Raw genomic sequence first — 57,671 nt, 5'->3', positions numbered from 1 at the left:
AAGATCTTCTTCCCCGGAATCGACCCGGCACTGGGTACCCTTCTTTCCATGGCGACCATTGGAGTCGGATATTTCGTCCGTCCACTGGCCGCAGGTGTCATCGGACACTTCGGCGACCGCATCGGCCGCCGACAGATGCTGGTTCTCACCTTGGTCATGATGGGGGTTGCCACCTTCCTCATCGGGTGCCTGCCCCCCACTGCCGCCATCGGCGCTACCGCCCCTGTCCTCCTGGTTCTGCTGCGCGCCCTGCAGGGCGCTTCCGCCGCCGGTGAATCGGTTGGCGCGGTCACGATGACACTCGAGCACGCACCCAGCAACAAGCGGGCGTTTTACGGGAGTTGGGTCAACACCGGAGCGGTCGCCGGAATCATGCTCGCCTCCCTGGCCTTCCTTGCGGTATCCCTCCTTCCACAGGCCGAATTGCTGAGCTGGGGCTGGCGTTTGCCCTTCCTCGCGAGCATCATTGTCGTGGCGGTGGGACTGTACATCCGGCTTCGCCTTCCCGAATCCGAGGTGTTCGAATCGGCAAAGGAGTCCGAAGGCTCCAAGGAACTGCCGCTCAAAGTCGTCCTGCGGGACCACTGGACCACCATCATCAAGGTCATCTTCTTTGGCCTATGGAGCGTCGTGTCCTCGATCTTCGCGGCCTTCGCGCTTGCCTACTCTGGAAAGTTCGGGATCCCCGCCGCCCTCATGCTCACCGTCACCATCGTGACCGCGGCCCTCGGGATCGTCGTCCAGCCATACGCAGGCATCCTCGCCGACAGAATCGGCCGCAAGCCCGTGTTCATTGCCGGCAACCTCATCTGCGCCGCATCGGCCTTCGCATTCTTCTGGTCAATCAGCGCCGGCTCGATCGCGCTGATCTTCGTCACGGCCATCATGTTCATGACGGTCGGTTATGGCCTGGTCAATCCGCTCGGCCCCTCCATGACGGCCGAGATGTTCGAAACCCGCATCCGGTACACGGGGGCCGCGACAGCCTCACAGCTCGGGTTGGTTGTCACCGGATTCGCGCCGACGATCGCAGCGGCAATCGTACAGCCCGGCCCCACCGGCTGGGTGCCCGTAGCGGCCTTCACTGCTGGCTGCTGCCTCGTCTCTGCCACGGTGACGGCCATCTGGGTCAAAGAAACCTACAAAGTACCCACCGAAGCGCTGGGCACGAAGACCTCCAGCCCGTCTTGAGCCTCCGCGGAGGAGGTACGGCTGCGTGCTTCCTCCGCGGACCCCGAACTCCACCAACCCAAAGGACCGCCCACGTGAGCCCGCTCCCCGTACTCATCGAGACCGACGTCGAAACCCGCATGACCGATGGCACAGTCCTGCGGTCAACCGTCTACCGCCCCGCGGACGACGGCGGCGGACGGTTTCCGGTCTTGCTCACCAGAACTCCTTACGGCAGGGACCTCTCGGTAAATTCCGCCTATTTCAACCCGGCAACCGTAGCGGCCGAGGGTTATGGAGTGATTCTGCAGGACTGCCGCGGGAGGTTCGGCTCGGACGGCGTCTTCACCCCTTCTGTCAGCGAAGCTTCCGACGGCGCGGACACGATCGCCTGGGCCGCAGGGCTGCCCTGGTCCGATGGCAGCGTCGGGATGTGGGGCCGTTCCTATTTCGCCGAGACACAATGGCGTGCTGCATCTTTGTCGCCGTCCGCCCTCCGTGCCCTCGCCCTTGGCATTTCAGCAGGTGGAAATGCCAACAACGGCGCACTCTACCGAGGTGGAGCCCACGAGCTCGGCAGCCGGCTCGGCTGGGGCCACGCCTCAATCTCCGTGAACGAACTCTTCCGCGAGTTCGACGACGACCCCGAGCGTCGCGAAAAGGAACTCGAATCCTGGCTCGACCTGGACCGCGGCTTCGCCGACGGCTCGCTCTTCGACACACTTCCGCTGTGCAGGCTCTCCCCGAAACTCGGAACGTTCATGAATTCCCATGTGCTGCCCTCCGCGGGTGAGGATCCGGGCAGCCGCTTCACGAAACTGTGGGACGCCGCATCGGCAACGCCCGTCCCGCTCCCGACCCTGCACATCGGCGGCTGGTTCGACATCTTCGCGCCTAACACATTCGAACAGTACGGAAAGCAGCTTGAGTTGAGCCGGGACCAGGGCTCCCCCGCACCCCGCCTGATCGTCGGCCCCTGGACCCACACGAACTTCACCGGCGCCTACCCGGACATCAACTTCGGGATCGCCTCGGCGTCCGGGATGATGAACGGCCTGGGGGACTTGTCGCGGATCCACACCGACTGGTTCGACGCCGTCCTCAAGAATCGGCCGGAGCGCCTGCCCCGCATTCCCACGGTGTTGCTCTACTTCATGGGCGAGAACCAGTGGCGCGGCTTCGAAGAACTCCCCGTTCCAGCGAGCGAACGATCCTGGTACTTCGGACGTGACGGTTCCCTCCCCCCCGAGCCCGGAGCAGACGGCATTGCGGAATACAACTACGACCCCCTGAACCCTGTGCGCACAGTGGGAGGAGCCACGATGATCCACGGCACCTTCCCGGCAGGACCCGCCCGGCAGGAGACCGTCGAAGAGCGTGAGGATGTCCTCGTCTTCACCAGCGAGGCCTTCACCGAGCCCCTGACCGTGTTCGGGGAAGTGCGGGCCAGTTTCTTCGCCTCTACTTCTGCCGTCGATACGGACTTCGTGGTGCGTCTTTGCCGAGTGGCGGCCGACGGAACATCCTTGTCGCTGGCAGACGGGATCGTCCGCGCCTCCTGGCGGGATAGCCATGCGGGCACTGGACGCTACGCTCCTGGCCACGAGCCTTCCCTGGTCAAGCCCGGCAGCATCCATGAATACACGGTGAGTCTCTGGCAGACGGCTTATACTTTCGCGCCCGGCGAGCGGCTCCGGGTGCAAGTCACCTCCAGTTGCCATCCGCGCTGGGACAGGAACCTAAACACCGGCAAGCGCGCCTACGACTCTGACGAGACGGTCATTGCCCGGCAGGCCATCCACTTCGGTGAGCTGCACCCGAGCCGCCTGATCGCAGGCGTACTGTGACCACCAACCGGACGGCGGCACCCGGGCTGTCCTTTTTCGCCGAAGTCTCTGTCGACGTCGGGCCGCCGGTCGACGTCGGGACTACACCGGAGGGACACCGCCGGATCGTTCCTATCACCGGAGGAACTTTCCACGGCCCCCATGTCAGCGGCAAGGTCCTTCCGGGCGGCGCCGACTATCAGATACTGCGCAGCCGGGAACTCACTGAACTGGATGCCCGATATGCGCTGGAAACGGACGCGGGACAACGCGTCTATGTCCACAACACAGCACTTCGTCACGGCACGGAAGAGGACATCGAACGACTGAACCGAGGCGAGGATGTCCCCCCGGACCGCATCTACTTTCGCTGCTGGCCGCGTCTAACTAGTTCCCCGCCCGCACTCTCCTGGCTCAACAACCGTCTAGCTATTGGAACCGGCGAACGCCATCCCGATCAGGTGGTCGTGCGGATCTTTTTGATCGACTAGCCCTGCCGTCGTCGGACTCTCTCACCGCTGGTTAACAACCACACCCGGCACATCGAGGCAGTTGTCGAGTAGGAATTCCCCAAAACAAGCAACCACCACTCGCGACAGGAGCGGTCTGTACTCCTACTGTTGCGCCTAGCGTCCATGCCGAGACGGATGGACCAGATTTGCGCGACTGAGTCCGGACTGCTGATGGACCCAGAGTCAGGCGGCATCCCGTAACCATCAGGAATGGGGCAAATCATGATGACGTTGAGGCTGATTCGGACCCAGGTTGCTAGCGCCCACAGCCATGGACAAAGGCAAGGCGGACGGGCTGGATGGACTACCCGCCGTCCCAGAACCAGGATTGGTGCACCTCCTGCGTAGGGACAAGGACTGACTCCATGCTGGGTCCGCCTCCCGGACCGGGCCGCCGGGGCCTCGGCCTTTCGTAGCAATGCCGGAATCAGCCGATGTGCTGGGATTTGGGGCGAACTTGGACGGGCAACAATGGATCTGGGTCGCGCTGGTGCTTGTTGGAGCAGCGGTGGTAGGAGCTGTGATGGTCTTTGGACGCCAGCGGCGGACGTTGCTCCATCGCAAGAGCCCTGCCAAACACCGCGAACCGGACACTGCCTATCCCCCGGCCAACGACGGCGGTAAGGGCGACAAGCCAGAGCCTCACCATCCGGAATCGTGAGACCGGCGGAAATAGGAGGCTGCGACCCCGCCCGGGACTACCAACCCAGACAAAGAAAACACCCCGGTCCGAAGACCGGGGTGTAACCGATGACCCGACTCATCCCTGAAGGATGTCTCGACTCATCACAAATGTGGAGATGGGGGGAATTGAACCCCCGTCCGATGTCGTGTTGTCAGGGCTTCTCCGGGCGCAGTTCGCGTCGGAATTTCTCGGCCCCAGCTATCCTGCGAACAAGTAGCTGATCCGGGCCCAGTCATCTAAGTGTCCCATTTGCCTCGATGACGGAGGCAAACAGCAGTGGCTATCTAAATGACGCCAGGATCCGGGGCAATAGCAACCTCGGGCTGACGGACTGTCTTACTGCTTAGGCAGCAAGAGCGAAGTCAGTGCGCTTAGAATTGGCACTTATTGGTTTGCAGACAGCGTTTACGAGATAATTCTGCATCCTCGGCCCGCTTCACCTGTCGCGACTAACATCGTCGAAACCGATCATCCCCGTATTTTGTTATCAATCCCTGCAGAACCGCGAGCGCTCAAGAGTATCCGCGAATCAATTCCTGCTGGGTTAATCATCATAACGCATGGAGGCACCGGAACATTCCGGGACACGCCTTAGCTTCCGCCCCGACGGAATCCTCACCGAACTAGCGGCGGTTCCGCTCGCGGAGTTCGCGCAGTGATTCGCGCTTATCCTGCTGCTCACGCAGCGTCTGGCGTTTGTCATAGTCCTTCTTGCCTCGAGCGAGGGCAATCTCGACTTTGGCGCGTCCGTCCAGGAAGTACAACTGGAGCGGCACCACAGTCAGGCCGGTCTCGCGGATCTTACCGGAAATCTTGTTGAGTTCCTCGCGGTGAAGCAGCAGCTTACGACGGCGGCGGGCGGCATGGTTGGTCCAGCTCCCTTGGTTGTACTCAGGGATGTGGATGCCCTCCATCCACAACTCGTCATTGTAGAAGGTGCAAAAGCCGTCAACCATCGAGGCATGACCCTCACGCAGGGACTTCACTTCAGTTCCCATGAGGGCAATTCCGGCCTCATAAGTATCCAATATGTGGTAGTCATGCCGGGCCTTCCGATTGGTGGCCACTACCTTACGGCCACTTTCCTTGGGCACGGTAGAACTCCTTGGTTGTCGAAGAATCACACTAGTCTACGCCAGCAGAACCCTGCCGCGTGGGCTACAGAAGGTTCATAGGATCTGTAGCCTGACCATTCACCCAAGTTTCAAAATGCACATGGCATCCAGTGGAGTTACCCGTTGTACCCGAGTAGGCGATGAGCTGGCCTTGGCTCACCTGCTGCCCCGAAGAAACCACCACGCTGGTGTTGTGGTAGTAGATAGTGGTCAGGGAGTCGCCGTTGATGACCCCGTGCGAAATCTTGACCCTGTTGCCGCCGCCGTCGTTGCCCCAGCCAGCCGAAAAGACCGTGCCAGCCGCGGCCGCGTACACCGGGGTGCCGCAAGGCGCACCGAAGTCGATGCCGGTGTGCATGTAACCACCCTGGCCGTAGAAATCAATGGTTCCAGGCGGCGTCGCTCGCCATCCGAATCCCGAGGTGATGGGGATGTTGCCGGGAACCGGGTGGATCAGGCCAAAGCCGGAGCGAGGATTGCTCACAGGTGGTACGTAGGGTTGCGGTGCCTGGCCTTGAGCCTGGGCGGCAGCAGCCGCGGCTGCGGCGAGCCGCTGTTGCTCGGCCAGCCACGCTTCACGCAGCTTGCGGTCCCGCTCCGAGATCTCAGCCGCGACGGAGTCCTGCATCGCCTTCACTTGCTGCAGTTGAGTCTGAATCCCGGGCTTCGCCGCTTGAAGTTGGCTATTGAGGCGGGTGGTGTCCGAAATGAGCTTGTCCACCTCGGCCTTCTTGGCTGCCGCATCGTCACGGGCTGCCTTTTCACGCTCCAGTGCGGCATCAGCCTTCGCCTTGAGATCCCGAATTTCCTGTTCGACGGCGGCAAGCCGGGCCTGCGAGTTCACGTTGGTGGCACTCTGCTGCGTCAACTTGGTCATCGCCGCGTTTTGGCTGCGCATCGCCTGGTTGGCGAGATCCATCGTTTCGGTGAGGTTCCCGCCGTCGTTCGATCCGAACAGCAGGGCAACGTTTGTGGGCACGCCGCCGGATTTGTACGCCTGGGCCGCGATCTGGCCGATGAGTTTCTTGGTGTCCGTGATCTTTTGCTTATCGTTTTCCAACTGCTCGGTGATCTTGGCCTTGCTCTGCTGCGCCAAATCGACACGCGCTGCGAGGGCTTCAGCTTCCTTCACCGCGGAAGCGACCCTGCCCTGCGCTTCGAGAAGTGCCTGTTGCGCTCCGGGGAGCCTGCCCTGGTAGATCACGAGGTCGCCAGCCGCCTTGGCGATGTTCGCGTCAACAAACTCCAGGGATTGTTGTACTCGCGCCGATTCCGCGTTAAGGGCGGCCTGCTGGTCATCGAGGTTATCTGCGTGTGCCAAGGGGGCTGTGCCCAAGCTCGCAGCCAGTGCAATGGCCAGCACAGAGCCGGCAACCTTCGCACGGCCGCTGACCATGCGTATCTGCAGGACAGCCTGGTACTTCCGGGTCATCGGCTGTCCTGTTCGCTGGAGGTCACTGCTTTTCATGGCTACACCTTGAGGTATCGGCGAAGGGTCAGGAGGGAAGATATCCCTGCCAGTCCGCCGCCCAACGCTATCAGGACCGGAGCGATCACGAGTACCTGGGCCGAGGAAATAAATGGAGTGTTCAGGAACTGTTTCGACAAGTCTCCGTTGAGCCAGAATTGGGCCACTAGCCACAGTGTGCCGGAGGCCAGCACAGCTCCGACGACGGCGGCGATGACGCCTTCAAGTATGAAGGGCAGTTGGATGACGGTTTTCGATGCTCCGACGAGCCGCATGATGCCCGTCTCCCGTCGCCTGCTGAACGCGGACAATCGGATGGTTGTCGTTATCAGCAGGACAGCGCAGAAGATCATGATTCCTGCGACCACCATCGCCGCCACAGATGCGCCGTTCATCCACTCAAAGATCCGTTCCAAGACCTGACGCTGATCGCTCACGGTCTCCACGCCGGCTTGGGAGGAAAATGTCTCGCTGATGATCTGGTACTTCTCAGGGTTCTTCATGTTGATTCGGAACGACGCTGGAAGCTGATCCTGGGTTACCGAGTCAACAATCGGAGAGTTGGAGAACTGTTCCTTGAAGTGCTTGAACGCCTCAGCCTGGGACTCAAATTGGTAGTCGCTGATGTATTGCTTGACCGCAGGCGAGTCGAGCATTTTGGCCAGGTTGTCCTGCTGTTCCTTTGTCACTGCGCCCGAAGCACAGCCAGTCGCCGTCGAAGAGTCATTGCAGAGGAAGATGGCAACCTGGACTTTGTCGTACCAGTAGCCCTTCATCTGGTTGATTTGCATCTGGAGCATGCCGGCCGCGCCAACAAACGTCAGGGACACGAAAGTCACCAGGACAACGGAAATCACCATGGACAGGTTCCGGCGCAGGCCGCTGCCGATCTCGCCCAGGATAAATGCGAGCCTCACTGCTGAACCCCCTGCGCGCGGTCGATTTCCGCATCGCTGGCGTCCTTCATTCGCCGGGACTCCCCCACCACCGGAATCATCGAGGTGTACAGGGCCCTTGCCTCGTCACGGACCACAACTCCGTTCCGGAGCTCCACCACACGCTTGCGCATCTCGTTCACAATGTCGTCGTCGTGCGTCGCCATGACCACAGTGGTGCCGTTCTGGTTGATCTTGTCGAGCACGCCCATAATGCCCATCGAGGTGATGGGGTCCAGGTTTCCGGTAGGCTCGTCCGCCAGTAGGATGCCGGGCCGATTGACGACGGCGCGGGCGATGGCCACGCGCTGCTGCTCACCTCCGGAGAGCTCATGGGGCATGCGGCGTTCCTTACCTTCAAGCCCAACAGTCTTCAGCACCTCTGGAACAGTCTCCCGGATGATGCTCCGGCTCTTACCAATCACCTGCATGGCGAAGGCCACGTTGGCGAAGACGTTCTTCTGCGGCAACAAACGGAAATCCTGGAAAACGACGCCGATGCCACGGCGAAGCTTAGGGACGCGCCAGCTTGAAATGTTGGCCACGTTCTGGCCGGCGACGTAGACCGAACCGGATGTTGCCCGGTCTTCCTTCAGAATGAGTCGTAGAAACGTCGACTTGCCGGAGCCTGAAGCCCCGACGAGGAAGGTGAATTCTCCACGGTCAATCTCAAGGTTGACAGCATCCAGCGCCGGACGGGCATTGGGGTCGTAGACCTTGGTGACATTCTCAAATCGGATCATGACTCTTCAGAACCCCGCCGGACATGCCACGTTCGGCCAGTCCAACCGCCAGCGCACGGGCTTTCGATGGGGGAAGTTGAGCGCCGGCTCTTCGACTATACGCACGCTCCGCTACGGAATTGCGGGGTTAGTGCGGTGTGTCGCCCAATCGGACGATCGGTGGCTACTCTGCGGCGTTGCGGTTGCCGGTGCGCCAGCGGATGCCGGCGTCGATGAAGTCGTCGATGTCGCCGTCGAGCACCGCTGACGTGTTGCCCACCTCGTGTTCAGTGCGCAAGTCCTTGACCATCTGGTAAGGATTGAGCACGTAGGAACGCATCTGGTCGCCCCACGACGCCTTCACGTCCCCGGCGAATGCCTTCTTCTCAGCGTCCTCCTGTTCCTTTTTCAGCAGGAGGAGGCGCGATTGGAGCACGCGCATGGCAGCTGCACGGTTCTGCAGCTGGGACTTCTCGTTTTGCATGGAGACCACAATCCCGCTCGGAATGTGGGTCAAACGCACAGCGGAGTCCGTAGTGTTGACCGACTGTCCGCCAGGACCGGAGGAACGGAAGACATCGACGCGGATCTCATTGTCCGGAATATCAATAGAGTCGGTCTGCTCAATGAGCGGGATAACCTCGACGGCGGCAAAGGAAGTTTGCCGCCGGCCTTGGTTGTCGAAGGGGCTGATGCGGACAAGTCGGTGCGTTCCGGCTTCGACGCTGAGCGTTCCGAACGCGTACGGCGCCTTGACCTCGAATGTAGCTGACTTGAGGCCCGCTTCTTCGGCGTACGAAGTGTCCATCACGGTAGTCGGGTAGCCATGGCGCTCCGCCCAGCGTAGGTACATGCGCATCAGCATCTCGGCGAAATCTGCAGCATCAACGCCGCCTGCGCCCGCACGGATGGTGACTACGGCCTCGCGTTCGTCGTACTCTCCCGAGAGCAAGGTGACCACTTCAAGTTCCTTGAGGGCCTTGCGGATTGAATCGAGTTCCGTAGCGGCTTCGACCATGGAGGCGTCGTCGTCTTCGTCTTGGCCGAGCTCGACGAGGACTTCGAGATCGTCGATGCGTCCCGTCAGCCTGTTCAACCGCTCAAGTTCTGACTGCCGGTGTGACAACTTGGACGTAATCACCTGCGCGGAGGAAGGATCGTCCCAGAGGTTCGGCTCACCAGCTTGCTCGCTCAGTTCTGCGATCTCTTCCTTGAGCTTCTCGACGTCGGAAACCTGTTCGATGGAGCGGTAGGTGGAGCGAAGCGCGCGGATTTCTGCGGGAAAGTCAATCTCAGCCATGGTTGTTCCAGAGTACGCCATCCATTGCCCGGCGTGGCGCGGGCAATGGACGTGTGAAGGCTTGCCTTAGCGGGTAAGCCGGGAGCGCGCGGTGGATCGGGCTTCGATCGGAATGCCTTCTGCCAGCAGGAAACTCACTACAGGCGGATGGGCAACCGCCCTGAGCACGACTTCAGCCGTAGCGCTGTCCGGACTTCCTGTGTCCCGTCCGACGGCAAGTTGATCGAACCGTGAATAGGCGCTGTTTTGGCTCAGGTATGACTCGGTAACACTGCGAACCCTCTCGCTGCTGAGTACGGCCGAGGGCTTTTCAGCACCGCCTACTTGACCGAGCGAATAACTGTCCGCAGCTGCTACCGACGCTCCGTCGGCCAGGGAGAGAAGCTTCTTGTGTTCTATGTACACAGCCGAAGCCGCGGCAACAACCGTTGCCAGCAACAATGCGACCACCACGTAGCCGAGGGTCAATACCATCATTTGGCCGTTCTCGCTGCCCTTTGCACGGGACCTCAGCGCGTTTGCGGGCAGGGCAACGTCCGTCACCTGAACCGTCCGACGATTTGCGTGGCAGATGCGTTCAGATGCGCGGCATCCAGGTGCAGAGTCTCGCCAAAGGGCACCATCGGCAGCGGTACCGTGAGCTTGACCGTAACAGTGACGGCCGTCCCGGCAGAGAGACAGTCATCGCGGTCGCACGCGACGTCCACAGTCGCCCGCTGGGCGGAATGCCCGTAGTCCGCGAGAGTCAACGCAGCAGCCTGTTCAGCGGCGACTCGACCTTGGGAGGCCTCTTTCCGCGTCACGTAAACTTTGGCGGCCTGGTCCGCTGCACCTACGACGGCGAAGGAACCACCTTGGACCTGCCCGATGGTGACGATGAAATAGACCACAGGAACCATGAGCAGGAGGGACAAAAGAGTGAACTCCACCACTGCGCTTCCCCGCTCTGGGGCACTCTGTTCGAGGCCACGCCGCGTGCAATTGTTGTCCGGCCCCTCCTGGGGTGGCAGGCAGAGAGCCTCGCGGAACCGGGCAAGCCCAGCGCGGGCAAGATCAATCGGAAATCGCGGCATGACCCCTCACCTCCAGTGCAGGGCCCGGTCCGATCAACCCTATGACCGGCAAGGGCGCCCGGACCGTCACTTCCAAGGTGCGGATTCCTTGGACGCTAGCCTCCGACGTCGAGATGTCCCGGGCAAACTCTGCATTCAGGGCAGTGCCGATCAGGTTTGCTGTGCGCTCACGCGCATCTGCCGGCGTCCTGTCCGCGAGAGTGCCATAGCGGGCTCCGGACGAGGCCGCATCGATCAGGGTATTTCGCACATGCATCACGAGGGTCAGCTGGACGATGGCCAGGAAGAACACCGTCACGAGCCCACCGACCAAAACAAAATCCACGACGGCGGATCCCTGCTCGTCCCAGCGACAGACACCGGTTCGGCTGCCACTCTCCGCTCCCCTGCTGCGGAACGGCATGGGCTACTTTCCCACCTTGCTCATGGCTTGGTTGAAGAGCCCTTCAAGAGCCGGGCCGGCGAGTGCAAGCAAGCCCGCAACGAGTGCCGCAGACATCAATGTGATCATGACCCAACCAGGTACATCGCCTCGCTCGGGATGATTGTCTCCGGGGGCCAAGTACTTTCCCGCGTCCGTCTTGAGTCCTGATCCGGATAGCAGGAGAGCCCACAATTGCCAAAGCAAAAGGCCTGATGCGGGAAGGCCGCTGCGTCCGAGTTTCTTCATTATTCCCCATTTCCATTGTGCAGGAATCCGTTGCGAATTTCCGTGCGGTTTTTTGTTGTGGACATTCAGCGAAAAGTCCGAGTGATAGATGCGAAAAGGTCGTTGTGGATCGCGCATTAGAAGCCAAGATTCAGTGCGGCTAGGCCCGGATACACGGCGAAGATCACGGTGAGGGGCAGGACGCCGAAAACAAGCGGCACCATCATGGCGATCTCCTTCCGGCCTGCCGCTTCCATCAGCTCGCGTTTGGCTGAATCACGGACGTCTGCAGCTTGGGCCCGCAATACATCGGCCAAGGGGGTACCGCGCTCGACGGCAACTACAATTCCGTCCACGAACCGGACCAGCGGGCCGAGATCGGTTCGTCCCGAAAACTCGTGCAGCGCTTCGATCAGAGGCGTGCCGGCGCGCGTTGCGGCCAATACCAAGGCAAACTCCTTCGCCAATTCGCCGCTGGCCGTACGACACACGCGGTCGAGGGCACCGCTAGCGCTCTCCCCCGCGCCGACCGCAAGTGCCATCAGCTCGGCAAGGCTGGGGAATTCCGCCAGCATCCGGCTCTCCCTTCGCTTGATCTGCACCCCCAGCAAGTAGTCGCGGAAAAGGAACCCACCAAGGGCACAAACCAGAACTGAGACGACCGCAAGCAGCGGGCTGAACCGGCCCGCAGTTGCGCCCATGATCACGGCGACAACCGCCATGGCAAAGCCCGCCGCTGCCCACAACAGCTGCTCTGCCCGAAAGTCCAACGCAGATTTTCCCGAGCCGGCCTTCGCCAGCCTCTTGTTGAGTGCGGCGGTATCGAAGTTAAACCGCGTCAGGTGGTGCAACGCGTCCCGGAAAACGGGCCTCAGAATGCGTTCCAAAGGGCCGAACGGCGCAATGTCACTGGTTGATGCCAGCAATCGGGACTCAAGATTTTGGGACCGTAGTTGCGGTTCAATGCGTTCCGAGAAGGGAGTGGAGCGCATGAATGGCATGCGAACGAAGATGAGCCAAAGCCCGGCTCCCAGGAGAAGACCGAAGAACACAGTCATGGCAGTCAGTGCAGTCATCGAAGCACTCTTTCGTCCTCGGGAAGGGCGCCGATGCGGAGCATGCCCCAATAGCAGAGCCCCGAGACCAAGAGTCCGCCTCCCAGTACGCTGGCTCCTGCCGCTGAATTGTAAGCATCAACAGCTTCCGGCCTACTGGCCAGCAGCATAAGGACGATCCAGGGAGCGGCAACCGCCAGTCGCGCTCCGTTGATAGTCCATGATTGTCGCGCCTCAAGCTCACTTCTGGTCCGGGCGCTCTCGCGAAGGAATTCGGCGAGAGTTCCTAGAAGTCGGCCGAGATCGGAGCCCCCCACTTCCCGGGTCAGTCTGAGTGCCTCGATGATCCGGTCGGCAACGGGATCGGCCAGGCGCTCTTTCAGCTTGTTCAGTGCTGAATCGAAATGGCCACCGGAACGGTAATCCGCACCGAATTCCCTGAAGAGCTCCCGCAGTTCCTCGGGACCTTTGTCAGCGAGCTGGACGAGGGCCTCGGGCAGCGAAAGCCCCGCTCGGATTGCTGAGCGCAGGTGGTCAACCACGTCTGGCCACAGCTCCCGGAGCATCGCTGTCCGTTTGCGCGCCCGCCAGCTGACAATGGCCAAAGGAAGCCAGGCACCGAACAAGCCGAAGCATGCCGCGATCGAAAGGGAGGCTGTCATGATGAAGATCACCAACACGGCGAAAAGACCCAATCCCACACAGGACGCGATGAATCCCCTTACGCTCACTTTCTCGATCCCGGCAGTGCGCAGCAAGGTCTCAAGGCGTTTCGGTTTAGACTCCTTGACGGCAGGCTGTTGCTCCCAGGCGGACCACCAGATGAGAAATACGCCCAGCCCACAAAGAACACCCAACAGCGGCGCCATCAGTAGTGCTCCAGCAGCGTCGCAACATCAAAGCCTGCCCGGGCAAATTTCTCCGCATCGGGCATGGAATGCGTTTTGGGTTGAAGACGGCCATCCTGCATCGCGAATACGGTGGACGACTCAATGATGCCGTTTTCCACGCGTCGGCCCAGCGAAAGGACTTCGGTGACTTGCCGGCGTCCGTCCGCATGGCGGCTGCAATGGACCACGAGGTCGATGCAGGACGCCACTGTTGGAACAACGAAAGCGCTCGAAATGTTGTCACCGGCCAACAGCGGCAATGTGCAAATCTTGGTCACGGCGTCGTGGGCAGAGTTGGCGTGAACTGTACACATGCCAGGCAGACCCGAGTTCAAGGCAATGAGCATGTCCAGGCTTTCGGCTTCGCGGACTTCGCCCACCACGAGGCGGTCCGGCCGCATGCGCAGAGCCTCTTTGACGAGTCGGCGCAGAGGAATTTCGCCTTGACCCTCGAGGTTCGGCTGGCGGCACTGCAGGCCGACGACGTCACGTAGCGGGAGTTGGAGTTCAAAGATCTCTTCGACGGTGATGACCCGCTCCCGCGAGCCGATGTTGGCAGCCAGGCAATTGAGCATGGTCGTCTTTCCAGCTTGCGTGGCTCCAGAAACGAGGATGTTCAATCCACTGGCCACCGCAGCTCCCAGGAATCGGGCTGATTGTGGCGTCAATGTGCCTAGCTCCACAAGATGTTCGAGCCTGCTCGCCTTGACCACGAATTTGCGGATGTTCACAGCCCAATTCCGGCGAGTCACATCGGGAATGACGACGTGGAGCCGCGAACCGTCGGGCAGGGCGGCATCCACAAACGGTGACGAGAGGTCCAGCCGGCGCCCCGAACTTTTGAGCATCCGCTCCACGAGGTCGCGGACCTGTTGCGCGCTGAGGCTAACCGACGTGAGTTCGGATTCGCCATTCCGGGCAACGTAGATCTCGTTCGGCGCGTTGAGCCAGATCTCCTCGATGGTTGGGTCGTCCAGAAGTGGCTGGAGCGGGCCGAAGCCTGCAACGGCGTCGAACACGTACTTGCGCGCTGTGTCCAGATGTCCCAGGGGAGGCAAGGGGCCAAGAAGGGCCCGCTCGTCATAGTCACTCACCGCGGCCTCGACGAGTCGGTGTACTTCGACTGCTTGGCTCAGAGGGTCCAGTCCTCGCCGTCGAATCAGCTCGCGGACTTCATCCTCGACGATGCGCAAAGCATCCATCTTTCCCCCAATGCAAGATGCGCCTCTGGCGCTGTGGAACCTCCAACATGGTTAAAACTTAGGGGAGGTTACAACATGGGACCAAGTCAAATTGGGGCGGTTGTGGATAACTGCCTCCATCACGGCGTGGGGCTAGAGATCCCCGCTTCCAGGGGAACCTGCAGCCATTGGATTTTCCAAAGCCCGTATGTGGTGCCGGATCCACGAAATCGGAACGAATTTCGCCCACTACTCGAGTGTTGACGGTGATTAAATGCGAGTGTTGACACCCCTGTTGGCCGCTCGTAGCGTCAAGTAATCAGCCGCGCGCCGCGGGCAGGAAGCACGCCCAGCGCCTTGGTTCATGCCGTTGACGCGCTGTCGGTTTAGACATACAAATGCCCACGATGAGTACTGGCAACTCCGAATTGTGCAAGCGGGAACGATAGATGGCACTGAAGGTCTCACCAGTCAGGTTGCAGGCGCGACGAACGGACTTGGGATGCAAAACAGGTGGATGGTGGCCTCCCGCAATCGGCGGGGGCTCCCCTATGAAGGTCAACAGACCCATCGAAAGACGGCTGCCATGGGGGCCGCCGCGCTTCTTCTAGCAACGCTCTTCAACGCGGCCATTTTGACCCAGCCCGCACAGGCGGCTGGCCCCTTGGTCGTCACGTTGACATTTGATGACGCCAACGCTGATCAGGTGGCCGCCGCGAACTATCTTAATTCCAAAGGAATGAAGGGAACCTTTTTCCTCCCCTCCGGCTACCTCAATGCCGTCGATCCGAATGGTGGTCCGGCCCCGTACATGACGACCGCCCAGGCACTCGCCCTCCAAACGGCAGGCAATGAGATTGCCGGGCACACCGTTACGCACCCCGATCTTGCACAGATGGACGCGAACGAGGTGGCACGGCAGGTATGCAATGACCGCGTAAACCTGACCAATATGGGCTTCCGCGTCACGAACTTCGCCTACCCGTTTGCCTCCGCTACCCCAGCCGTGCAGCAAACTGTCGCCAACTGCGGCTACAACAGCGCCCGGGGCCTCGGCGACCTGAAGAGCAAGGCTGCTCCGACTCTGACCGAAGTCGCCGAGCCGCTACCAGTTCCGGCAGCAGACCTCTACTTCACCAAGGCGCCCGATGAGGTGGACAACACTTGGACAGTTGCCGACATGCAAACGGTTGTGACGCAGGCCGAGGCCGGTGGCGGCTGGGTCCAGCTGACTTTCCATCACTTCGACTCCACCACGGATCCGTTGACAGTCACCACTCTCAACTTCCAAAACTACGTGAATTGGCTGTTGACCGAACAAACGGCCGGCAGGATCGCCGTCAAGACAGTGAGCCAGGTGATGGCGGCGCAGTTCCCTGACCCGTCCAATCCAGCCCTCGACGTAAACAAGCCGGTTGTCAACGGACCGGCCGCACCGCCACCCATCACTGTCGGGAACCTGCTCCAGAACCCGAGCCTGGAAACGGCCGGCCCGGTAGCCTCAGGACTCCCGTATTGCTGGGCGATCGGTTCATACGGCACGCAAACCTCCACGTTCACCAGTGTGACTCCCGGCCATACGGGAAACGTCGCCGAACAGATGGTGACCACCGGCTACGTTAGCGGAGATGCCAAGCTGCTACCCACCTTGGACCTGGGTCAATGTGCCCCGAGCGCTACCCCCGGTCACACCTATCAGATGTCCGCTTGGTATAAGTCCACCGCCCTAACCCAGTTCGAGCTGTACTATCGAACGGGCTTGGGCACGTGGACGTATTGGACGGCGAGTCCGAACTTCGCGGCGGCAACAGCTTGGACTCAGGCTACCTGGACCTCACCGCCCGTGCCGGCGGGAGCCAGCGCCATCAGCATGGGCTTGAACCTGCTCAGCAACGGAACCCTGGTCACGGATGACTACGGTTTGTTCGACACGATATCGGCGTCGGTTCCGGGCGCTTTCCAGTCGACGGCACCGAGCAGGTTCCTCGACACACGCAACACCGCTCCCGTGGCACCGGGCGGAACAGTTTCCTTCCAGGTCGGCGGCGTCAACGGAATCCCGGCAACCGTCTCGGCAGTGACCTTCAACCTCACCGTCACAGAGCCGACGTCGTTCGGATTCGTCACCGCCTACCCATCAGGAACCACGCGGCCCAACGCATCCAACCTCAACTACGCCAAAGCACAAACCGTCCCGAATCTCGTCACCGTACCGGTAGGTACCGATGGGAAGGTTACGCTCTACAACCAATCCACGGGAACCGCCCAACTCATCGCAGACGTCTCCGGATACTACCTCTCCGGCGCGGTGACAGCCCCTGGAGCGTTCCAGCCGATGGCCCCGAACAGGTTCCTCGACACCCGCAACACCACTTTGGTGGCACCAGGCGGAACTGTTTCCTTCCAGGTCGGCGGCGTCAGCGGGATCCCGGCAACCATCTCGGCAGTGACCTTCAACCTCACCGTCACAGAGCCGACGTCGTTCGGATTCGTCAGCGCCTACGCCTCGGGAACCACGCGGCCCAACGCATCCAACCTCAACTACGCCAAAGCACAAACCGTCCCGAACCTGATCACCGTACCGGTAGGCACCGACGGAAAGGTGACCCTCTTCAACCAATCCACGGGAACCGCCCAACTCATCGCAGACGTTGCGGGATACTACCTCGCGGGAACGCCTGTGGCGTCCGGAACGTTCGCGCCGATCGCGCCGAACAGGTTCCTTGACACCCGCAACACCAGTTTGGTGGCACCAGGCGGAACTGTTTCCTTCCAGGTCGGCGGCGTCAGCGGGATCCCGGCAACCATCTCGGCAGTGACCTTCAACCTCACCGTCACAGAGCCGACGTCGTTCGGATTCGTCACCGCCTATGCCTCGGGAACCACGCGGCCCAACGCATCCAACCTCAACTACGACAAAGCACAAACCGTCCCGAACCTGGTCACCGTACCGGTAGGCGCCGACGGAAAGGTCACCCTTTATAACCAATCCACGGGAACCGCCCAACTCATCGCAGACGTCTCCGGTTACTTCCTGCGATGAACTCCTGAACCCTGGAGCAAAGCACTTTCCGTCCCGGTTCGCATCATGTTGGCCGGGACGGAAGTGTGCTCGGCGCTGGTCAGGGCTTAGGCTGATCCACGGATTGTGATTGGGGCTATGAGCCGAAACTCATGTTGGCGCCCAGCTGGACCCGGTCATGGCCTTGGCCCCCGCAACGCAGGGCTGGCCGACTTGGAGGGACCCGCGACTGAGCGTTCCGACCGAAAACGAAGCAGGGCTCCGGTTATGGCTCGCCACGCGCTCCAAAGCCTTTGCTATACTTCAATCGCGTTCGGAAAGCTTTGGGGACCGCAGAGTCCGACGCCTAAATTCCCTGCCGGTCGAACTCAACGATAGGCAGCTGATGACTTACTCCGCTTCGACGCCGCGCCCCCTTCGGCTTCGATCCTTGGATGGTTGTCGTGGACTGGCCGCCCTGATCGTTCTGATCCACCATTGCGCCCTAACCGTTCCTGAGTTCGCCAACCTCTACTTAGCTGGCCAGATCCCTTCGCAAGGAACACTGCTGTGGTGGCTGAACGCCACCCCGTTGAAGATTTTCACGGCCGGCGGCGAAGCGGTCCTGCTATTCTTCGTCCTGAGCGGACTCGTTGTGTCCTTGCCAGTCCTACGGGCCAAATCCTTCGACTGGACTGCTTACTACATCACGAGAACACTTCGCCTGTGGGTGCCGGTCGCGGCGTCCCTGTTATTGGCCGCTCTCTGGGTAACCCTTGTCACAAAAGACTCCGCAACTGCCGTTAGCAAATGGGTCACAGCATCTGATGTTCCGTTGCTCGAATGGCAGGAAGTTGTTCGTGGTTTTGATGCCGTCCGTGGACCGACCAGGATCAACAACCCATTATGGTCGCTTCAGTGGGAGTTTCTTTTCTCGTTGCTGCTGCCAGTCTTCGTGGGAATCGCCGTACTACTGAAACGCTGGACCGTCGCAACAGTGGTTGGGTGTACGGTTCTCGCTATCGTCGGTGCGATGAACGACATCGGATTCATGACGTTTCTGTCCGCTTTCCTTGCGGGGGCTGCTCTGACTTTTCCTGTCATGGCACGGACCCGACGTTACCGTCCCGGGGGTGCGTCATTCTTGACTCGAGCCGGCTGGTTCGGATGCTTGACAGCCGGAGTCCTCCTCATGTGCGCTTATTGGCCCATGGTTGTCGGTGGCGTCACCGATCCGCTCGCACTGGCGATTGGCAAGGCATTCGGCATTCCAGGTGCCGTGCTCATAGTCCTTTGCTCCATATTCTCGAGAACGGCCGCACGCTTCCTAGAGCTCGGACTGATTCAGTGGCTAGGTAAGATTTCCTTCAGCCTCTATTTGGTCCACGTCCCGATTATCCTTCTCTTCAGCCGCCTGCTCGGGGCCGATCACTGGATGCGAGCGCTGCTGCTCGCCGTGCCCGCATCGTTTGTCGTAGCCTGGATTTTCTCCAAGTTTGTCGAGCTCCCTTCTCACCGCCTCGCTAAGTACGCCGGCCGGTTAGTAGCCGCGAGAGTCAGAGAACACGTGACCTCCAATAATGCCGTCGGCGAAGCGCAGCTGACTCGGACGGGGACGTCCTTCGACTCAGAACAACAAGAAGTCTCGCACCACCTGTGAGCTGATGCCCGTGTCAACGAGCCATGCATCTGCGTCAACAAAAATGATCTAACCACCCCGGAACCTTTGCACGTCATGCGGCGCCCGGAGACCCACCCCCAAGGCCGAATGCGCTGGCTATTCCACTGCCATATTTAATTGAGAGTGATTATCGGGCATATTTAATTGAGAGTGATTATCGGGCTCCTCGGAATTAAGCGTGGTTTTGTGGTTCTTCCGGTAGGGCGGTGGCCTGTTGCCTGCCAGGAGCATGTGACCGTGGTAGCCCAATTTGCCACCCTCATGACACCACCTGTGTAGCCAGTCATGGAACCACCCGGCGCGCCCTGCCGGGAAGGCCGGCTACGGCCTGTTGGATCATCGCGTCAGTGTCGTCGGCGCGGAGGTCCGTGGGAATGGGATTCAAGGCGGTCAGTGTGGTAAATATCAGGGAAGTGCTCCGGTATCGCTGGCGACGCCATCCACCCGCGACGCCACAAAACGTCCCTCATACACGCGCCGCTGGAGGCCGAAGCCCCGCCACTTGAATCCCATTGGCACTAGCACCAACTTGTGCATAGATGATATAGCCCGGCATCATACCGCGGGCCCCGACGTATGACGCGCGGATTCTTCCGGTCAGCTACGGGGCCGGGGACAAGCGATGGACCGGCTCACGACCTTCCTCAGGCTTCTCTCACCGGGTGCAAATGGACCACGATCCATTGGTTGAAAGGTTAGGGTTATGAAGACGCAAGTCTCAGCTATACCCCGAAATCGAAAGGACCCCCGGTGCATCATCGGTCGATTCGCCGAGCGGCAGGAGGACTCCTGCTCTTGGGCATCAGCTTGGCCGCTTGTGCCAGTCCCCCAGCCAAGCAGGACATCCGTGGTGCACTCACTGCGATTGGGAGCCCAATTCAAAGTGATCCTATTAGCGCCTGGGCCGGTGCGTGGCAAAAGTCCTTCAAGGCAACTTCATTGAATTACTCTCCCGACGGCTCGAACGTGGGGCTGACGGCCCTCGCAACAGGACAGGCGTACTTTGCGGCACTTGATGCCCCTTTGACGGCGCAGCAGCAAGACTCGACCAAGACCGAATGTGGCCCTGGCGGCGCGTTCAGCGTGCCGACTTCCATTACTTCAGTTGGCGTTGCCTTCAATCTGCCCAGCGTTCGGAGTTTAAAGCTTTCACCGGATGTACTTGCGATGATTTTTTCCGGAAAGTTGACCCGCTGGAACGACAAGTCCATCGCAGCGATCAATCCAGGGGCGGCGCTACCGAACACGGCCATAGTTCCCATCACCGCTAGCTCGGCTTCAGTGCTCACTTCGGCCAGCACGCGGTACCTGTCGTCCTCCGCTGATTGGCCGACCGGTGTAACGGACAAGTGGACAAAGGTCCCCGGTGGTACAGAGGTGAAGAACCCTCGGGACTTGGTGAAGAAAGTGGATGATACGGCCGGCGCGATTGCCTTCATGGATTCGGAGTCGATCGGTTCGAAATTTGATACTGCACTCTTGTCATTCGGCAGGTCGTTCATGCGAATGTCCAAAGACTCGGTCGCAGCAGCTGTTCAGGATGGCACATCCAAGACGTCGGCCACAGGAGTCGAATTCAGCCTTCCTGAAAAAACCGATCGCGGCTACGCACTCGGCATCGTCAACTATCAAGCATTTTGTACCACCTACAAGAATCATCAGATTGCATCGCTCGTTAAGTCTTGGGGAGGCTTCGTGCTCAGCCCCGATGGACAGTTCGCGTCAAGCTATTTCTCCGGGGTAGCCTCGCCAAGCGAACAAGCTCTGCAGGAAGCGACGCTTCTGATAGGAAAGATCGGTAGCCTCCAGTGATCGACCCCCAAGCTACACACGGACATGAAAGTCCGAACACGATCTCCGAGCAGCTCCCTCCTTCCGGTCGAAAGAGGCTCCTGGCCCGAAGCGTTTCATTTGGAACCAGAGCAGGTTTTGGGTTCTTTGTACGCGTCTTTGCATTGTTGTCGGTGTTGATCACCCTATGGACCCTAGCCACTCCCCTGATGGCCTATCCCGACGAACCTGCGCACACCATCAAGGCTGCGGCGGTGGCAAGAGGCCAATTCTTCCCCCACCCCGGCGAATCCTTCGGCCACGGAGTCCATGTCCAGGTTCCGTCGTACATTGCGAATATCGGCTCCCAGAGCTGCTTCGCATTCACCAAGGAGAAGCCGGCAGATTGTTCGCCCGACATACCCCTTGATGACACGTACACCACTATCGGGGTGACGTCGGCCGGACTGTACAATCCGCTCTACTACTGGCTGGTAGGCCTGCCAAGCCTTTTCATGTCGGGTGCGCCGGCGATCTTTGCCATGCGGATTGTTAGCGGACTAATGTCAGCAGCCTTCTACGCCGCCGGTTTCACCGCGTTGTCTCGGCTGCGTCATCCCAAGTGGCCAACGGTTGCCGCAGCGATGGCGACTACTCCCATGGTGTTGTTTCTGGCCAGCGGAATCAATCCAAATTCTTTGGAGGTCGCGGCTTCGATGGCGGCATTCTGCGGGCTCGTCTCAGTCCTTGAAAACTCAAGACAACTTCATCTGGCCCGTCCCGGCATTCTGGCAGTGGGAGTCTCGGCTGCAACTCTGGCAAACACCAGGAATGTTTCTTTACTGTGGCTGCTTTGCGGCGCAATTGTCGCCTGTCTCTTCTTCCGGGGTTCCGACATCGCCGCCATTTTCCGCAACCGAGTGTTACTAATCGTTGCCGGACTGTCGTCGCTGGGAGTGGCGCTAGGGGTCATATGGAACTTCGTGATGCTGGCAGCGCCACCTTCAGCAGGTGAAGCGCCTGCAGGAATATCCAATGCGGTCGAAGGCCTTCGTCCGTCTAACGCCTTCGTCACCATGATGGACAGGTCCTTCGATTTCGTGACCCAGTACATAGGAGTTGCTGGCTGGCTGGACGCTTCATTGCCGCAAGCCGTCCTCATGTTCTGGAATATGTTGCTCATAGCCATCCTTCTGATGGTCCTCTTGATGCGCCCCGCTCGGTTGCAGTTGGGCTTCTGGGTCGCGATCGGCATGCTCGCAGTGGTGCCCGCTTTGGTTCAGGCGGCTCTGGTCACCAGCAGTGGCTTTATCTGGCAGGGGCGGTATAGCCTCCCGCTGTTCGCTATTGCGGTAATTTCAGCCGGATTGGCTCTGCGGTTCCGTAAGTTCAAGTCGAATCTCTCCAGCCGGAGCCTCACAAAGATCCTCCTTTGGGCTGCCTGGGCCGCTCACGTGTATGGCTTCGTGTACATTCTGCGCCGCTACGTCGTGGGGCTGCCTGACTCCGCCAATTGGCTAATGATGTTGAACAACCCTTCGTGGCAACCGCCCCTCTCTTGGGAAGGTCTCACGTTGCTCTTCGCGTTGTCCCTGGTCATAGGAGCAAACTATCTCTATCGCTTTCTCCACCCAAGCGCACAGTTTCTCCCGCAGCGCTTGACTGGGGCGTTGAACTGGCTGACGCGTCGCCGTGGAACTCCTTCGGACCGGCCGGAATCCGGCCACTCCGTGGAACCTGAGCCGGTCAGGTAGAGCCATCTCCGGGCCCAAAGCCAAACGCAAAGGGTCTGGCCAGGCATTGCCTGGCCAGACCCTTTTGTACTAACGGTTTTCTGCGTGACAGCTAGCTGCGGAGATAGGCCTTCAGCCTGTCGGAGCTGCTGACCGGAGTAAAACCAGTTGCTTTGATCTTGCTCAAATCAAGGATGCTACTGAGGGGCCGCGGCGCCGCAGCCTTACCCTCGAAGTACTCTTCGGTACTCACGCCGGTAACGTCGTCCGCCGATGCCCCGCACAGTTCGTACACGCCGCCGGCAATGTCCGCCCAAGACTCGGAATCACCGTCATTGCTGAGGTTGTACGCCCCAAACGGAGCGTTCGAGTCCAATAGGTGCTTAATCCCGGCCGCGATGTCTTCCGTGAAGCTGAGCCGGCCGATTTGGTCGTTGACGACGCTAGGCTTGATTCCACGACTCGCGAGCGAGGCCATGGTCCGAACGAAGTTGTTACCCTCACCAATGACCCAGCTGGTCCGAACGATGTAGTGGCGTGGAACCACGCTGACGACGGCGTCCCCAGCCGCCTTGGTCTGGCCATATACGCCAAGCGGGGTGAATGGTTCATCTTCGTCATGCAATTCGCGTGTGCCGTCGAAGACATAATCCGACGAGACATGAACCAACGTCAGGTCCTGCTCGATCGCAGTCTTCGCCAAGCGCGCCACAGCTGACACATTCACGTGCCAGGCAGCTGCCCGCCCCTCGGGGCTCTCGGCTGCGTCGACAGCGGTGTATGCGGCTGCATTGATGATTGTCGAGTAGTTCTTCCAGTTCCGTCCCGCAAACGACGCTTCGTTGGACAAGTCGAAGTCAGCCCGTGCTGCAAACTCTACGGAAGCGTTGCCGGCGTACGCTTCACGCAGCGCCTTGCCGAGTTGACCGTCGGCGCCCACCACGAGCACCTTCCGAGCCGGCATTGGTACCACCTCAGCCAGTCGCGGGTGCGCCTTGTCCTTGTCAGACAGCTCTGCCTGGTCCAATGGCACCGGCCATGCAATGGCGGCGGTTTCATCGGCGAGGTTCAGGAAGGTGTATCTGCTCTGGGCGTCTGCAGACCAGTGGTCGTTGACGAGATAGGTGTAAGCGGTGTTGTCCTCAAGGGTCTGGAACGCATTGCCCACGCCGCGGGGAATGAAGATGGCTTGGCTTGGGTCAAGTTCGGCGGTGAAGACAGCACCAAAAGACGGGCCTTCGCGCAGATCGACCCAGGCTCCGAAAATCCGCCCCGCGGCCACCGAGATGAACTTGTCCCACGGCTCGGCGTGGATTCCTCGGGTGGTGCCGGTCTTTTCGTTGAACGAAATGTTGTTCTGAACGGGACGGAAGTCCGGAAGGCCAAGAGCGATCATCTTGTCCCGCTGCCAGTTCTCCTTGAACCAGCCGCGGTTGTCGCCGTGAACAGGCAAATCATAGAGAACGACGCCGGGGATCGGAGTTTCGCGTGCTGCGAGCGGCTTCGAGAATTTCAATGTCATCGCTTACTGGCCCTGTTCCTTGTAGCGCGCTTCCGTCGCAGCTTTTTGCGGACGCCACCAAGATTCGTTGTCACGGTACCAATTGATGGTGTCTTCGAGACCGGCGTCGAAGTTTGAGAACTTGGGGTGCCAACCGAGCTCGTCACGCAGTTTGTTTGAGTCGATGGCGTATCGGAGGTCATGCCCGGGGCGATCCACCACGTGGTCGTAGGCATCGTGGGCCTGCCCCATGTGCTCGAGAATAAGCTCGACGACGTCCTTGTTGTTCTTTTCCCCGTCGGCACCGATCAAGTAGGTCTCGCCGATCCGGCCCTTCTCGATGATTGCGAGCACGGCCGAGGAATGGTCGTTGGCATGGATCCAGTCGCGAACATTCTCGCCCTTGCCGTAGAGCTTGGGCCGGATGCCATCGATGACGTTGGTGATCTGGCGCGGAATGAACTTCTCCACGTGCTGGTACGGACCGTAATTGTTGGAGCAGTTGCTGATGGTTGCGCGCAGTCCGAACGAACGTACCCAAGCGCGGACAAGCAAGTCCGATCCTGCCTTCGTGGAGGAGTACGGGCTCGACGGGTTGTAGGGAGTGTCCTCGGTGAATCGCTGGGTGTCGTCGAGTTCCAGGTCTCCATATACCTCATCGGTGGAGATGTGGTGGAAGCGCTTGTCGTGCTTTCGGGCAGCTTCGATGAGGGTGTACGTCCCGATGATGTTGGTGTCGAGGAAGGGCCGGGGGTCGTGCAGGGAATTGTCATTGTGTGATTCGGCTGCATAGTGGACCACGACGTCGGCGCCAGCGACAAGGCCGTCAACCAGGCCGGCGTCGGCGATATCGCCCTTCACGAGGGTGACACGATCTTCCGGGAGACCGCTGATGGACTCCGGATTGCCCGCGTATGTCAGCTTGTCAAGAACTGTGACACTGGCGTCTGTGTTAGCCACCAGGTAGTGGACGAAGTTGGAACCGATGAAGCCGGCGCCGCCGGTGACAAGGATTTTCTGCATGGGGCCAAGCTTACCGGCTGGCCACCGGCCAGCTTGATTGTATTTACTTCAGCAACAGGTGAAACTGCAAAGACTCTGACACCATCAGTAACATTAGACACATCCGTGTGTCATTATTGTGGGGGCCGTTCCGTTCTCGGCCTGCCAAGATGATCCGGGAGTTTCCTTGCGCAACAACCCAGCCCACAAAGTCCTGCTCGCAATGGCGCTCGCGATACCGCTGGCGTGGGGCAGCGCCGCCATCCCAGCCAACGCAGAACCGGCCACGACGGCGGGGCCAGCGCCGAGTCCGGCTGTGTCCCCCACGGTCGCGGTTCCGACGCCGACCTCGCCGTCGCCCATTGCCTCACACCAGGGAACTGCGGGAGCCGCCCCGACGGCGCCGCAGACGAGCGCGCCAGTGACAGCCCAGGCGTCTCCGACCGCGACGCCCTCAGCCTCCGGCCAAACATCCTTCAATGGCCCTCCTGGAACTGCTTCGATGGGCCGGGCAGGCCTCAAGCCTGCCACCGCCCCCGGGAGCGGACCGGCAAGGAACCAGGTGTCCGCTGCCGCGTACACGGAACCATCTGTGGCCGAGCAGCCAGGCGGCACGGCGGGGCAGCCGCTTGGCCTTGATGTCAGTTCCTGGCAGGGCTCAGTGAACTGGACCGACGTGAAGAACAAGGGCGCCCGCTTTGCCTACATCAAGGCCACGGAAGGCGTGAGTTACACCAACAGCGAATTCGGTGCGCAGTACAACGGAGCCAGCTCCGTGGGACTCCTCCGAGGCGCCTATCACTTCGCCCGCCCCGACGTTTCCGACGGCGCCACCCAGGCCCGCTTCTTCGTGAACAATGGGGGTGGCTGGTCGGCCGACGGGATCACCATGCCCCCCGTCCTGGACCTCGAAGCCTGGGACGGGAACAACCCGTGCTACTCGAAGTCGGCCGCAGATTTGGCGACCTGGGTGAGGGACTTCACACGCACCGTGTACAGCATGACCAACAAACAGGTCATGATCTACACCAGCTACTACTACTGGCGCGATTGTGTGGGCAACACCAGCGAATTCAGTCAAACAAATCCCTTGTGGTTGGCCTCTTACTACACAAATTCGCCGGCCGTCCCGGGCGGGTGGCCGACCTACACCATCTGGCAATATGCGAATGCCTACGCGGACGCCTCCCAGACGGTGATGGCGACCTTCCCTGGTGACCAGGATGTCTTCAACGGCTCGATGGATCAACTACAGAAACTCGCATCGACTCCGGACAACTATCCCATTGGACTCATCCCTGGGGCGACCCTGCTGACCGGCAAATGGGCCGGGGACGGCAAGAGCTACGTCGGATGGTTCAAGGATGGTTTTTGGTGCCTTCAGATGCCCCGGGCTCAGCGGAAATGCTTCGGCTACGGCAATCCTGGCGATAAGCCCGTCGTGGGCAACTGGAACGGAAACGGAACCGCCGGTATCGGCATCGTGCGCAACGGGGTCTGGTGGCTGGTTGACGACATCAACACAATGGCCATCTCCAAGGTTGTTGCCTTCGGGGTCGGCTCCGACACTCCGATCGTGGGTGACTGGAACGGATCCGGCCGGGACAGCATCGGTATCTGGCGAAACTCCAGCTTCCAGGTCAGCTACTCCATTAACAACCCTGTAGTGAACGAGTTCACTGCATTCGGCGTTCCGTCCGACACGCCCATCGTCGGGGACTGGACCGGTAGCGGCAAAACAAGCATCGGCGTATGGCGCAACGGCCAGTGGTGGCTCAGCAGCCGCATTCAGTCCCCCGTTGTGTCGAACGTCTTCAACTACGGAATCAGCACTGACAGCCCGATTACCGGCGATTGGAACGGCGACCGCGTCACAACCGTCGGAATCGTCCGAGGTAACAGCTGGCAGTTGACTAACAGTCTTTCGCAGCTGTCCGTGGACATCGCTTACTTCTAGGAAGCCTCGCTCAGCGATCCACGCGAGGAAGGCAGCCGACGTCGAGCCTCAACCATGAGGCGAAGCAGCACAACACGCGCAGCAACAATAGTCGCGAGAGAACGCCACCCCTTGGGGGTGGCGTTCTCGTCGTGGATGCGGCGAAGCAACGTGGGATCGTCAAGGTGCGCGATAGAGCCGGCCATGTTTCCAATAATCGCCAGCCACAGATCGTGGGATTCACGCAAGTAGGAAGGCGCCGGGGCGAACGCTCCCAGAAGTTCGCGCCGGAACGCCATGCCGCACCCATAGTATGCGCGGTAGCCAATCAGGATTCCGAACAGATTCGCGATCGACCTGCGTCCATCGGCGGCCCTAAGCCGGGGAATCGCTGGCCGGGGTCCGCCTCCCAGAACGTCGAAATTACTGGCAACGACGGCGGTCGACTGCAGCGCGGACAGCATGCGCTCAAGTCTCCCCGGGATCCAAACGTCGTCCTGGTCTGCAAGGAAAATAAACTCGCCCCGGCTGGCCAAAGCTGCCTGTTGGAAGGAACGAACGTAGCCTTGGTTGCTGTCAGCTCGGATGAGCCTGATCCTCGGATCGTCAAAGGCCGTGATCTTTTTCACAGTGTCATCCGGGGACGCGTCGTCGACGATCACCAATTCGTCTGCGGTACCAAGCTGGGTAAGGATCGACTCAAGCTGCTCTCCGACGTAACGGGCTCCCTTGTAAGTGGCCATGCAGACGCTGGCGCGTATCCGCGGGGTGGTGTGCTCGTTGCGCTTGTTCATAGCCTCACAGTCCGTTTGTTTACATGGAGGAACGGGGGCTTTGCACCCTCCCGCCCGACTGCACCATCTTAGGTGACGGCTTCCTCGCCAGAACCATCCCGTAAGATCGATGAAGACTGCCCGTGACCCAAGGACGCTCCTGCCATATGAAGACCGTACTGCTGCGACTTTCCGGGTTCACCGTTCTGCCGCTGCTGTCCTTGATCACCCCGCTCCTCCTCATTCCAGTCATTTCCAGTTTTGTCGGTGGCGACGGAATCTCGAGCGTCATTTCCGGCCAGGCGATCGGCACCTTCGCAGCTACCGTGCTGATGTGGGGCTGGAATGTTGACGGACCAGTCGCCGTCGCCCGTTCCACAAGCGCGGCCGACCGGGGCAAGGTTTACCTCCGAAGCATGAGGACGCGTATCCTCCTGCTGGCCCTTATACTTCCCGCCTCGGCCATCGTCGCCGCGCTGGTTGCCAATCCGGCTTTCTGCCCTGAAGCAGTCGCCATGGCCTGGGCCGTCGGTATTGCCGGGATGTCGCCGTCGTGGTTCTGCATCGGCCTGGGCCAACCAAGGCTGCTGGCCATTTACGACACGGTCCCCCGTTTCATCGCCACCGCGGCGGCCGCGCCGCTGCTGCTATGGACACACGAGCTCTGGTTCTACACCGGTCTCCTCGCACTTGCATCAATTGTTTCACTGGTCATATTCCACCGGGCCTTTTCCCCCGGGGGCCAGTGGCTGCCCCGCGATGTCCGTTCCGCATTGCGGGAACTCGCCTCACAGGGCCGCACGGCCGGGATCAGCCTCGCGGGTAACGCCTACGCCTCCACTCCGACCCCGATCGCGACAGCAAGTACCGCGCCCGCAGCCTCCGGCAGCCTCGCGACGGCGGACACCCTTTACCGCTTCGGCTTATTTACCGTAGTCGCGCTCGGGAACGCCTTCCAGGGTTGGACACTCGAGCACGGCGCCGCAAGCCACCGCAAACGTCATCTTGCCGCCATCTGTGCCCACGCAGCACTGGGCGTCCTCGGGGCAGCCGTGTTGACAGTTGCCGGTCCGTTCGTCAGTAGCCTGTTGTTCGCAGGCAAGGCCCAAGCCACCACGGAGCTGTGCTTCTACTACGGCCTTGCGTTCCTGTTCCTCAGCGCCAGCACCCCCTTCATCCGGAATCTGCTCATTCCCGCAGGGCAGCAACATCTGGTCCTTCTGTGGACTGTGGTCTCTGCCCTACTCGGCGTCGCGGCCATGATCTGGGCCGGAACAGCCGGTAACGCCCCTGGCATCGCTCTCGGGATGGCCCTCAGCGAGGCCGTCCTTTTCCTGGCGCTGCTGATTCCTGGATTCAAAGTCGTGAACACAGAAAGGCCGAGTCATGCAGACAAGTGAAACTCGGGAAGTCGTTGCTATTATTGCCGCCTATCGCCCGGATCCTTCTCTCGAACAGGGAGTGCGTCAATTGGTCCAGCAGGGCATCCGCGTCCTCGTCGTCGACGACGGATCCCCTTCGGGCTCTGCGGGTGTCTTTGCGCAATTGACTCAAGCGGGGGCCACAGTTATCCACCAGCCTGAGAACGCAGGCATTGCGGCAGCACTCAACGCAGGCATTTCGGTTGCCCGATCCGAGAGCGATCCAGATTACATATTAACCCTGGACCAGGATTCCCGGCTCAACCCCTTCTATGTCCAAAACGCAATCGAGACACTGCTGCGGGCGGCTTCTGCGGGAATTGACGTCGGCTTCATCTGCGCGTCCGCATACAGCGGGCACTCGGTGCCGACGATGGGCACCGTGGGATCCTTCTCGGAGGCCTTCGATCCCATGCAGTCGGGCTTCATGATCCCTATCGAAACCATCGACCGCGTCGGTGTCTTCGACACCGGGCTCTTTATCGACGGCGTGGACTCCGAATACACCATGCGTGTGCGAAGCGCCGGACTCCATGTCTTGGTCGGGGAAGCCTGCGACATTGACCACGACCTTGGTCAGCGCGATCGCGCGCGACTGCTGGGAAGGCCTCTGGTGGTATTTGGTCGCGAGATCTCGTTTAACTATCATTCCCCCAGCCGTGTTTACTACATCTGCCGCAACGGGACTGCGCTCACGCGCAGGTATGCCTTGAAGGCCCCTGCTTGGACTTTCCGGAGGCTCGTTGAGGAAGGTAAAGCCCATGTGTTGCGATTTACTTTCAGCACAAGCAGGCGCAAGCTGATTTTGGCCGCGCTGGCGGGGTTCACTGACGCTTTGAGAGGACGTACGGGCCGGATCCCTGCCGAACTGGAACGAAGACTCAAGTAACAGACCGGCCAGCAGGACGCGATGCGTGCTCGTCGGCGCCCCTCTTTGGAATTGATATAGTTTGGACACCATGGAACCAACCCCCACAGCCCGCGTTCTGGTCATCATGCCAGCCTGGAATGAAGCCGAAGCGGTCGGCAACACGGTGCGTGAAGTACTCGCGACCAGCGGCCGCTACGACGTTTTGGTCGTTAACGACGGCTCAACCGACAACACAGCCTCCGTCGCGGAAGCTGCGGGCGCAACGGTCCTCAACCTACCGTTCAATCTTGGTGTGGGCGGCGCCATGCGCGCCGGATTCAAGTACGCGCGCCGGCTCGGTTACCGTCAAGTCATTCAGGTTGATTCCGATGGCCAGCACGATCCAAGCAGCATCGAAGAAGTACTGGGCGGCCTTCGCCACGCAGACATTTCCATTGGCGCCCGCTTTGCTGACCGGGGGAACTACAAGGTCAGCGGTCCCCGCAAATGGGCAATGCTCTTCTTGGCCAAGGTTATTTCAGCCCTGGCCAAGACGCGCCTCACGGATGTCACAAGCGGTTTCCGCGCCGGCAATGACCGGGCCATCAGCCAATACCTGGACCATTACCCGGCAGAGTACCTCGGAGACACGATCGACTCCCTTGTCGTAGCAATCCGCTCAGGCTGCACCGTGACCCAGGTCCCCGTCGAAATGCGTGTGAGGCAAGGCGGCACCCCAAGCCACAATCCCGCGAAAGCGGCTATTTATCTTGGAAGGTCTGTGTTTGCCCTGCTCTTTGCCCTCACGCGTAAGCGGTCTGCCCCGATAGCCAGGGTCCCCGAAGTCGAAGGAGCAAGCTGATGGGAAATCTCGCCGCGTTCCTGCTGGCGCTGGTCATTGTCGCCTTGGTTTTCGAAATGCTGCGCCGCAAGAAACTCCGGGAAAAATACGCAGCTTTATGGCTGATCGTCGGTGTCGCGACGCTGATCCTCGCTGCGTTCCCATATCTGCTGAACATCGTCGCAGAAGTTGTGGGTATCCAAGTACCTTCAAACCTCCTGTTTGCGATGAGCATCCTGATGTTGCTCGGTGTCTGCCTGCACTTGTCGTGGGAGATCTCTGTCGTAGAGGATGAGACCCGCTCACTGGCTGAGGAAGTGGCCATCCTCAGAACCCAGTTTGAGTCCCTGGCTGGGGGGGCACCCGCGAATACGACGGCCAATCCAGCAGTCAACACACCTGACTCTTCCTCGGCCCCAATCTCCAGACAATCAAGCGAAGGTTTTGACGCATAAGATGCCCCTCGACATACTGATCCCTTATTGGGGAGATCCCGGTTACATGAAGGAAACCGTCAACAGTGTCCTTGCCCAGCACAACGGCGATTGGCTTTTGACGGTCGTCGATGACGCGTACCCAGGCACCGAAATCAGCGACTTCATGGCCGGGATCCAGGACCCGCGAGTTAAGTACATCCGCAAGGATCAGAACGCTGGCATTACGGAGAACTACCGAACCTGTGTTTCACTCGCCACACAGGAGATGATGGTGATCCTGGGTTGCGATGACGTCTTGCTACCAAACTACGTGGACGTCATCCTCTCCGCCCATGCCAGCTTCCCCGATGCCGCTCTCATCCAACCCGGCGTGGAAGTCATCGACGAAGAAGGTCAGGTCGCGGCCACACTCGTTGATGTGGTCAAGCAACGGATCATCAAGCCCAGAGGCGGTGGCCGCCAGCTGATGGCCGGAGAGTCAATCGCCACCAACCTCATGCATGGAGACTGGCTTTACTGGCCGTCCCTTGCCTTCCGCACGGACAAGATCCGTAAGGTGGAATTCCGCGACGGCTTTCCGATCATCCAGGATCTCGCCTTGATCATGGACATGATCTACAACGGCGATCAGCTGCTGATCGATCCGGAGCTTTGCTTCCAGTACCGCCGGCATTCAAACAGTGCATCCTCCACCAAACTCGTGGATGGCTCCCGCTTCGCCGGTGAGCGGGAGTATTTTGAGGTCGCCGCCGCCCAGGCTGATGAACTCGGTTGGACGAAGGCGGCCCGATCGGCAAGGCTCAGGCTGACCTCCCGTGCACACGCCGCAGCCCTCCTTCCCAAGGCGGCCGCGAGCCGCAACAACGCTGCCGTCAAGGCCCTCGTCCGACACACTTTCGGAAAGTAACTTCCGCTACGAAAGGTCCAATGGTGACTTCTGCAACTAATCCTGTACGCCCCGGCGGTACTGTCCTCATCACTGGCGGCGCCGGTTTCATCGGCTGCGCCGTTTCCCCCGCCCTGGTCGAAGCCTTCGACCGGGTAGTTGTCGTCGACAACTTGCACCCTCAAATCCATGCCTCCGGTGAGCGGCCTGCCGGACTGCACCCGAAAGCCGAACTCGTCGTCGCCGACGTCGCGGATGCTGCAACTTGGGACACCGTCTTGTCGAACGTGACCCCCGACGTCGTGATTCACCTTGCTGCGGAAACCGGAACAAGCCAGTCTCTCGAGGAATCGACCCGCCACACTCACGTCAACGTCGTTGGCACTTCCCAGCTTCTCGATGGCCTCAACCGCCACGGCAAAATCCCGCGACGGATCGTGCTGTCCTCCAGCCGTGCTGTCTACGGCGAAGGCGCCTGGGCCGACGTCGACGGCAAATTGTTCTACCCAGGCCAGCGCACCAGCGAGACCCTGGACAAGGCCCAGTGGGACTTCCCGGGCGCAACCCCGGTAGCTATGAAGGCGTCCGAAACGTTCCCCGCGCCAGTCAGTGTCTACGGGGCCACCAAGCTTGCCCAGGAACACGTCCTGCAGGCCTGGGCAAAGTCCTATGGGGTCGAAACCGTCATCCTGCGACTCCAGAATGTATACGGTCCAGGCCAGTCGCTTATCAACCCCTATACGGGAATCATGAGCTTGTTCTGCAGGATGGCCATGGGAGGCAAGTCGATTCCACTTTACGAAGACGGTGAAGTCCGCCGTGACTTCATCCTGATCGACGACGTCGCGTCGGCCATTGTCGCGGGCGCGGTCTCCCCGACCGTCCAGGGCGAGCCAATGGACATCGGTTCGGGCGAGTACCAGACCATCGGCACAGCCGCAGAGCTTATCGCCGCGCACTACAACGCTCCTGCTCCCCACGTGACCGGGCAATACAGGCAGGGCGATGTCCGTCACGCATGGGCAGACGTCACGACCGCGGAAAAAGTACTCGGTTGGACGCCGCAGTACAACCTAGCCCAAGGCATCGACCGCCTCGCCAACTGGATCGACGTCCAGCCCGACGTCCAGCCAGCCTGACCCGGGACGGAGATAAGGACGTTGCCCTCGACCGTCGCTATCGTTTCACTGTTTAACCCGTCCGACGGAGTACTAACAAACGCCGCGGCACTCCTTAATCAGGTGGACGCGGTGGTCGTCGTCGACGACGGAAGCCCGCAGGATCCCACAGGGATCCTTGACGAACTGGCAAACCTCGGCTGCCTGGTGGAGCGACTACCTGAAAACTCCGGAATCGCTGCCGCGCTCAATGCCGGAATCTCCTCTGTTCTGTCGTGGGCAGCGAAGCCGGACTACATCCTCACCATGGATCAGGACTCACTGCTCGACGACGGTTACGTCGCCGCCCTGCAGGCAGCTGCGACGGCGGCCCTGGCCGCTGAAGTTCCGGTGGGCATGGTGGCCCCCGGCTCTGTCAGGGGGCTCCCTGTCCGACGCGGCCCGATGGTGAACGGCATTCAGCTCGGCGGCGAACCTATCCAGTCAGGACTCCTCATTCCGGTCCCTGTGCTCGAGAGGCTAGGCCTGTTTCAGTCCAATCTCTTCATCGACGGGGTGGACAGCGAGTTCTATCTGCGGTGCACTGCTGCCGGACTTCGCGCTGTCATAGCCAGGGACGCTGCTTTGGACCACACTCTGGGAAGTCCAGCCACAGCCAGGGTGTTCGGCCGGGAACTTACCTTCGGCGGTAAACCACTCAAGATCCGCACCGCCGCTGACTGGCGCTACTATTACCTCTTCCGAAACCGGATCCTGCTTGCGCGCCAGTACGGCCGCCAGTTCTTGGTGTGGACCTTGAAAGGTTTCTTGGCGGACTACAGGCATCTGGCCATCGTCACATTGCTTGCCCCGCGCCGTCAGGTCCGGCTGGCCAACGCCCTCAACGGGATCCGAGATGGGATACTCGGCCTGTCCGGCCGGCGCCCCGACTAGGCTGCGCCAAGCAGCCGCCTCTCCAGGTCCGGTCTACATCAGACCACCGCAACGCATAATCCGTATCGCCGCTAGAGCTTCACTTTATCAATGGGGAAAACCGCACATGAGCACCGCATTCGACGACCAACAACATCTCCGGCAACGTGCCAGTGCGAGAAAGTCCGGCCAGGAAGCCGGACCAGACCCGCAACTCCGTCGGCACACACGCGGAATTCTGGCCTTGGTCATCGTCATGGGTATCGTAGTCGTCCTGAGGACAACCGGCCTCTTGCAGGGAACGCCCGCACTTGTCCTTGCTGCCATCCTTCTGCTGCTGTTGCCCACCGCGCGCGTGTTGTCCCAACGCATCCTCTTCAACGGACTGATTCTGGCCGGCCTGGTACCGCTGACCTGGTGGCTACCTGAACGCATGATGGGCACGGACCACGGAACACTGATGCTAGCGGCCCTCGCCGGGTTCATAGCCTGGTGGATCGGATCCGCAAAGCTTCCGGCGCAGCGGGTCCGCCGTCTGGTCCCGCGTGCCCGCTGGATTGACACCATCCCGTTCCTGTCCGCCTTGCTATCGGCATTGTCGCTCGGCACGATGCTGACGATCCGGTCCCCGCTTGACGCCTTGTCAATCCTTACCAGCAGGTGGGACTACCAGTCCCATTTCAGCATCTACTACATGATCCGCCGCTATGGCGAGGTCATCCCGACCATTCCGCAAGGCACGGCCGGCGACACTTGGGGGTTCGCCGAGTACCCGCAAGGCTTCCATGCTTTGCTGGCCACAATGTCGGATCTTCTTCGTCCGTCATATACCAGCGTGGACAGCGAGCTGGTCGGTTTCATCAGCCTCCAGGCCGCCTGCAGCGTCCTTACGGTCCTGGTTGTCGCTGCCGGGCTGTGCGCGCTGCCCGCGGTCCGCCGAAGAGCAGCTGTGATGGCCAGCGGAATCGCCATCGCCATGGCCGCCTGGATCTACGGCCCCGGATCCATACCCGCATATGAGGGCTTCGCCAACTTCTACCTCGCCTGCGGCATGGCGACGGCGACGGTGCTTGCCGTCTTGACCTTCCAGCGCCGCGTCCCGGTCATCGGGGTTGCCGTTATTGCGGCAGGTCTTGTCAGTATCTGCAACAATTGGCTCTTGCTGGTATCCCTCCTCACCGTCGTGGTCGTGATGAGGCTATGGTCGGTCGTGCGTCATCGCAGCAGCTATAGCCGCCGGTGGTGGATACTTTCCTCGGCGTGCATCAGCGTCAGTGTGCTGGGCATGGCGCTACCCATCATTCAGATTTCGCCCCTCATCGAACAAACTCAGCGCATCCTTGACGCTCAAGGCGGCATCGCGTACCCGGACTTTGGGCTCGCCCTGATGGCGATAGTCCTGGCTTTGGTATTGGGCCTGGCCAACCGCTCCCTTGCCATGCGTACAGGTTCCCTACGGTTGAGGGAGGAACGATTGGACGTTTCCAGGGCCTCAGCGGGGCTTTTCATACCGGTTGCCCTCTGCATCTGGCTGGCCGTCTCGCAAAGTGTCCAAACCGGTGCTATTACGTATTACTTCTACAAATACCTGATTGCGCTTCTGCTGCTTGCCTGGCCGCTGGCAGTCGCAGCGGGAGCGACCTTGATCCCACCGGCCGTGCCGGCAGACGGCCCTATCCACAGGCGCAGCCCGACACTGGCGCTGTGTGTGCTGGCTATCACTGCAACGCAGGTTTTCGGCTTTTCAATTCCAGGACTGCAGACCGTGGGTCTTCCGGCGACGGCCCGCCCGCTGACTGACATGTCAGGCCAGCAGGGCCGCTTGCAGAGCACCCCTGCTTTCGTGCCCCGGCTCCTACAGAGCGCCCGGCAGCCCCAACCAGAGTCAACGATCTACATCCCTGGACCTGGAACCGTCGATCCTATTCTGGCTGCGCGCTGGCAATGGGGCATGCGAGGCAAGTCCTCATCAGCGACGACCGATCTTAGCTTTGACATCGTGAGCATCGTCAAGGACTACAACCAAGCGCCCGAGGTCATCGGCAAGGTCCTAACCCAAAACCCCACACTGTACGCAATCGTGGATCCCGAACTGTTTGAACCAGTTCACCAGTACCTGATGGACCTCGGCGTTGCAGATCGGCTGATCCGGCTCGGATGATCGATAGATGTGGCCGCGGTTCCCACGGGAACCCCGGGCTCGCGTTGAATTCCGTCGTGCCCGCAGCCTGCCGCGGTCGACCGTACGTGTTAACGCCAACCGAAAATAGGGCCAATAGTGCCAATTGAAAACGGAGCCACGGGGTTGTGGTTTTATTGTGCCGTACTGATGGCGGGTTGATGTGGTGCGCCTCGAACGCTTCCAGGTCCTTGTGGGCCGGGAACCTCGCGGCCAGGTACTCCTCATGCGACCAGCCGGCGTTTTTGGCCTGGTCCCCGAGCCAGCGGAACCCATCGCTTATCCGCGGTGCACTCAGGGCGCGGGCGTAGTACTCGATCCGTGACGGCGTCCCGGTCATGAAGCCACTTCCAGAAGGGCCTGGCGCTGGCCGAGGCCGAGGATCTCGTCATAGGCAGCCAGGTCCCGTACCTCCATGGACTCCGCCGGTTCAGGGCAGGCTCGTGGACCAGACGGGCGGCCGGGTCGGGCGCGGCGTATACGGACCGGATCGCGGCGACCTTCGCCCTAACAGCCACGCTGACCCTGACCAGCCCACCCGCTGCGCCAACCTCGCGGCCGGCATCGTCGGCGTCTCGCCAACAACTCCCCGCACCCTGAGAGCAAACGCATCAAAACTCGACCATCCGGCCGCCCGCTGATACTTCGGCGCCCGGTCCGACTCCAGCGCCCTGTCTACCGTTCCGCGGGAAACTCCCACGGTCCTTCCAATCTCACGCTTCGAGTGCTTGCCCGTCGAAAACAGGTGGGGTATCTCCGCCCAATCGTCCAAATTGATCACCTTCCGTGCTGGTCGGTGGCCCTGTTTCAAATGGCAGAACTGGCCCTGTTTTCAGTTGGCGTTAACAGAACGAGCTAGACGGTCTTCTTCGCGCGGCGCATGACCGGGCGCTCCACGAAGAACCAGCTGGCCGCTGCGAGCGGAATAGTGCATACCGTGGCAGCGAGAGTGAACCACCAGACGCCCCAATGGAAGCCACCGAACACGGCCAGCAACTGCTGGACAGGGAAAGCGTAGATGTAGGCACCATACGAGATATCGTGCCGTGCGACGAGGGCCGGTTGCGGCAGCCACGTGGAGATCCAGAGCAGGCCATAGGTAATGAATGGCGCCGCTAGCTGGCCGCCGAATCCATCCACGAGGAAGATGGACAGTCCTGCGAGTACGATCGCCACCGGCCCTGCGACTTTGTGAATGCCTATCCGGGAGCTCAGCACCTGCACAACCGCTCCGCCGAGGAAGTAGGGGACCAAGCGGGCTGCGAGCTCAAAATCCAGGTTCGACTGCAGGTAAGGCTTCAGGGAGTCAATGTTGGCCCAGATCGCCACGCTCATCGCGAAGGCACCAACGATTGGCCACGGCGTTTTCTTGAAGAGCGGGAGGAACCCAATGAGCGCGATTAGCAGATAGCACAAGAACTCGAAATAGAGCGTCCAAAGCGAACCGTTCCATGCCTTCGCATAAGGCACACCGGCAGGGGTCCCGGCAATGTCATAACTGACGATATGGAGTGTCATGTTAGCGAAGATCGAGTTCAGCGGTGTTGTAGGTGCATGCATGAAACCCTGTAGCGATCCATGCTGGATCACATAGGCGATCGGCGCGAATCCGAAGGCCATTACGACCAAGCAAACAATGAACGCCGGAAAGATCCTGGCAACGCGATGGACGAGATACGGCCCGATTCTGTTGCTGAACCGGCTGGCCGTAATCAAGTAGCCGCTGATGCCAAAGAAACCCGCGACGGCCCAGCCGCCGAGGTTTTCACCCCGGAATCCCCAACCGTTGCCGTCCCCCACAATGTGCCAACTGTGTGCCAGGAGCACCATGAATGCCAGAACAAGCCGAATCAGGTTGAGGCTGTTTCGACGTGGATCAAGCCGGTTCCCTATCATCGGGGCCGGAATTGCTTTCGGATTCAGTACTGCTGTGCTCAATTCCGGGCTTCCTTCGTGACGTTGTCCAGACGGCCAATTCTACCTTGCGCCCGGTTGCCCCCGGGTCGAAGGAACGGTCCCGGTCTTCAACTCGGGCGAAGCCGCTGGTTTGCCCTTGCAGTTCCAGTACGCAAAGATTGGGCACATGCGTGGAATAATCTTGGCCGGTGGAACTGGGTCCCGGCTTCACCCGATCACACTTGGCATCAGCAAGCAGCTTGTTCCTGTCTACGACAAGCCGATGATCTATTACCCGCTGTCAACGCTGATCCTGGCCGGTATCCGGGACATCCTCATCATCACAACCCCGCACGACGCTGATCAGTTTCAGCGACTCCTCGGAGACGGTTCACGGTTCGGCGTCAACCTCACCTACGTCCAGCAGCCGTCACCCGACGGTCTGGCTCAGGCCTTCATCCTTGGTGCGGACCACATAGGCAACGACACTGTGGCGTTGGTCCTTGGCGACAACATCTTCTATGGGCAGGGCATGGGCACCCAGCTGCGCCGGCACGCCAACATCGACGGGGGCGCTGTTTTCGGCTATTGGGTGAAAGATCCGAAGGCGTACGGCGTCGTCGAGTTCGACGACGACGGCAAAGCTCTCTCTCTCGAGGAAAAGCCGGAAAAGCCCCGCAGCCACTATGCCGTCCCCGGCCTGTATTTCTATGACAATGACGTCATAGAAATAGCTCGGAACCTGCAGCCGTCTCCGCGGGGCGAGCTTGAGATCACCGACGTCAACCGGACCTACCTCGAGAAAGGCAAACTGCAGGTGGAAATCCTCCCCCGCGGAACTGCTTGGCTCGATACCGGCACGTTCAATGATCTCAGCGACGCTTCCAACTTCATTCGCACGGTTGAGAACCGCCAAGGACTCAAGATCGGAGCCCCCGAGGAAATCGCCTGGCGGCTAGGTTTCCTGGACGACGAGGAACTGCGGGAACGCGCGGAACCGCTCGTCAAGAGCGGCTACGGTTCTTACCTGCTGGGACTTCTGGACCAGACCATCTAGCGTGGCCTGGCCCGACGCCGTACCCCTCCTGCTTGGCGCAGCGATAGTCCTCATGTTGCCTGGCGGTATCGTGGCCGCAACTGCTGGCCTCCGGGGACTCAAGTTGGCCGCCGTGGCTCCGGCGATCACTGTGACGATTGTGGCAACAAGCGCCGTTCTGCTGCCGTATATCTCACTCCCGTGGTCTCCAACTATCGTCCTGCTGGCCAGCATCGTCACTGCCGCCTTGGTATTTGGCTTGCGCGTCCTGTTCCGAGGCCGGACGGTCCTGAAGACCTTCACCGCGGGGTGGCGACCGGACCGTTCCTGGCCGTGGATGGCCGGAGCTTTTCTCTCGGGCGCGGCCCTTCTTGTTGTGCAGATAACCCTGGCCTTTGGTACCCCCTCGAGCATCTCGCAGACGTTCGACAACGTTTTTCACCTCAACGCCGTCCGATTCATCCTGGACACTGGCAACGCGTCCTCACTGACGATGTCAAAGATGGCAAGCGGCGACAATCCACCGTATTTCTATCCGGCCGCCTGGCATGACCTCGCGTCGATCCTGATCCTGATCACGGGCGCTCCCCTTGCCGTTGCCGTAAACGTCCTCAACATCGCAATTGCCGCTATCGTGTGGCCTCTGGGCTGCATGCTTCTCACCAGGGTTTTCGCCGGAAAGCGGCCTTTCGCTGTGGGCGCGGCCGCGATTCTATCCGCGCTATTCTCCGGATTTCCCCTACTTTTGCTTGATTTCGGTGTCCTCTATCCGAATTTTCTGGCCATCAGCCTGCTACCTGTAGCCCTCAGCGGCGTTGCCATTCTGTTCGGGATCGCTCGCGACGTCAAAGTACCCGCAGGAGTCCGATTCGGGCTTCCGTGCTCCATGATCCCGGGGCTGGCCCTCGCTCATCCAAACGGGTTCATGTCGCTTGTTGCCATGAGCATGCCGGTTCTCCTGCAGAGTTACATCCTGCGCTACTTGCCACAACGCAGATACCGGTCCCATCGCCGCGAGTGGATCGTGGCCACGCTAGGGGTGCTGGCAGTCGCCGGGGTTGTTGTTTTGTTATGGAAGTACATCCGGCCCCCGGACGAAGCCGCCTTCTGGCCCCCCATCCAGTCCCCGCTCCGGGCCGTGTACCAAATCCTTAGCAATTCAGCGATGGACAGGCCCGTCGCGGTGACAGTGAGCCTGCTGATGATCCTCGGGCTTTTCGTGTCCCTGCGAAGCGCTCGAGCGGCCTGGATGATCGGGGGGTTCGCCGTGATCGCGTTCCTGTTTGTGGTGGTATCGGCGGCGCCCATCAGCCGCCTGCGGGGGGTGCTGACTGGGGTTTGGTACAACGACAGCTACCGCATTGCCGCGTTGCTTCCGCTTGTCGCCATTCCGTTCGCCGCCGTCGGGCTCGATGCATTGCTGACCGCAGTGGGGCGGCGGCTTGCAATTCCGAAACTGTCCTCCGGGCATCGGAACCGGTCCATTGCCATCCCAGCTATCGTATTTCTTGGCGTAGCAGCAACCGGAGCCCTGTTGCCGCCAATAGTCGGCTCGATCTCCTCAGCCCGCCCCAACTACACCGAGAACAACGATTCTCCCCTATTGTCTTCAGACGAGCACAAAGTCATCTCGGAACTGGATGCGATCGTTCCGCGCGACTCCGTTATCGCAGTGAACCCGTGGACAGGCAGTGCCCTCGCCTATGCGCTCGCCGACAGGGACACCACGGCGAAGCACATCCTGACCACCAACACGCCCGACGTTGACCTGCTCAACCAAGAGTTGAGGAACGCCGAACATGATCCCGCCGTATGTGCAGCAGTTCGAAACGCCAAGGTAAAGTACGTCCTGGATTTCGGCACCAAAGAGGTGCACGGCGGAAGCCATAGTTTTCCAGGGCTGGAGAATCTGCAGACTTCGAAGTCGGTGAAATTGATTCTGCAGGAAGGCGAGGCACGGCTCTATGAGGTAACGGCGTGCAGTACTCCCTGAGCGGTTCATGAACTTCTGGTGCAGCCGGCCTTAGCATCAGGACACGGTGCCATCCTCCGGCCGGACCGTAGCTAATCCGCCGACCGCCGTCGAAGTTCTTTCACGACTGCGTGCACTTCGCCGTCCATGATGATTTGGCCGTGTTCCAACAACACTCCGCGTTTGCACACCGAGGCCACCAGATCCAAGTCGTGGCTCACCACGAACAGAGTCTTGCCCGCCGCCGCCAGTTCGTTGATCTTGACAATGCATTTGCGTTGGAACGGTTCGTCACCCACTGCCAGAATCTCGTCAATCAGGAAGACCTCAGGGTCTGTGTGGACCGCGATTGAGAATGCCAGCTTCAAATACATGCCGGAGGAATAGAACTTGACCTCAGTGTCGATGAATTCTCCGATTTCGGAGAACTCGACAATCGAGTCAAACATGTCATCGATCTGGCTTTGGCTCATCCCAAGGATGGCCCCGTTGAGGTAGACGTTGTCGCGGCCGCTGAGGTCGTGGTGGAACCCTGCCCCGACCTCGATCAGGCCGGCCACCCTCCCCCGCGTATGCACAGTTCCCTCATCCGGTTGCAGCACGCCCGAAATGAGCTTCAACAGAGTTGACTTGCCCGAACCGTTGAGCCCAAGCAGCGCCACGGTTTCGCCCTGTTCAACGTCAAGCGAAACGTCCTTGAGCGCGTCAAACTTCCTGGAAAGGTCCCCTTTGCGTCCGGTCAGCAACCACACGATTGCTTCCTTCATGCTGCGGGTGTGCCGGAGCACGAACTTCTTCCGCAAATTCCGGCACGTGATCGCTACGCTGTCGGAGACTTCCGTAGGTGCAGACATTTCAGAGCTCCTGGGCAAAATGAACGGACAGCTTCATGAAAACGAGCTGGCCAATCACGAGGACGAGTGCAGCCACGCCAAAGGCAGACGGAAACCAGACAGTGAGAAGGTCCGGCGGCATGGAGATCGACACCGATTGCTCGGCGCTCAGCGTGGGGGACCAAAACGCCCAGTGGAAGATTTCGACGGCGACTGTCACCGGGTTCAGCTGGTACAGGAAGAACCATGGACCCATGACGCGCTGCACCATCGGCCACACATAAAGGACCGGCGAGGCCCAAGTGACGATCATGAGAATCATGTCGACGATGTTCTCGGAGTCGCGGAAGTACACGTTCGCAGCACCGAACAACAAACCGAGCCCGGTGGAAAGGATCGCGGTCAAGATGAAAGCTCCAACGACGGCCAGAAGCTGCCATATTGATGGGCTCCAACCGCTCAGCAAACAGGCGCCGACCAAGACCACAACTTGTGGAAGCAGATGGGCGGCCGAAACCCACACGGTGGAGACCGGGAAAAGCTCCCGGGGCAAATAGATCTTACGGATGAGGTCCCTGTTGTCGACAATGGAGCGCGTCGCGTTGCCTAGGGACTCCGTAAAGAAATTGACCAGCACGATTCCTGCAAAGAGGTAGATCGCATAATTGGGGGTTCCCCGTTGCATGTCAAGGAACACTCCGAGAGCTACGAAGTAGATCAAGAACTGCATCAACGGCTTCACGTACGACCACAGAAGTCCAAGCACAGAGCCGCGATAGCGGATCTTGATCTCTTTGCGGACCAGCAGTTGGAGCAGGAACTTGTGTTTGAAGACGTCAATGATGCCGCGGCCGCGACCCGGTTGGACCAAGTCGGTCACGGGTTGTGTCATCTAATGGCCTTCCCCGTCGGCCAAGCCAAACGTCTTCTTCCAAGCTTCCATGGATGTGATCTCGGGCAGAGCCTTCCGGTATTGCTCCGCGAGCTCCTCCCAGTGGCGATAGAGATTGGCATGTTGTTTTCCTGCTTCTGCCAGCATGGCCTTGAGCTGCTCCGGGTCACGCTTGTACCAAGAGGCAGCTGTGCCGTCGGCGTTGGAGACCACGACGCTGTCGTAGTGTGCCAGGCGGAACCATCTGTTGTCGCGGTGGGCGAGGAAACCTTGGGGCCGCTCCGCAGCCTCAGGCGCCGGTTTTTTCATCAATTGACGGGCGACCGTGGTGACCCCCCACTTGACGAGGTCCTTTTTGTGGGGCAGACCGATGGGGTTGAGGCCGGAAGGCCCCTGGCCCAAGGCCGGTGCAGGGAAGTCGTCCACGTTCTCGCGCATCTGAGCATCCGGGTAGTTTGACTTCAGTGCATTGATTTCGCCGAGCTTCGTGGCGATATTGCGGTGCAAGTGGTCAGGTCCGAGGAAGAGGTCCCGCAAGGCGTCGAGTCGGGAGTGCTCGGTGAAGTACTGCATGGAAACCAAATGTTTGACGTCCGCTTGGAACGACTCCCGGATCACCCTGCCCCCCTTCTTGTACGGGCTGTAAATGAGCGTCGTAATGAGGCGGTTCCGGCCATGGAAATATGCCTGCCAACCGACCAGGTCATCCTTATCGATCCAGGACACATGCCAGACCGCGGCACCGGGCAAGGACACAGTGGCAAAACCCGCCTCACGGGCTCGAAGCCCATACTCGGCATCGTCCCACTTGATGAAGAGCGGAAGGGACAACCCGATCTCGCGGATGACCTCGGTCGGGATCATGCACATCCACCAACCGTTGTAGTCAACGTCGACACGGCGGTGAAGCCAGGGGGTTTGCCGAAGGTTCGCAACGCTGAAATCATGCCTCATCTCCATGTCCGGATGCGGCATGGCCGGCACAAAGCGGTACGGGTCCACCACTTCACCGAATGTGTGCAGCACGCTGCGACTGTAGAGATCGAACATATGCCCACCGACGATAGTGGGCTTGCGGCAATGGTCCGAGAAAACCAGCAACCGGGAAATACTCTCCGGCTCGATGACGACGTCATCATCGAGCAAGAGGGCGTAGTCGCTTCCGTTTTCCACAGCCTCGTACATGCCGCGGGAAAACCCTCCGGAACCACCAAGATTGGCCTGGTCGATGATCCGCAGCTTGCCTCCGAGGGCAGCCTTGACTTCGGCGAAGCCAGGCTGATCTGCGACCTTTTGTGTTCCTTGGTCCACAATGAGGATTTCCTGAACGTGTTCCAGTACCTCGGGATGCTCCGAAAGAATCCTGGCATTGTTCAGGCAGAAGTCCGGTTTGTTCATGGTGGTGATCTCGAGGGTCACCTTCCCCGGATTGCCGTCGCGTTCCGCGCCCTGCCACTCTGCCGAATCGAGAGTGAGGTCTTCGCGGCTGGACGCAAGATCGAACCAGTACCAACCGCCGTCGCCGAAGGGCTTGAGTGAGAGGTCGAACTCAGTGACAGAAGATCCTTGTACGCGGGCTCCGTCAACGCGCTGGAGAGTGCCCCGCGCGTTCGACTTGTAGACGGTGACGGTGCCGTGGCCTGTTGTCCGGACAACGAGACGGATCGATTGCAGGTCCGTCCAGCGCCGCCAGTAGCTCGCCGGAAAAGCGTTGAAGTACGTTCCGAACGAAAGCTGCTCTCCCGCGCGGAGCCTGACCGAACTCCTGGAGAGGACATCCTCGAAATGGACTTCCTCGCTGCCCGAACTGACGAAGTGAAGTTTCTCCTCAGGCGGCTTCGGGTTCCTTGCGAATTCATCGTTTTCGCGCAAACGGATGCCGTTTGCCGGGCCGGCGTCGACGTACAGGGAAGTTGTGTCGATCTGGTCGTCGGAAGGCAGGATGACTCGCTGGAGTACCTGCGTTTTGCTACTACTCACGCGTCCACTCCTCCGCTCTGAATTGCTGCGCCGCTTTCGAAATGCGGACGAATCTTGTTGTCAAACATGGACAGCGCCGAACCGATTGCCATGTGCATATCGAGGTACTTGTAGGTGCCCAGCCGGCCACCGAAAAGCACGTCCCTCTCTGCGGCTGCAAGATCCCGGTACTTGAACAGTTTCTCCCGGTCATCTGCGGTGTTGATCGGGTAGTACGGTTCGTCGTCCTTTTCCGCAAAACGGGAGAACTCCCGCATGATGACGGTCTTCTCCGTCTGGTAGTCACGTTCGGGGTGGAAATGGCGCGGTTCAATGATTCGCGTGAACGCGACGTCGTCGTCGTTGTAGTTGATAACCGATGTGCCTTGGAAGTCACCCACATCGAGGACTTCTTCTTCGAAATCGATGGTTCGCCACGACAGGTCCCCAGCTACGAAGTCGAAGTAGCGGTCAACGGGCCCGGTGTAGACAACTGGAACTTTGCCTACGACTTTGTCCTTGGAGTATTCATGCGAGTCGTCGAAGAAGTCGGTGTTGAGCCGGATGTCAATATTCGGATGCTCGGCCATCTTCTCGATCCACGCGGTGTACCCGTGGGACGGAAGGCCTTCGTACTTGTCGTTGAAATAGCGGTTGTCATAGTTATAGCGGACCGGGAGCCGGGAAATGATTCCAGCGGGCAAGTCCTTGGGGTCCGTCTGCCACTGTTTGCCGGTGTAGTGCTTGATAAACGCCTCGTACAGGGGGCGCCCGATCAGCTGGATGCCCTTGTCGTTGAGGTTCTGCGGGTCCGTTCCGGCAAGTTCGCCTGCCTGCTCCTGAATGAGTGCCTTCGCCTCGCCAGGCGTCAGGTTGGCCCTGAAGAACTGGTTGATGGTTGCCAGGTTGATGGGCAGCGAGTAGACCTCGCCCCTATGGACGCCGTACACCTTGTGAACGTAGTTGGTGAAGGTTGTAAACCGGTTGACGTACTCCCACACCCGTTCATTTGAAGTGTGGAACAAGTGCGCACCGTACCGGTGGACCTCGATTCCGGTCTGCTCTTCCGTTTCGCTGTATGCGTTGCCTCCGACGTGATGCCGGCGGTCGAGGACAACAACCTTCAAGCCCAGCTCGGTGGCTGCCTGTTCTGCGATCGTCAGGCCAAAAAAGCCTGACCCGACAATGACGAGGTCAGCGGTCACAAAATCTCCTGGTTCGAATATGGCCAGCCCAATGGTGTGCATTGGCTGCAGGTCAAGCCTACCCGAGATAGCGCGTCCAATTGCCGCTGCGCCCTTCTCTGAACAGCGGGCGAAGGGTTTTCCACATAGGCAAACTGATCACGAACATCCAACCCTCATCCCAAATATCGTGGAAGAACAGCCGCCGAGAGAGCCGAAGGAGCGTACACCGAGTGACATTCCATTGCACCCTTGTCCGGGGTCCGCGGGCACTTCGGCAAGCGGAACCCATTGAGCTGGCCATCGCCGTGGGCGACGGCAGCTCAGGCGCCCTCGTCCAGGCCGCAGTCGCCACAGAGTTCGGAACCGGGGAACTGATGGTCGACGGGAGGCCACTCAAAGGTCTCACCGTCGGCGCCGCGCCACTTATGTCCGGAACAGTGTTGGTTGACGGCGCGGATTCGTGGGCACAAGACGTCCCCGACGCCAGACGCGCGCCGGCAGCGCTGTCGCTGCTAGTCCATTCGGGACCTTCTGCGGGCCTGATCGTCCCGCTGGAGCGGGGCAATTACAGCATCGGGCGAAGCAGCGCTGATATTTCCCTCGCGGATCCTGATGTTTCCCGAATCCACGCTGCCCTTGCGATTTCCGAGACAGCAGTCACGATAACTGACAGTGGGAGCGCGAACGGGACCTTGGTGGATGGACGAAAAATCCGCTCCGCTTTCCTCTCGACGGCGTCTAGAATCCGATGTGGCGGGTCGGCCATGTCGGTAGTCTTCGACGGTGGAGAATCCGGGACTGAGTCACTGGAGACAGCGGGCCTTAGCATCGCGGAGCCTCTCTTGGTGCAGACTCGCAGGGACACCCAATCCCGGATCCAGCTGCTCCTCACTGCGGGGCTGCCGCTCCTGCTGGGAGTCGGCATCGCTCTTGCCACTGGAATGTGGATGTTCCTCGGATTCACTGCAGTTTCTGCCGTCGCGGTCCTCGTTCCGGCGATTTCGGGAAGACGGCAGCGCCGCCTTCTTGCCGCGGCGCTCGAAGAGGCTGTGGAACAAGACAGGGCCCGACGACGGCGATGCTCGCCCTCCGCGGCAGAGCTGGCCTTTACCGTCAGATCATCTGCCTTAGCGGTCTCGGACGAACGCGGACGGAAGCAGTTGACACTGCCAGGAACCGGCGCGGCGAGAGGCGCGGTAGGCTGTCATGAAATCTGGCTCCGGCTCGGCACCTGTCGGCAGAACGCCTTGGTTGCACTCGATCCCCCCGATCCAAGCTTCGAGCCGCCGCACTTGGGCCCGGTTCCAGTAGTTTTGGACCCCACGATCCAGGCCGTTTCCTTCACGGGACCTGAAGCAAAGGTCGACGGCATGTTCAGATTTCTGCTCATGCAACTTGCGGTGTTCCCCAGCGCAGCGAATGTCCCGATCCTCATTCACGGCCCAATTGCCCATTTGCCGTTCGGCGCCCGCTTCCTCCCCCGCGTCACCATGACCACGGACATCCGGTCAGCGGCAGCCATCCTCTCCGCGGGAACCGGGGAACCAGGAGTGCTCCTTTTGGTGGGGTCCGAGCCTGATCCCGACGACGATTCACTCCGGCAGGTGGCGGCCGAATCTGGCTGGAGAATCTTCCAACGCACGGCAGGCGGGACTGAAGGTCATTGCGTTGTCGAGCTCTGGAACAGACGCGCAGTCCTCCGATCGCGCCTTTCAGGAGCGGAATTTGATCCTGACTTGGTCCCGTACCCTGTCTTTGACAGCTACTGCCGCTCGGTGGCAGCCGTGCCCGCACTGGCGAAGGCAAAGGCGTCGTTTGTCCCCTCTACGTGCACGCTCGCTGAGCTGCTTCCGAACGACTCCTCAAGCATCGCGGCCCGCTGGAGCGATTCTTCAGACAGCAGCGGCCTGTCTGCGGTCATCGGTCAAGGAGCCGACAAGCCCCGGTCCCTTGACTTGGTTTCCGACGGACCGCATCTCCTTGTGGCCGGAACGACGGGATCCGGAAAGTCCGAGCTTCTACGCACTATCGTGACGGCGATCTCGCTGACCCATGGCCCTGACCGAGTCAACTTCCTGTTTGTTGATTTCAAAGGCGGTTCAGGCCTCGGGCCTTTGATCGATCTACCCCAATGCGTCGGAATGCTTACTGATCTCAGCGAACACGAATTGGAGCGTACTCTTGCGTCACTCCGTGCCGAGGTTCGGATGAGGGAGGGATTCCTTTCGGAGGCCAATGTCCCTGATCTGCCAGCGTACTGGGCCAGAGTCCCTTGCCCTGGGGATGGGATCCGGGCAGTACGAGGAAACCGATTGCCCGCACTCCCCCGGTTGGTGCTTGTGATCGACGAATTCAGGATGCTTGTCGAAGACGCCCCGGCTGCCCTTGCCGAACTGATGCGGATCGCCACCCTCGGCCGGTCCTTGGGTATCCATCTGGTGATGGCGACACAACGTCCGCAGGGGGCACTGAGCGCTGACATCCGGGCCAACGTCACCACGAGCATCGCTCTCCGCGTCCAATCAGACATGGAATCGAGGGACATCATCAACTCGCCTGCAGCGGCATCGATTCCGGTGTCCCGCCCCGGCCGGGCGTATTTGGTTCGAGGGGAAGAAGATGCTGAGCTTTTCCAGTCGGCGGCACTCTCCCACGCCGAGGGAATTCGATCACTGAGGAGGATCGTGGCCCGGCCGGCAGCAGAGTCGCTCCTTGTCAGCGGTTCATCTGAGATCGCCGAGGCAAAGATTCAAAGTGCAGGGATAACCCCTGCAGAAGCAGCGCGTCCCATCATCGAAAGAATCAGTCAGGTTTGGGACACCCTCGGAGGAAGACCGCCCCGGAGACCTGTTGCGGACACGCTTCCTGAATCAATCTCGTTAGACCGATGCCTCAGCGCAGCCGCATCGGCGGGCAAGCATGCGGAGCCCGAGAAAGCGAAATTCGGAACGGCTTACCTTGGCTTAGTCGACTTGCCCGCACAACAACGAGTTGCAGGCCTTTCCTGGACTCCTCAACTGCACGGGAATCTCGGACTTGTGGGTTCTCCTGCTAGCGGACTCGAAGACGCCTGCCGTGCGGTAACGGCGCAGCTTCTTGGAAATGCCGAGGAACATCACGTCTATGTCCTGGATGGTGACGGCGCTTTCGCAGGCGTCGCAGCCCGCGGGCGCGTCGGTGCCGTCGCTTCCCTCACCCATGCAAAGAGGGGTGCCCGGATTCTCGAGCGGTTGGCGAATGAAATGTCCGCACGGCAGGCCCGGGCTGCTGTCGCCGGAGAAGTTCCTTTGCTGCTCGTCATTTCCGGCTGGGGGTCCTGGCTCTCCCAATTACGGACGGGACCGCTTGCTTGGGCCGAGGACCTCGTCCACGACATAGTCCGCGACGGGCCGAAGTCGGGACTGACGGTTCTCGTAACGGGTGACCGAGAACTAGTCGCTTCGCGATTGTTCGGATCAATTCCCAACCGTGCATACTTTCCCCTTGGCACTACGGAAGAGGGCCGGATGGCGTGGCCGCGGTTTGCGGCAACAAAGCCTTTGCGGGGCAGAGCCGTGGTGAGTGGGGACTTCCTTGATGTCGGCACCGCTGTCGCCCAGTTCGTGGCACCGCCGCCAAGCGCGGCCTGGCCTTACCGCGAACCCCCCAAGCCCGCGCGGCGCCCTTTCCGGGTGGACCCATTGCCGCAGCTCGTCCGGGCCTCGGACATAGTGGCGGAGCACGGAACCGAAGCCACCGCTCCTAATCCGGCTCTCGCGCGCAGAGCGGTGCTGCTCGGCCTCGGAGGCGACGAACATGAACCTGTTTGGATCACGCTCCCGCGCTCCGGAGTTCTTCTTGCTCTTGGCTCCGCTGGATCCGGCAAGTCGTCGCTACTCACAGCGTTGCCGGTGCTCAACCCAGGCCATCAATGGCGGTCACCACCACAAGGTGCAGATCCGGATGCCTTCTGGGCGGACTTCCACAGGCATGAAAGCAGCAAACTTGTGGATACCGGCACTATTCTTCTGGTGGACGATGTCGAACACTTGAGCAGCGCAACCGGCTTGCTCCTGACCGAACTTCCCACTATGGGATTCTCCGTAGTGGCAACTGCGGGGCACAGCCCTGCCCTGCTGCAGCGGACGCCCATGGCATCCCTGGCCCGAGGCCACGGATGCGGGATCCTCCTTGGCAGGACGTCGCCTACCGATGCGGAACTCTTCGGGGTACGCGTCGACGTCGAACAGGCACCCCCACCAGGCCGTGCTGTCCTGATTGAGAACGGAAGAACGCGCCCGGTACAGATCGCCGCTCCAGAATGAAGCGTCTTGCCGGAGCGAAAAGGGTCAAAGCGCGGCCCGGGATCCGCCCGTTCTGGACGCAAAGGCGATAACCCGCTTGTCGAACAAAAGGACAATCACCACCAACGCCGGCACCACCATGGCGAGGCCGGCAAGAAGCAGCCCTCCAGTTATGGTGGGAAATCCGATCGTCATCACGAACAACTGGGCAACCAACGCGGCCGCGCGGGTCCAACGATAGCCACGGAACAAAAAGTGGCCCACGGCAAACAACCACGCAGAGAAGGCCAGAAGCAGGGCCAGGGTAAACACAGCTCCCCAGAATGAGGACACCGGCGCCCCGATCGCCAGCTGGTAGATGTAGAGGGCCGCTGCGGCCAACAGTGCGAGGGCTTCCAGCACAACCACAATCGAAATAACCACGATTCCTTTGGGACGCCTTCCCCCGCCGGACGCTACGGCAGAGTTGTTGTGGCTGGTCCCTTGGCCGTCGTCGCCGGGCACGTTGGGGTCCTGGGCGGGGTTCAGAGGGGGTCTTGACACACTGGCACACTACCGGACATAGTCGAATACCTGTGAGTAGATCGGCAGCCAATGTGATGCATCGCTCACGGTTTCAAAGTCTCGAACCCCTTGTTTACATGGCGTTAACATGACACGCTTGACTGAGACGACCAAGGGGGCCCAATGGGCCCCTTTCCTATGAAGCCTCTCGTGAATATTTTCACAAAAGGCTTAACTAGTACTCACGAATGGAGTGACTGATCAGCATGGATTGGCGTAACCGCGCAGCCTGCCTTGACAAGGACCCGGAGCTTTTCTTCCCAGTAGGCAACACCGGCCCTGCGCTTCTCCAGATCGAAGAAGCGAAGAGTGTCTGCCGTCGCTGTCCTGTCGTGGACACATGCCTTCAGTGGGCTCTCGAATCGGGCCAGGACGCCGGCGTCTGGGGCGGAATGAGCGAAGACGAGCGCCGCGCACTCAAGCGCCGTGCCGCCCGGGCACGCCGCGCTTCCTGACGCCTGGAGGCGATAGAACACGCCGCCTGCAGCGAAAAGAACATACAAGGATGGCCCGGACCAAAGGTCCGGGCCATCCTTGCATGTCTCGCTGGGCTACCAGCACACCGATGATGTGTTCCTGGCGTCAGCTTCGCACCAAGCTCAGGACGATCTCGACGGCGGTGCCACCCCCATCTCGGGGCATCCACCGGATGCTGCCACCCAACTCGCTCGTGACAAGCGTCCGCACAATCTGAAGGCCGAGGCCTTCTGTGTAGGACCCCTCGGGCAGCCCAACGCCATCATCGGCAATCGTCACGGTCAGGAGTTCGTCGCCGCGCTCCCCCGTCGAACGATCGGCTATCAGCCACACTGTGCCCGCCCGGCCTTCGAGGCCGTGCTCCACGGCATTCGTCACGAGCTCATTGATGACCAGAGCGAGAGGCGTGGCAAAGTCGCTCGGCAATTCACCGAAAAGACCTGAACGCTCGGTCCGGACATGCTGGGAAGGGGACGCTACTTCGGCCGAGAGCCGGAACTGGCGTCCGATCAGCTCATCAAAGTCCACACTCTGCGTGAGTCCCTGCGAAAGGGTCTCGTGCACCAGCGCAATGGTCGCCACCCGCCGCATTGCCTGTTCCAGGCCTTGCTTCGCCTCATCGCTGACCATGCGTCGCGACTGCATGCGCAGCAACGCAGCCACCGTCTGCAGATTGTTTTTGACACGGTGGTGGATTTCACGGATCGTGGCATCTTTGGTTACAAGCTCGAGCTCGCGGCGTCGCAGTTCTGACACGTCGCGGCACAAAACCAGGGCGCCGAAACGATGCTTTTCATCGCGCAAGGGAATTGCTCGCAATGACAGGCTGACGCCGCGGGACTCAATCTCGCTCCGCCACGGCATCCTGCCAGTCACTACCAGCGGCAAAGTCTCGTCCACCATGCGCCGGTCTTTGAGGAGTCCTGCGGTTACTTCCGCAAGGGACCGCCCTTCCAAGGTCTCCACCTCGCCGAGGCGGCGGAAAGCGGAGACACCGTTCGGACTCGCATACTGCACGATGCCGTCCGCGTCGAGCCTGATCAGGCCGTCACCGACACGCGGCGCGCCCCGGCGAGAGCCCGTGGGTGAAGCGAAGTCGGGCCACAGCCCCAGGGTTCCCATCCGGAGCAGATCATAGGCGCATTGCCTGTAAGTCAGCTCCAGACGGGAAGGCATTCGTGAACTGGAGAGGTCCATATGCGACGTGACGACGGCGAGGGTCCGCCCGTTCCTGACCATGGGCACGGCTTCAACCCGCAGCGCCATCTCGCTGCTCCAGCTCGTTTCATTGGAGCGTTCGATTGAACGGCTGAACCATGCCTTGTCGACTATCGGTTGCAGATCCGATCGGATGCCCTCCCCGACGAAGTCCGCATGAAACACCGTGTGGCTCGTCGACGGCCGGACGTGTGCCAACGCGATGTAGCCGAATTCAGGATGTGGAAACCACAGGGCCAAGTCCGCGAACGCGAGGTCGGCGACCATCTGCCAGTCGCCGACCAGGAGGTGCAGCCATTCGGCATCTCCAGGCCCGAAATCAGCGTGCTCCCTGATGGGGTCTGTAAAGATTGCCACTGCACCTCCATATAACGCCGGGCTACTCCCTAGCGTCGAACGATTGACCTCAAGAGCCTCAATGCTACCGACAGCGAAGCCATGTCGTCTGCCTCCAGCGCGTTGACCTCGTCAAACATGCTCTTTGCACGGCCCAGCTGCTCGGCGTTGAGGTCCTCCCAAGCCCGCAAACGGGCTTCCGCGTCGAGACCGGCGTCGGTCGATTCGAGCACCGACACCGTCATGTCCGCCACGGTGGAATAGAGGTCGTCTCGCAGAGCTGCGCGCGCAAGCGCCTGCCACCGGTCGTCCCGCGGGAGTGCGGTGATCCGCTCGAGCAGCGAATCAACATGGAAGCGGTCAAACACTGTGTAGTAGACGTTGCTGACATCTTCCACTCGGGCCTCGCGGCTTTGCGCGATCTTGGCCACATCCAGGAGCACGAAGCTCTCGAAAAGCTCAGCCCAGCGATGGGCAAGCATTTCCGGCAAGCCCCACGCACGTGCCTTTTCAAGCCAACCGGTCACCCGCTCCTTGTCGCTGCCGCGCAGATAGTCGAGCACCCGGGCCCTCATTGGATCCATCATCGGCTTGAACTCGGCAACGACCTCCGAGATCGGCTTTGAAGCGTTACCCTGGGTCAGCAACCAGCGAACGGCGCGGTCCAGAAGCCTCCGGATGTCGAGGTGTACGGTGCTCCAGTGTTCCGTGGGGAACGAAGCCGGCAGGGCGTTGAGCTCCTTCACCATTGAGTCGAGCTCGTAGATCTCCCGGAGAGCGACAAACGCCTTCGCGACAGCAACCTCGGTAGCCGAGGTCTCCTCCATCGTGCGGAAAGCGAAGGTAATGCCGCCTAGGTTGATCATGTCGTTTGCAACCACGGTCGCGATGATCTCACGACGCAAGGGATGCGTATCCAATTCGGCATCAAACCGTTCCCGGAGCTGCTTCGGGAAGTACGAGCGGATGGTCTTACGGAACCAGGGATCGTCCGCCAGGTCGCTGTCGCGCAATGCCGATCCCAATTCAATCTTGGCGTATGCAGCGAGGACGGACAGTTCCGGAGACGTCAGGCCCTGGCCCTGTTCCAACCTCTCGCGCAGTGTGTCGGTGGTCGGCAGGGCTTCAAGGTCCCGCTTGAGGTCACCAGACTTCTCGAGCCAGTCCATCAGGCGCTCGTAGCTCGGGCTCCATTCGGCGACGCGTGTGCGGTCGTTGAGCAACAGGATGTTCTGATCAATGTTGTCTTCGAGCACAAGGCGCCCAACCTCATCGGTCATGTCGGCGAGGAAGGATGTGCGCTCGGAGGCATCAAGTTTTCCGGCGGCAACCATGCGGTCGACGAAGATCTTTATGTTGACCTCATGGTCGGAGCAGTCCACGCCCGCAGAGTTGTCGATGGCATCGGTGTTGAGGATGACGCCCTGTAGTGCTGCCTCGATGCGCCCGCGTTGCGTCATTCCGAGGTTGCCGCCTTCGCCGACAACCTTGACACGCAGCTCGCGCCCGTTCACGCGAATGGCGTCGTTCGCTTTGTCCCCCACCTCAGCGTGTGACTCGGTGCTGGCCTTGATGTACGTTCCGATCCCACCGTTGTACAGGAGATCTGCCGGGGCGAGGAGTATTGCGCGCAGAAGTTCCGGAGGGCTCAGCTGGACCGTTCCGTCCGGAAGGCCGAGGGCGGTGCGGACCTCCGGAGAGATCGGAATGACCTTGGCCTGGCGCGGGAACACCCCGCCGCCCGCACTGATGAGCGATCGATCATAGTCATCCCAGGAGGAACGCGGCAGATCGAAGAGACGCTGCCGTTCGTCGAAGGAGGAAGCAGCGTCCGGCGTCGGGTCCAGGAAGATGTGGCGATGGTCGAAGGCGGCCAACAGGCGGATGTGCTTGGAGAGAAGCATTCCATTTCCGAACACGTCACCGGACATGTCGCCGACGCCAACCACGGTAAATTCCTCGGTCTGAGTGTCTAGGTCCAGCTCGCTGAAGTGACGTTTGACCGATTCCCAAGCGCCGCGGGCTGTGATGCCCATGGCCTTGTGGTCGTAGCCGATGGAGCCACCGGAAGCGAATGCGTCCCCCAGCCAGAATCCGTACTCGGCAGCGAGGCCGTTGGCAGTGTCTGAGAACGTTGCCGTGCCCTTGTCCGCAGCCACCACCAGGTACGAATCGTCGTCATCCTGGCGGACAACGTCCGACGGCGGCACGATCTGTTCGCCGTCGGAGGTAGTCACAAGATTGTCGGTGAGGTCGAGCAGGCCGCGAATGAAAGTCTTGTAGCTCTCGATACCTTCCGCCATCCAAGCCGCGCGATCAATTGCCGGATCCGGGAGCTGCTTCGCAAAGAACCCGCCCTTGGCGCCGGTGGGCACGATGACAGCATTCTTAACCGTCTGTGCTTTGACCAAGCCGAGGATCTCGGTCCGGAAGTCCTCACGGCGGTCCGACCACCGCAAGCCACCTCGAGCCACCTTGCCGAAGCGCAGGTGCACGCCTTCAACGCGGGGCGAGTACACCCAAATCTCGTACTTTGGCCGCGGGAAGGGCAGACCCTCGATCTTGGTCGGATCCAGCTTGAAACTGACGTACGACTTGCCTTGGAAGTAGTTCGTGCGCAGGGTCGACTCGATGAGGTTGACAAAAGTCCGCAGGACGCGGTCGGCGTCGAGCGTGGCGACTTGGTCGATCGCTTCGGCCAGTGTGGCGCGGGCAGTGTCCTGGCGGGCCGGACGCGCGGCGTCTGCTGATGCAGGATCGAAGCGGGCTCCGAAGAGATCAATCAGGCCTCGTGCAACCTCGGGGTTGGCGAGGAGCGTATCCGCAATGAACTCGAAGGAGTTGGTGTTCCCCATCTGGCGCATGTACTTCGCATAAGCGCGGAGCATCACCACTTGCCGCCAGTGGATCCCCTCGCGGAGCACCAGGCGGTCGAAACTGTCGGATTCCACCGCGCCGGTCACGGCAGCACTGAAGGAATCCGCCAGGAGCTGGCCGGTAGCCACGGGGTCGGCGCCGGCGGGGTACTTCAGGCCGAGGTCGTAGAGGAAGAAGTCCCTGTGGTCGGAAGTCTCGATTTCGAAAGGCCGCTCGTCCAGAACCTCAAGGCCGAGATTGTGGAAGTAGGGCAGGATCTGGCTCAGGCTCTTGGGTTCCAGGAGGTAGAGCTTAACGCGGGCATCCTCTTCAAGGAGCTCACCGGCACCATCGGGCAGGTAGACGTGCACTCCAGGTGCCGCCTGAACGGCGACGGCGTCGCGATCGGTCGTGGCGCCGTACTTCTCGAAACGCTCAATGTCTTGAAGGGCGTCCTCGACTTCGTAGTCCACGCGGTAGCCAGCGGGGAATGCATCCGTCCAGAGGGCGGACAGCGCCTCGGCGTCCGAAGCGCTCCTGTTCTCGCGGAGCACCTCCGAAATTCCTTCTGCCCAGGACCGCGAGGCCCGGACGAGGCGCTTTTCGAGCTCTCCGGCGTCAACGTCGCGAAGTTCTGCCTCACGCGGCAGCCGGATGCGGAAGAAAACCCTCGCCAGCGCGGACTCCGTGATGCGGGCTTCGTAGTCGATGCTTTCGGCTTCGAATGTCTCCCGGAGTTCCTGTTCAATACGCTGCCGGACGTTGGTGGTGTAGCGGTCGCGGGGCAGGTAGACCAAGGCGGACATGAAGCGTCCGTAGATATCGGGGCGCAGGAAGAGCTTCGTACGGCGCCGCTCCTGAAGCCTCTGGATGCCCAACGCGGTTGTGGCCAGATCTTCGGTCTCAATCTGGAAGAGCTCGTCACGGGGGTAGGTCTCGAGAATACCCACGAGGTCTTTGCCCGAATGGGAATCCTGGGGGAAACCGGCCGAGCGGAGCACGGCGTCGACCTTTTCCCGGACAATGGGGATGTTCCGTACGGAACCGGTGTACGCGCTGGTGGCGAAGAGCCCAATGAAGCGGCGCTCGCCATTGACGTTGCCTGCAAGATCGAAGCTCTTGACGCCTATGTAATCCAGGTACGCGGGGCGGTGCACAGTTGAGCGCGAGTTGGCCTTGGTGATGACCAAGGCACGCTTTTCGCGGGCCTTCCTGCGTCCTGCGTCGGTGAGGTGCTGGATTTGGTGCGGGTGGTCCCCTGCCCTCAGGAGTCCCAAGCCGCTCGCTTCCCGCAACTCGAGGACGTCTTCACCGTTCTCGGTGATGAGGTCATATTCCCGGTAACCCAGGAACGTGAAATTGCCGTTGTCCAACCAACGCAGGAGGTCCTGTGCTTGCCGGAGTTCAGCGATGTCTTCGGGGTGCGCCACCCTGTCCAGGGATGATGCGAGTTCCAGCGCCTTGGTGCGCATCTTCGGCCAGTCTTCGACGGCGGCGCGGACGTCGTTCAGGACGCGGTGGATTCCGTCTACGAGTTCCT

At 60.5% G+C, this 57,671-nt stretch carries 44 protein-coding genes and 1 other RNA gene (2 of these 45 running past the window's edge); 20 read left to right on the top strand and 25 right to left on the bottom strand.

Features of this window, described 5'->3' with window-relative positions; all coding sequences use genetic code 11:
• From OOZ51_RS01780 to OOZ51_RS01770, 3 genes are all read left to right on the top strand, one after another.
• Positions 1 to 1,191, top strand: partial view of an MFS transporter gene (locus OOZ51_RS01780; protein WP_265977167.1) — the 3' portion only. Its footprint begins 180 nt before the window's first position; only the last 1,191 of its 1,371 coding nucleotides appear in the window; its start codon lies beyond the left edge, outside the window; the stop codon is at positions 1,189 to 1,191.
• Between the two features lie 74 nt (positions 1,192 to 1,265).
• Positions 1,266 to 3,017: a CocE/NonD family hydrolase gene (locus OOZ51_RS01775; RefSeq protein WP_265977166.1), complete on the top strand. Its 1,752-nt coding sequence runs from the start codon at positions 1,266 to 1,268 to the stop codon at positions 3,015 to 3,017.
• Complete coding sequence (locus OOZ51_RS01770) at positions 3,014 to 3,487, top strand: DUF3237 domain-containing protein (protein ID WP_265977165.1); 474 nt, start codon at positions 3,014 to 3,016, stop codon at positions 3,485 to 3,487. The genes OOZ51_RS01775 and OOZ51_RS01770 overlap by 4 nt, the downstream gene beginning before the upstream one ends.
• 813 nt (positions 3,488 to 4,300) lie before the next feature.
• On the opposite strand, the gene ssrA is transcribed toward OOZ51_RS01770, so the two are convergent.
• From ssrA to OOZ51_RS01705, 13 genes are all read right to left on the bottom strand, one after another.
• Positions 4,301 to 4,669, bottom strand: a transfer-messenger RNA (tmRNA) gene (gene ssrA / locus OOZ51_RS01765).
• A 147-nt stretch (positions 4,670 to 4,816) separates the two neighbouring features.
• Positions 4,817 to 5,287: an SsrA-binding protein SmpB gene (gene smpB / locus OOZ51_RS01760; protein WP_028264808.1), complete on the bottom strand. Its 471-nt coding sequence runs from the start codon at positions 5,285 to 5,287 to the stop codon at positions 4,817 to 4,819.
• A gap of 64 nt (positions 5,288 to 5,351) precedes the next feature.
• Complete coding sequence (locus tag OOZ51_RS01755) at positions 5,352 to 6,704, bottom strand: M23 family metallopeptidase (RefSeq protein ID WP_265977306.1); 1,353 nt, start codon at positions 6,702 to 6,704, stop codon at positions 5,352 to 5,354.
• A 74-nt stretch (positions 6,705 to 6,778) separates the two neighbouring features.
• On the bottom strand, positions 6,779 to 7,693 hold the full coding sequence (gene ftsX / locus OOZ51_RS01750; protein WP_265977164.1) for a permease-like cell division protein FtsX: 915 nt from the start codon (positions 7,691 to 7,693) through the stop codon (positions 6,779 to 6,781).
• Complete coding sequence (gene ftsE / locus OOZ51_RS01745) at positions 7,690 to 8,454, bottom strand: cell division ATP-binding protein FtsE (protein ID WP_059387583.1); 765 nt, start codon at positions 8,452 to 8,454, stop codon at positions 7,690 to 7,692. The genes ftsX and ftsE overlap by 4 nt, the downstream gene beginning before the upstream one ends.
• Before the next feature lie 163 nt (positions 8,455 to 8,617).
• Entirely contained in the window at positions 8,618 to 9,733 is a 1,116-nt protein-coding gene (gene prfB / locus OOZ51_RS01740; RefSeq protein ID WP_265977163.1) for a peptide chain release factor 2, read from the bottom strand.
• A gap of 66 nt (positions 9,734 to 9,799) precedes the next feature.
• Complete coding sequence (locus OOZ51_RS01735; RefSeq protein WP_265977162.1) at positions 9,800 to 10,210, bottom strand: pilus assembly protein TadG-related protein; 411 nt, start codon at positions 10,208 to 10,210, stop codon at positions 9,800 to 9,802.
• Positions 10,211 to 10,272: 62 nt separating this feature from the next.
• On the bottom strand, positions 10,273 to 10,806 hold the full coding sequence (locus tag OOZ51_RS01730; RefSeq protein WP_265977161.1) for a hypothetical protein: 534 nt from the start codon (positions 10,804 to 10,806) through the stop codon (positions 10,273 to 10,275).
• The gene (locus OOZ51_RS01725) at positions 10,787 to 11,209 is read right to left on the bottom strand and encodes a TadE family protein (protein WP_265977160.1); all 423 of its coding nucleotides are present in this window, start codon (positions 11,207 to 11,209) and stop codon (positions 10,787 to 10,789) included. The genes OOZ51_RS01730 and OOZ51_RS01725 overlap by 20 nt, the downstream gene beginning before the upstream one ends.
• A 3-nt stretch (positions 11,210 to 11,212) precedes the next feature.
• The gene (locus OOZ51_RS01720; RefSeq protein WP_265977159.1) at positions 11,213 to 11,476 is read right to left on the bottom strand and encodes a hypothetical protein; all 264 of its coding nucleotides are present in this window, start codon (positions 11,474 to 11,476) and stop codon (positions 11,213 to 11,215) included.
• Between the two features lie 116 nt (positions 11,477 to 11,592).
• Entirely contained in the window at positions 11,593 to 12,531 is a 939-nt protein-coding gene (locus tag OOZ51_RS01715) for a type II secretion system F family protein (RefSeq protein ID WP_265977158.1), read from the bottom strand.
• Positions 12,528 to 13,379, bottom strand: coding sequence for a type II secretion system F family protein (locus tag OOZ51_RS01710; RefSeq protein ID WP_265977157.1), 852 nt, complete (start codon positions 13,377 to 13,379; stop codon positions 12,528 to 12,530). Before OOZ51_RS01710 ends, OOZ51_RS01715 begins: the two co-directional genes overlap by 4 nt.
• A complete protein-coding gene (locus OOZ51_RS01705) occupies positions 13,379 to 14,602 on the bottom strand; it encodes a TadA family conjugal transfer-associated ATPase (protein ID WP_265977156.1) in 1,224 nt (407 codons plus the stop codon). The genes OOZ51_RS01710 and OOZ51_RS01705 overlap by 1 nt, the downstream gene beginning before the upstream one ends.
• A 565-nt stretch (positions 14,603 to 15,167) precedes the next feature.
• On the opposite strand from OOZ51_RS01705, the gene OOZ51_RS01700 reads away from it, so the two are divergent.
• From OOZ51_RS01700 to OOZ51_RS01685, 4 genes are all read left to right on the top strand, one after another.
• Positions 15,168 to 17,624 carry a polysaccharide deacetylase family protein gene (locus tag OOZ51_RS01700; RefSeq protein WP_265977155.1) on the top strand — a complete coding sequence of 819 codons (2,457 nt, stop codon included), beginning with the start codon at positions 15,168 to 15,170 and terminating at the stop codon, positions 17,622 to 17,624.
• A 364-nt stretch (positions 17,625 to 17,988) separates the two neighbouring features.
• Positions 17,989 to 19,242 (top strand): acyltransferase family protein, encoded by a 1,254-nt coding sequence (locus tag OOZ51_RS01695; RefSeq protein WP_265977154.1) that lies wholly within the window; start codon positions 17,989 to 17,991, stop codon positions 19,240 to 19,242.
• Positions 19,243 to 20,013: 771 nt separating this feature from the next.
• Entirely contained in the window at positions 20,014 to 21,075 is a 1,062-nt protein-coding gene (locus OOZ51_RS01690) for a substrate-binding domain-containing protein (RefSeq protein WP_265977153.1), read from the top strand.
• A gap of 152 nt (positions 21,076 to 21,227) precedes the next feature.
• The gene (locus OOZ51_RS01685; RefSeq protein WP_265977152.1) at positions 21,228 to 22,787 is read left to right on the top strand and encodes a DUF2142 domain-containing protein; all 1,560 of its coding nucleotides are present in this window, start codon (positions 21,228 to 21,230) and stop codon (positions 22,785 to 22,787) included.
• Positions 22,788 to 22,878: 91 nt separating this feature from the next.
• On the opposite strand, the gene OOZ51_RS01680 is transcribed toward OOZ51_RS01685, so the two are convergent.
• From OOZ51_RS01680 to OOZ51_RS01670, 3 genes are all read right to left on the bottom strand, one after another.
• Positions 22,879 to 24,288: a bifunctional dTDP-4-dehydrorhamnose 3,5-epimerase family protein/NAD(P)-dependent oxidoreductase gene (locus OOZ51_RS01680; RefSeq protein ID WP_265977151.1), complete on the bottom strand. Its 1,410-nt coding sequence runs from the start codon at positions 24,286 to 24,288 to the stop codon at positions 22,879 to 22,881.
• 3 nt (positions 24,289 to 24,291) lie between these two features.
• Complete coding sequence (gene rfbB / locus OOZ51_RS01675; RefSeq protein WP_265977150.1) at positions 24,292 to 25,290, bottom strand: dTDP-glucose 4,6-dehydratase; 999 nt, start codon at positions 25,288 to 25,290, stop codon at positions 24,292 to 24,294.
• A 93-nt stretch (positions 25,291 to 25,383) separates the two neighbouring features.
• Complete coding sequence (locus tag OOZ51_RS01670) at positions 25,384 to 25,749, bottom strand: hypothetical protein (RefSeq protein WP_265977149.1); 366 nt, start codon at positions 25,747 to 25,749, stop codon at positions 25,384 to 25,386.
• An 82-nt stretch (positions 25,750 to 25,831) separates the two neighbouring features.
• On the opposite strand from OOZ51_RS01670, the gene OOZ51_RS01665 reads away from it, so the two are divergent.
• Complete coding sequence (locus OOZ51_RS01665) at positions 25,832 to 27,226, top strand: GH25 family lysozyme (protein WP_265977148.1); 1,395 nt, start codon at positions 25,832 to 25,834, stop codon at positions 27,224 to 27,226.
• Here OOZ51_RS01665 and OOZ51_RS01660 read toward each other — a convergent pair.
• Positions 27,223 to 27,999, bottom strand: coding sequence for a glycosyltransferase family 2 protein (locus OOZ51_RS01660; protein WP_265977147.1), 777 nt, complete (start codon positions 27,997 to 27,999; stop codon positions 27,223 to 27,225). The two genes, OOZ51_RS01665 and OOZ51_RS01660, sit on opposite strands and share 4 nt — an antisense overlap.
• Before the next feature lie 146 nt (positions 28,000 to 28,145).
• Here OOZ51_RS01660 and OOZ51_RS01655 point away from each other — a divergent pair, with 146 nt between their 5' ends.
• The 8 genes from OOZ51_RS01655 (at position 28,146) to OOZ51_RS01620 (ending at position 36,604) form a co-directional block, all read left to right on the top strand.
• Positions 28,146 to 29,378 carry a polysaccharide biosynthesis protein gene (locus OOZ51_RS01655; RefSeq protein WP_265977146.1) on the top strand — a complete coding sequence of 411 codons (1,233 nt, stop codon included), beginning with the start codon at positions 28,146 to 28,148 and terminating at the stop codon, positions 29,376 to 29,378.
• Positions 29,365 to 30,288, top strand: a complete 924-nt coding sequence (locus OOZ51_RS01650) for a glycosyltransferase (RefSeq protein WP_265977145.1) — start codon at positions 29,365 to 29,367, stop codon at positions 30,286 to 30,288. Before OOZ51_RS01655 ends, OOZ51_RS01650 begins: the two co-directional genes overlap by 14 nt.
• Before the next feature lie 70 nt (positions 30,289 to 30,358).
• Entirely contained in the window at positions 30,359 to 31,111 is a 753-nt protein-coding gene (locus OOZ51_RS01645; RefSeq protein WP_265977144.1) for a glycosyltransferase family 2 protein, read from the top strand.
• The gene (locus tag OOZ51_RS01640; protein ID WP_265977143.1) at positions 31,111 to 31,545 is read left to right on the top strand and encodes a DUF2304 domain-containing protein; all 435 of its coding nucleotides are present in this window, start codon (positions 31,111 to 31,113) and stop codon (positions 31,543 to 31,545) included. Before OOZ51_RS01645 ends, OOZ51_RS01640 begins: the two co-directional genes overlap by 1 nt.
• Position 31,546: 1 nt before the next feature.
• Positions 31,547 to 32,434 carry a glycosyltransferase gene (locus OOZ51_RS01635; RefSeq protein WP_265977142.1) on the top strand — a complete coding sequence of 296 codons (888 nt, stop codon included), beginning with the start codon at positions 31,547 to 31,549 and terminating at the stop codon, positions 32,432 to 32,434.
• Positions 32,435 to 32,457: 23 nt separating this feature from the next.
• Positions 32,458 to 33,552, top strand: coding sequence for an NAD-dependent epimerase/dehydratase family protein (locus OOZ51_RS01630; protein WP_265977141.1), 1,095 nt, complete (start codon positions 32,458 to 32,460; stop codon positions 33,550 to 33,552).
• Positions 33,553 to 33,573: 21 nt separating this feature from the next.
• Positions 33,574 to 34,464 carry a glycosyltransferase gene (locus OOZ51_RS01625; protein WP_265977140.1) on the top strand — a complete coding sequence of 297 codons (891 nt, stop codon included), beginning with the start codon at positions 33,574 to 33,576 and terminating at the stop codon, positions 34,462 to 34,464.
• 106 nt (positions 34,465 to 34,570) lie between these two features.
• On the top strand, positions 34,571 to 36,604 hold the full coding sequence (locus tag OOZ51_RS01620) for a hypothetical protein (RefSeq protein WP_265977139.1): 2,034 nt from the start codon (positions 34,571 to 34,573) through the stop codon (positions 36,602 to 36,604).
• A gap of 873 nt (positions 36,605 to 37,477) precedes the next feature.
• Here OOZ51_RS01620 and OOZ51_RS01615 read toward each other — a convergent pair.
• Entirely contained in the window at positions 37,478 to 38,560 is a 1,083-nt protein-coding gene (locus tag OOZ51_RS01615) for an acyltransferase family protein (RefSeq protein WP_265977138.1), read from the bottom strand.
• Positions 38,561 to 38,705: 145 nt separating this feature from the next.
• Here OOZ51_RS01615 and rfbA point away from each other — a divergent pair, with 145 nt between their 5' ends.
• The gene (gene rfbA / locus OOZ51_RS01610) at positions 38,706 to 39,575 is read left to right on the top strand and encodes a glucose-1-phosphate thymidylyltransferase RfbA (RefSeq protein WP_265977137.1); all 870 of its coding nucleotides are present in this window, start codon (positions 38,706 to 38,708) and stop codon (positions 39,573 to 39,575) included.
• A gap of 1 nt (position 39,576) precedes the next feature.
• A complete protein-coding gene (locus OOZ51_RS01605; protein WP_265977136.1) occupies positions 39,577 to 41,547 on the top strand; it encodes a DUF6541 family protein in 1,971 nt (656 codons plus the stop codon).
• A gap of 71 nt (positions 41,548 to 41,618) precedes the next feature.
• Here OOZ51_RS01605 and OOZ51_RS01600 read toward each other — a convergent pair whose 3' ends face one another.
• The 4 genes from OOZ51_RS01600 to glf are packed head-to-tail and all read right to left on the bottom strand — an operon-like array spanning position 41,619 to position 46,415.
• Complete coding sequence (locus OOZ51_RS01600) at positions 41,619 to 42,380, bottom strand: ABC transporter ATP-binding protein (protein WP_265977135.1); 762 nt, start codon at positions 42,378 to 42,380, stop codon at positions 41,619 to 41,621.
• 1 nt (position 42,381) lies between these two features.
• Positions 42,382 to 43,251, bottom strand: a complete 870-nt coding sequence (locus OOZ51_RS01595) for an ABC transporter permease (RefSeq protein WP_265977134.1) — start codon at positions 43,249 to 43,251, stop codon at positions 42,382 to 42,384.
• Complete coding sequence (locus OOZ51_RS01590) at positions 43,252 to 45,231, bottom strand: glycosyltransferase (protein WP_265977133.1); 1,980 nt, start codon at positions 45,229 to 45,231, stop codon at positions 43,252 to 43,254.
• Positions 45,228 to 46,415 carry a UDP-galactopyranose mutase gene (glf, locus tag OOZ51_RS01585; RefSeq protein ID WP_265977132.1) on the bottom strand — a complete coding sequence of 396 codons (1,188 nt, stop codon included), beginning with the start codon at positions 46,413 to 46,415 and terminating at the stop codon, positions 45,228 to 45,230. The genes OOZ51_RS01590 and glf overlap by 4 nt, the downstream gene beginning before the upstream one ends.
• A 212-nt stretch (positions 46,416 to 46,627) precedes the next feature.
• On the opposite strand from glf, the gene OOZ51_RS01580 reads away from it, so the two are divergent.
• A complete protein-coding gene (locus tag OOZ51_RS01580; protein ID WP_265977131.1) occupies positions 46,628 to 50,701 on the top strand; it encodes a type VII secretion EssC family protein in 4,074 nt (1,357 codons plus the stop codon).
• 24 nt (positions 50,702 to 50,725) lie between these two features.
• On the opposite strand, the gene OOZ51_RS01575 is transcribed toward OOZ51_RS01580, so the two are convergent.
• On the bottom strand, positions 50,726 to 51,223 hold the full coding sequence (locus OOZ51_RS01575; RefSeq protein WP_265977130.1) for a hypothetical protein: 498 nt from the start codon (positions 51,221 to 51,223) through the stop codon (positions 50,726 to 50,728).
• A 227-nt stretch (positions 51,224 to 51,450) separates the two neighbouring features.
• Between OOZ51_RS01575 and OOZ51_RS01570 the strand changes: the two genes are divergently transcribed.
• Complete coding sequence (locus OOZ51_RS01570) at positions 51,451 to 51,699, top strand: WhiB family transcriptional regulator (RefSeq protein ID WP_003804966.1); 249 nt, start codon at positions 51,451 to 51,453, stop codon at positions 51,697 to 51,699.
• Between the two features lie 127 nt (positions 51,700 to 51,826).
• Here OOZ51_RS01570 and OOZ51_RS01565 read toward each other — a convergent pair whose 3' ends face one another.
• Both OOZ51_RS01565 and OOZ51_RS01560 read right to left on the bottom strand, forming a co-directional pair.
• Entirely contained in the window at positions 51,827 to 53,296 is a 1,470-nt protein-coding gene (locus OOZ51_RS01565; RefSeq protein ID WP_265977129.1) for a sensor histidine kinase, read from the bottom strand.
• Positions 53,297 to 53,325: 29 nt separating this feature from the next.
• Positions 53,326 to 57,671, bottom strand: partial view of an NAD-glutamate dehydrogenase gene (locus OOZ51_RS01560; RefSeq protein ID WP_265977128.1) — the 3' portion only. Its footprint extends 508 nt past the window's final position; 4,346 of the gene's 4,854 nt are visible here — the last part of the coding sequence; its start codon lies beyond the right edge, outside the window; the stop codon is at positions 53,326 to 53,328.

Source organism: Arthrobacter rhizophilus (assembly GCF_026241105.1).
In the GTDB taxonomy this organism is placed as follows: domain Bacteria; phylum Actinomycetota; class Actinomycetes; order Actinomycetales; family Micrococcaceae; genus Arthrobacter.
The sequence above is the reverse complement of the archived record's forward strand: the minus strand, read 5'-3'. Positions and strand labels throughout refer to the sequence as shown.

What these genes read in the sequence shown, in the direction of transcription:
- OOZ51_RS01715 (WP_265977158.1), bottom strand. Translation starts at nt 12,531, where the DNA reads ATGACTGCACTGACTGCCATGACTGTGTTCTTCGGTCTTCTCCTGGGA.
- OOZ51_RS01600 (WP_265977135.1), bottom strand. Translation starts at nt 42,380, where the DNA reads ATGTCTGCACCTACGGAAGTCTCCGACAGCGTAGCGATCACGTGCCGG.
- OOZ51_RS01710 (WP_265977157.1), bottom strand. Translation starts at nt 13,379, where the DNA reads ATGGCGCCGCTGTTGGGTGTTCTTTGTGGGCTGGGCGTATTTCTCATC.
- OOZ51_RS01755 (WP_265977306.1), bottom strand. Translation starts at nt 6,704, where the DNA reads ATGGTCAGCGGCCGTGCGAAGGTTGCCGGCTCTGTGCTGGCCATTGCA.
- OOZ51_RS01655 (WP_265977146.1), top strand. Translation starts at nt 28,146, where the DNA reads ATGAAGACCGTACTGCTGCGACTTTCCGGGTTCACCGTTCTGCCGCTG.
- OOZ51_RS01725 (WP_265977160.1), bottom strand. Translation starts at nt 11,209, where the DNA reads ATGCCGTTCCGCAGCAGGGGAGCGGAGAGTGGCAGCCGAACCGGTGTC.
- OOZ51_RS01640 (WP_265977143.1), top strand. Translation starts at nt 31,111, where the DNA reads ATGGGAAATCTCGCCGCGTTCCTGCTGGCGCTGGTCATTGTCGCCTTG.
- OOZ51_RS01680 (WP_265977151.1), bottom strand. Translation starts at nt 24,288, where the DNA reads ATGACATTGAAATTCTCGAAGCCGCTCGCAGCACGCGAAACTCCGATC.
- OOZ51_RS01660 (WP_265977147.1), bottom strand. Translation starts at nt 27,999, where the DNA reads ATGAACAAGCGCAACGAGCACACCACCCCGCGGATACGCGCCAGCGTC.
- OOZ51_RS01700 (WP_265977155.1), top strand. Translation starts at nt 15,168, where the DNA reads ATGGGGGCCGCCGCGCTTCTTCTAGCAACGCTCTTCAACGCGGCCATT.
- OOZ51_RS01645 (WP_265977144.1), top strand. Translation starts at nt 30,359, where the DNA reads ATGGAACCAACCCCCACAGCCCGCGTTCTGGTCATCATGCCAGCCTGG.
- rfbA (WP_265977137.1), top strand. Translation starts at nt 38,706, where the DNA reads ATGCGTGGAATAATCTTGGCCGGTGGAACTGGGTCCCGGCTTCACCCG.
- OOZ51_RS01650 (WP_265977145.1), top strand. Translation starts at nt 29,365, where the DNA reads ATGCAGACAAGTGAAACTCGGGAAGTCGTTGCTATTATTGCCGCCTAT.
- OOZ51_RS01695 (WP_265977154.1), top strand. Translation starts at nt 17,989, where the DNA reads ATGACTTACTCCGCTTCGACGCCGCGCCCCCTTCGGCTTCGATCCTTG.
- OOZ51_RS01735 (WP_265977162.1), bottom strand. Translation starts at nt 10,210, where the DNA reads ATGATGGTATTGACCCTCGGCTACGTGGTGGTCGCATTGTTGCTGGCA.
- prfB (WP_265977163.1), bottom strand. Translation starts at nt 9,733, where the DNA reads ATGGCTGAGATTGACTTTCCCGCAGAAATCCGCGCGCTTCGCTCCACC.
- OOZ51_RS01620 (WP_265977139.1), top strand. Translation starts at nt 34,571, where the DNA reads ATGAGCACCGCATTCGACGACCAACAACATCTCCGGCAACGTGCCAGT.
- OOZ51_RS01635 (WP_265977142.1), top strand. Translation starts at nt 31,547, where the DNA reads ATGCCCCTCGACATACTGATCCCTTATTGGGGAGATCCCGGTTACATG.
- OOZ51_RS01570 (WP_003804966.1), top strand. Translation starts at nt 51,451, where the DNA reads ATGGATTGGCGTAACCGCGCAGCCTGCCTTGACAAGGACCCGGAGCTT.
- rfbB (WP_265977150.1), bottom strand. Translation starts at nt 25,290, where the DNA reads ATGCAGAAAATCCTTGTCACCGGCGGCGCCGGCTTCATCGGTTCCAAC.
- OOZ51_RS01720 (WP_265977159.1), bottom strand. Translation starts at nt 11,476, where the DNA reads ATGAAGAAACTCGGACGCAGCGGCCTTCCCGCATCAGGCCTTTTGCTT.
- OOZ51_RS01595 (WP_265977134.1), bottom strand. Translation starts at nt 43,251, where the DNA reads ATGACACAACCCGTGACCGACTTGGTCCAACCGGGTCGCGGCCGCGGC.
- ftsE (WP_059387583.1), bottom strand. Translation starts at nt 8,454, where the DNA reads ATGATCCGATTTGAGAATGTCACCAAGGTCTACGACCCCAATGCCCGT.
- OOZ51_RS01705 (WP_265977156.1), bottom strand. Translation starts at nt 14,602, where the DNA reads ATGGATGCTTTGCGCATCGTCGAGGATGAAGTCCGCGAGCTGATTCGA.
- OOZ51_RS01730 (WP_265977161.1), bottom strand. Translation starts at nt 10,806, where the DNA reads ATGCCGCGATTTCCGATTGATCTTGCCCGCGCTGGGCTTGCCCGGTTC.